Here is a 57,671-nt window from a genome sequence, read left to right as displayed (position 1 = left end):
GTGATAGTCAAATCATATAGACGAGTAGCGCTCGCTTCACGGTCCATCGCTGTACCAGTGTATGATGAGATCTCACGACCTACACTCCAATCTACAGATAGTAGTGTAATCAAATCTTTGTATTGCTCGGCTGTTGCCTCACCCTTAATATCTGCGTATTTAAGATACGTATTAGACTGCATGCTAATCTCCTATAGCATTATTAATTGACATATATCGTAGTAATTTAATTATCTGACGTTTGGTGATAATTAGTGATTAATGTATCAAAAACTTCATTTTAAATACGCCCTGTTATATCTTTAAATAAGATTTAATTTAAGCGTTTTTTATAAAAAATAATAGTTAATATGAACCAACTCCCAATTATTATTGAGAGTGTAAAGGATGTTAAACTATTGAGACATCAAGTCCACTAGTTGTACCTTTAACAATAATTTCATCAAACGTCTTATCATTAAGAATTGCATGCAATATTTCATGAGAAATCTTCGGAAGCAATGTATTTTCTATGGTTGTTTGTACCACACGCGCACCACTCCCAGACTCATTGCTATTGTCTACAATATCATTAATTAGTTCCTCATCAAAAAATAGGTCAGCGTTATAGTGCTTACGAATACGAGTCGTAATTTTATCCAACTTTAATTTTGTTATTTCTATCAATACTTTTCTTGATAGAGGCAAATAAGGTAATACATTCACACGCCCTAAAAATGCTGGTTTAAAGTCAACCAACAAATCATCGCGTAAAGAATCTTTTAGTGCTGACGGCTCAGGAGCTAAATCAGGATCAGAATACAAAGACATCGTCGTTTCGGTCCCTGTGTTCGCGGTCATAATAATAATAGTGTTTTTAAAGTCTATATCTCGACCTTCACCGTCTTTAATTGAGCCTTTATCAAATACCTGATAAAAAATATCTTGAACACCAGGGTGCGCTTTTTCCATTTCATCGAGGAGAATTACACTATAAGGTTTACGTCTAACAGCTTCAGTCAGTACACCTCCTTCTCCATAACCGACATAACCAGGAGGAGAACCTAATAGCAATGAGACTTTATGCTCTTCCTTAAATTCCGACATATTGATAGTCGTGACATTTTCTTCACTACCATACACTTTCTCTGCAATCGCCAAAGCCGATTCGGTTTTACCCACTCCGCTTGGTCCGGTCAGGAGAAATACACCATTTGGTCGTGTCTCATCCGTGAGCTGCGCACTCGCGGTTTTTATCACTTCAGACATGAGCTCTAAAGCGTGATCCTGCCCGACAACTCGCTTACACAAACTTTCTTTCAAACCCAATACTGCTTGGATTTCATCATCCTGAAGTTTACCCAACGGTATACCGGTCCAATCCGAAATAACTTCTGCGATTAGCGCTTCATTTACATGCGAAAAAACTAAGGGCTGTGAGTTAGCGGAGAGGTTATTTTCAAGCTCTTGTAACTTGTCTCTCGCAGTCTCAGAACCCTCCTGGATTATTTGGGTTCTAAGTGACTTAGCTTCACTTACCCATTCTTTTTCTTTTTCCCAAAGTACTTCTAATTCAATAATGTCATTAGATAGCGCATCAATCTCTTTTCGGACACTTTGCAGCTGCACATCAAGAGATGCTCCTAGCCGATTCTCTTGGCTAAGATGCTCATACTCAGCTTGCTTTGCTTTAAGTTTATTTCTTTTCGCATCTAGGCCTCCCGGTGTAGATGACTGACTTAACGCAACTCGAGAGCAGGCCGTATCCAAAACAGAAACCGCTTTATCTGGCAGTTGACGACCATTAATGTATCGAGCTGAGAGTTGGACCGCTGCATTGAGAGCTTGGTTAGTGATATGAACATCGTGGTGTTGTGCCATTACATCAAGTAAGCCTCGTAACATTTCGATCGCGAGTTCAGGGGCAGGCTCATCAACCTTTACGACTTGAAAACGCCTAGTTAAAGCTGCATCTTTTTCAAAATACTTTTTATACTCTGCCCACGTTGTTGCTGCGATCGTTCTGAGTTCACCTCTCGCTAATGCTGGCTTCAGAATATTCGCCGCATCACCTTGGCCCGCTTGCCCACCACCGCCAATTAGGCCATGAGCTTCATCAATAAACAATATAATAGGCTGTGGAGCGTCGTTTACTTCCTTAACAAGGTTATTAAGCCTGTTTTCAAACTCACCTTTCATGCCTGCGCCGGCTTGCAGTAACGCCAAATCCAGAGACTTAATTGCCACATTTTGCAGAGCGGGAGGTACATCGCCATCAATGATCTTTTGCGCCAAACCTTCAACAACGGCTGTTTTTCCAACACCAGCTTCTCCCGTAAGAATCGGGTTGTTTTGTCGGCGTCTTAATAAAATATCGATCATTAGGCGAATTTCATTATCTCTACCAATCACCGGATCTATTTTACCTTCCCTAGCTTGCTCAGTAAGGTCTGTTGTAAATTGATTCAAGGCGGAATTCGCGTTTGACTGCGCTAAGTCATTCGATCTTGATTGAGGCGCATTACTTTCTTTAAAGTTCAATAAGCGAGATGGTTCTATCTTGTTTAGTTCAGGACTAATCGAACCAGCCATGTTGACTAACGTATCATCAGACAAGTAGGCAAATAAAAGATGGATGCCCCCCAACTGTTCTTGATTGAATTCAATGGTTGCAGACAACAAGGCATTTTGCATAACAGTCACCGTATGAGCTGATAGCCCAGGCACCGACTGGCATCCTGTTTTGTATTTTTCTAATGCCTTTTGAATATCGGTTTCAACCTTGATTTTATCGACATCAAATTCGTCAAAAACTTCAGAGTAAATATCGTCAGGATGGCGGATAATCATCATTAACCAGTGAGACATTTCAATACTGTGATGAGTTCGGGAGCTTGCCATAGCAGCTGCCTGTTCAAGCGTTTCCTTAGCCTGAGGAGACAATCTTTCGACCAACGCTGAAAGTGAGAGTGAAGCCATTACATTTCCTTTAAATAGTAATTGTTATAGTTCGATCTTTTGTACGTTCGTGTTTTTTAAGCACAGAACCAATACCTAACTGCCCCTGCTGTTTCGATAAACAAGCTTGTGGTAGCAAACTATGTTTGGTGGTGAGCTGCCACTTCAGTTGTTTATGTTTTCCAATCAACTCATAAGCAGCGTTCTTAATGATTGCTATATTGGGTTGGTTAGGAAGCAATTTACTAACTAGCTGTTTATCTTTTGGCAGAAATTCTATTGTTGTCCCCGCGTTGATGTTCCATGCTTTCGAACCCAAAGACGCTCCTAAACCAAGTTGAGCAAACTGCCCTTCAGGCATAGTTCGGGATGCAAGGCGTGTTTGCTCTTCTTTCGTAAGGTGTAACCATTGTCCTTGAAATTCATGAACTTTTACTTGGCATCCAGATAAACATTCAAGAATACTTTTTAGTCCACCTTTACTTCTCACTGGTGAAGCAAACACACCACCATAGTGCCGGGACAGTGAACTCCCTTTCCCAGTTAATGCCGATTTACAGCTTTCTAACGGAGAACGCGCGCCCTGCGCATGCGCACGAGACTGAACAGTCAGCTGACTCAATTGCCAACATCGATAATAAAGAGATAATAAGCGATGATTGAAAATATCGTAGAAGTCCACCATAGCCGTATCGCCTTCTTTTTGGCGATGTAAAGCTAATTCACTATAGTGCTGGGGAAGCACACCTTGCTCACCCGTTAGGCCAATTAAATTGGTCTCAATCTCTAACTTGCTGTCATCTATATTTTTCAGTTCACAAAGCTGAGCATTTTCAAAACCTAATGATGGATTAACCTTTAAGTTTAGCTTTTCATGCTTCGGTAACGCATCTGTTCCTATTTGCGCCTCTGCTTGCAGGACTTCGTGTTCAATAAGATGAATCGCTTCAAACAATGGATGTTGCTTTAATTCTCGATAAAATTGTTCCGCGCTCATAGCAACACCTTATCGCCAGTTAATGCGGGCCATAGATGGAAAGACTTTCCCGTGGACTTAAGTCTTATTTCTAACTGCGTAAAAATGTTAATTTCAGCATATTGCGAGAAGTAAACAGATAAAACACTACCTAAGAGAAAGATCTGCTCTTTAGGTAAAATTTGATCAGAAACCGTCAAAATAATTTTTATACCGTGCGCAAATCCAGCTTTACCTTTCTGACTAATTCTTCCTGTAGTAGGCTCAAACTCTAACTTAGTTAAAGCATCGATTACCGCTTTCGTTTCTGCTGTCCCAGAAAATGCATAGAGGTTAAGGGTCTGCTTCAAAGTTGCTAAACCATCTTCCTCGGTAAAATGGTTTAAAGTTAAAAGCTTAGTTAACTGCCATCGTGTGCTTTCATCCATTTCTGGCCGAATGGTTTCTGATAAAGAAACTAAACAACGAACAGATTCGAAATTGTCATTTACCTCCGGTAAAGATACTTGCGGCAGCCCACCTCCAAATGGAAGTTTCTGCGCTAAGTTGCGGTTACAGCACTCAGCTTCCACGTACATTAACCAGTTTTCCCGGCTATCCGGGCTGAACAATTGATGTTTTTTATCAACAAAAGAAATGTAAGTTTCTCTACCGGGCTCATCATACCCACCAGCCCAGTTCTTATCCTCACGTCTCATCAACCAATAAATCTCACTAGTGTTCGTATAATGCGTGTGCTCACCAGCGTGATAACATGGCAAATTGTGGTACGTTTTGTTCCAGTTTCTCAACGTTACGTCAGAAATTGAGACAACCTCATTACTTTCAGCTTCTTGGTATTGTGGAGACAAGTGGTAATCGTATTCAGTTGGTAGAATACGCTTAGGCTCCATAATACTTTTAAATAAGTTGATCACAGGCACACAGCCTACCATTAAGCTTTCTTCGTCCACTTGCTTTGGAAGCCAGTCATCGTTGGTATCAAAGTAAAAATACAGTTCGACTTGCTCTCTAAGATCTAGCTCTGATAATCCAAGTTCGATGATATCAAAGAACATAAACTTCTCAGGAAAGTGCAAATACTCAACAAGTAATCTTGCTCCTGAAAAGCTTCTTTTACTGTATGGCACAACTTTCTCATCTTCTGAAAATCCCACTTCAGAAAGATGCCTTTTGGTTAAAGGACGAACTTCTTTGCCATCCACAACAACAGATAAACCAATTAGGTTTTGAAACAGCATTTGGTAGAGCTTAAAAGTCAATTGAGATTGACCGTTTAAATAGAAGCGCAGCCGTTCTGCCCCCATTTCACCAAGAGGAGTCTCTTCATCTTGAGCCGTGAGCTGTACTTTCAAAACTGAATGAGCATTGCTTTCCCATCGTGAGCCAACTGGCTTGAAAGGCGCATTTTTAAAAACGCCAGAGGTCACATCAACAGGATACATTCTGACCGGATAACAAGTTCTAAACTCGCACTCATGATATCCAGGAGCACCGATAACAACTCGCTCGCCTTCTTCTACATCAAAATAAGAGGAAGTGGAGTTAGAACAGCTCATTTTAATGACTGACATTGACGGGATTGGGGCGTGAAAATCAGGATATAACTGTCCCATCAAAGACTCTGTAAATTGAGGGTAACTATTGTCTAAGCTTTGTCTAATCCTTGCTGTTAGAAATGCGCAGCCTTCTAACAATCTTTCTACGTGCGGATCGTCAACCTGTTCCTCACTAATACGAAGTCTCGCAGCAATCTTAGGATACTGCTCCCCAAATTCTTGCCCTTTGTGACGCAAATAAGCTAACTCGCGATTATAGTACTTGAGAAACTCTTCACTCATTTTGCTCTACTCAGTTTCATACCTAAATTTACCGGCTCTACTTCAGAATTGAATCGCACTTCATGAATACTGTTATCAATTAAGCAAGTGGCATTTATCTGTAACCTCAATACCCTATCAATAGCGTTTTTCTCGTCTGAAATCTGGACATGAGGGTTCCTTAACCTCGGCTCAAACTCTTTAATTGCATCATGAACGATGTCGCAAAGCTGATTCTGCCCTTCTTGGCTGCTATAGGGCATTGAGGAAAAATCTGGCAGCCCATAATTCAATATTGAATAACGAACCTCTAAAAGAACATCAGGAATGTTTTTCCATCCAATACGACTATTCAGCATCGACTCTAGATCTCTAAGTAAGCTGCTCAACATCTGTTGCTGGCTTGCAGGGAAGTCTTTCTCATCTCGAGTGAGAGGATCACTATCTATCAATTTGTCGAGCAGAGAAACGGTTAACGACATGATATTTCTACGCTATTTGTTTCTGTTCTAATAATGTAGTCAAATCACAGATTGGAAGCGCCGAATCACCGACTAACCAACATTTTTGACCCAAGCCAACAAAAGATTCTTGCTCACCAATCTGCTTCCAATCCGTTTCTCGACCTAACTTTTGCGCATCGGTCTCTGAGTCAACATATGTCAACGGCATATGGCCTTCGCCTTCACCAAGTCCATCGATATCAAACTCGACAGGTCGCCAAATACTCTCTAACAAAGAAGTAGGTGCTTTAACTTCTAGCGTATGGATGCTCGATATGGGTACAAGAAAATAGTTACCTGCTGTAGAAAACAGTTCAATGTAACCACCTAAACGATCATCAATATCTCTAGCATCTTCGTAGTTTGTGCCGTTTACGTTAAAACCTTTAATAGTACGATGCTCTTCAATGCGATGCGATAGACGTGACGCTTCTTCGTACTCTTGATTTCCGAGAGCAAGATTAAATCGAACAAGCTCTTTAGTTAATTCCTCATCACCTATTACTTTGGCACTAGCCGCACCATTGATAAAATCCTTTCTAGCTTGAGCTGCTTTCACTAAATGTCGTAGCTGACTTGCACCAGGCAGATACTCAGGAAACAATTTAATCGATTGCATGAGCTGAGCGTCCGCACGCTCGAAGTCCCCATCAATGCAAAGAAGCTCAATGAAGGAACTTCTCAAGCTCGCATCTTTAGGTGTTGCTTTAATTTCATCAGTTAATTGCTCTAGAGCGTGTTGCAATAGGCCTTGGGACAAAGCATTTTTCCATTGAGTCATTGTTATTTCCTTACACCATGTGCTCTGGTGATAATTCGGTAATTAATTTAATGCTAGATACCATTTGATCGAGTTGAAAATGCGGTCGCAAATGGATAACTGAGTAATAATGTCCAGGAGTTTCTCTTTTCTCTCGAACTGTAATTTTCGCTTCATTTAGGGGGTATTTAGCTCGAAGCTCATCAGACGCTTCATCTGATGCGGTAGTGTACTGGTGTAACCAGCGTTGAAAGTCACGCTCTAGGCTTTCTGCGTCTTGATACCCACCAATTTTGTCACGCCCCATAACCTTGAGATAATGTGCGACTCGCGATACACACAATGTGTATTGCAACATCGATGTCAGTTTTGCATTCGTTGAAATATGCTTTTCTGCGTATTGTTTGGGCTTGTAGAGAGATACATTCGAGGTCATCCCTACCATATCAGTCTCAGGTATTGGAGAAATAGAAATAAAACCGCACTCAGACAATTCTTGTTCTTTTCTCTCAGTGACTTTCAAGTTTAACGGACATCTTTCACGATCATTCTTGCCATTAACACGCATCGTGCTCCTTGTAGGAGCGACGATAATACCCTGACTGTAATCGCCTTGTTTAATCCCTCGCATATGCGTGAACCAACCATGTTCCTGAAATGCTCTAATTGATACAGCAGCAAAACAGTACGCACTACTCCCCCATAGCAAATCTCGGTTGGAGTCGTAGATGTGTTCTTGAAAATTGAATTTATCATTCCGCGAGCCATCACTTTTGTATGGCTGACGGAACAAGACGTTAGGTGCAGTCAAACCAATAAATTTAGCGTCATCGTTATCTCTCAAACTACGCCACTTTGCATAATCTTCCTGTTCAAATTGGGCTGCTATATCTCTTATCGCAGAGAGTTGAGCGAAACTATCAACACCAAACATCTCTGGCGATGCAGACATGATAAATGGGCTGAATGCTGCAGCTGCAGACTGAGAGATCTTACTCAACACAGACAGATCTCTATCAAAATAATTTTTACTAGGATCACAGCGAAGCTGATAATCTCCAACCACCACACCAAAGGGTTCTCCCCCTGCCATGCCATATTCATTTTGATAGAGCAACTTAAATAGTGCTGATTGGTCAAACTCGATGGCTTTTAAAGCATCTTTACTGATTTCATTCCATGTCGCCGTTAAAACCTTAACTTTTACAGAGTCCGATGAACGAGAATCAACCTGTTCACATAAATACCTAACTCCAACCCACCCCCTTTCGAGCTGTTGAAACTCAGGATGATGTAATATTTCATTTAGTTGAGATTCTAATAGCTCATCAATGCGGTTAATTGTGTTCATCACACTATGACGAAAGCTGTCCAAATCTCTTGAACGTGTACCTTCTAGCCAAATTCGCGCTGACGCTACAAGATCAGAAGATTCATTGAATCGAGTCAACCACGGGCTATCAAGTTCAGCATAGCCTCCGGTACTGAACTCATGTTTTAGCTTGCTAGGGTCGCGAAAGTTAAGTGACACTGCTAATTCCATCTAGAACATAAAGATTGGTCATGGCTGGCCTTTCGACCAGCCAATTCATTTCTTATCCACCTGACTGAGGGATCTTTGCCACAAGTCGCAAAGATGTGGTCAGTTCTTCCATTTGTAACCAAGGCTTCAGCCATGCTACGGCATTGTAAGAACCAGGTGCGCCAGGAATTTCCTTAACCTGAACACGAGCGTCTGCTAGAGGGTATTTCGCTCTGATCTCTTGACCACCGCCTTCAGAAGCATTGACGTAACCTAGGATCCAGCGGTTCAGCCAAGACTCAACGTCTTCTGCTTCCATAAAGCTACCAATTTTATCTCGAGCCATTACTTTCAAATAATGCGCAAAACGAGATGTTGCCATCATATAAGGTAGGCGGGCAGAAATGGCCGCATTGGCCGTTGCTTCAGGGGATTCATGGTTCGCTGGTTTTTGACAGGTTTGCGCACCAAAGAACACTGCATAGTTGGTGTTTTTGTAGTGACAAAGCGGTAAGAAACCAAGCTTACCAAGCTCCGCCTCACGTCTGTCGGTAATACCAATCTCTGTTGGGCACTTCATATCAGGGTCGCCATCATCACTCATGAAGAAATGCGTTGGCAAGTTATCCACTCGACCGCCGCCTTCTGCACCACGGATGGCAGTACAAAATCCATATTTTGAAAATGCGTCGGTTAACTTAACACCAAGAACATACGAAGAGTTCATCCAACAGTAGTCGTTATGTTCAGCGTTAACAGCAATACCTGAAACAGGATCTACTTCGAACTCTTCAAACCCAAACTCTTCGACTGGAGCGGTAGCTTGTCCGTATGGCAAACGAGCAAGGACTTTTGGCATCGTCAGACTAACGAAGCGCGAATCGGCACTCTCGCGGAACGAACGCCATTGGGCGTATTCTAGTGATTCAAATACCTTATCTAGGTCGCGTGGTTTTGACAACTCAGTCCACTCATCAAAGCCGAATAGTGCTGGTGAAGCTGCGGACAAGAATGGAGAGAAGCCAGAAGCCGCTACATTTGACATTAGGCGTAACGACTCAATATCTTCTGGGTGGTTGGTAAACTCATAGTCTCCAATCAATGCACCATACGGTTCACCACCAGCACTACCAAACTCAGACTCGTAAACCTTTTTAAAGATCTGGCTTTGATCAAACTCAACAGCTTTGCTCAAGTCTTTATGTAGCTCTTTCTTGGTCATGCTCATCATGCGAACTTTCAGAGTAGAGCTGGTCTCTGAATTCATCACTAGATAATTTAAGCCGCGCCAAGAACCTTCGAGTTTCTGTAATTCTGGGTGATGCATTACTTCAGACAACTGATCAGAAATCTGCCTATCGAGCAAATTAATCGCTTCACGAAAAGTTACTGTTAGGTTTTTGTTCCAAGTAACTGTCCCTTTCATTGCTTCTTCAGCGAGCGTTTTAATCAGCTCCTCAGCACGAGAAGCTTCGGTCTGCTTAGTCGCACCAATAGCTTGATCTAAGAATGAAGTTGTCTGTTCATTAACAGTTGGATCTAACTGTTTTTCAGCTTCAGTCGTCATTATTCCGCTCCTTCAGTACTGTCTGACTTCGCTTTCTTGCCAAGATCTAACTCGCCTGCAAGTCTTGCCAGATTGTCTGTATTGTTCAAAACATCCTCTAGGATATTTTCAAGCTCTTCTGAGCGGTCAACTTTTGTCATCAAATCACGCAGTTTATTACGCGTTTCCATCAATTGGCGTAGTGGATCAACTTGATTTACGATCGCAGCAGGCTCAAAGTCTTGCATTGATTTAAAGTTTAAATCGACCTCAAACTGTGAATCGTCATTCGCAAGCTTATTCGCAACTTTAAACTTCACCGATGGATTCATTTTTTTGAGTACATCGTCAAAGTTATCTCGATCGATCTGAATAAAACGGCGGTCTTTTAATGGCTTCAACGCTTCTGTGTTTTGACCAGCGAAGTCACCCATTACACCTACAACAAAAGGCAGTTCTTTCTTAAGAGTCGTACCTTCAGTTTCAACATCATAGGTAATGTGGACACGAGGCTTCCGTACTCGTGATAGTTTCGAGTGGATACTCGTCATACCATTCTCCCTTTATTAATTTTCATTTTGTTCTGCTATGCCAACCAAACGGAAGTAGCTTTTCTTTGCATCCCCGTCGGAGATAAGTTCCGCCAGTAACTCCGGCAGAGGCATCCCACACCAACGAATAATCTGTTCGATGGAGTAAGAAACTGGTGAGTGAGGTTCACTCTCTCGGAAGAAATCAGCTACTTGCTGCAATTGTCTAATTGCCTGCTCTCGTGATTTCATGTTTGTCGCTAATAATGCATCACAACTTTGTGAACTTAACGGTTGTTCAGAAGAAGATTCATCAAGATCCTCTAGCTCTTCAAACACGGCTTGTGGTTGATTGAAACGATCTCCTAGAAGGTGCTTTAATGCCGAGTGTATTGATTCAAGTCTTTTTGATATATAAGAGCTAGGAGTCACATCACCGACCACTTCGTCTAATCGCTGACTGAATTCATTAAATGATTCTGTAGCGAACTCCAAATCCGTGATTAATTCTTGATAAAACGTATCAGAAGTCGACTTAACCGTAGTTATAATTTCAGATAACTCAACAGCCCCAAGCTCGACTCGATTTCGGCGCTTATCTTCGTCTAAGCGCTCAAGCTCTATAGCTTGCTGATATTCCCAATAGGCATAAGCTTGCTCCACGCCTAAGTCAGTCAATGGTATACAAGCAATTGGAAAAATAAGTGTTCCTTCACTATCGATACCATTGAGGCCAATAATCGCCGATATTCTTGTCTCAATACCATCTTCATCAGGCATTGGGTACAGATCATCCCAAAAGTTCTCAATTAAACTGGTTGCGAGTTTGTAGCCAACGCCCATACCACGAAAACCATACAATCGAGTTAGGGCTTCTATAAGCCAGGCAACAAATTCCAAATCTTTAGACTGATTCGTGAGTATTTCTGGGACATCTTCAATAAATACTCGCCATAAATTACTGTGGGTATAGATACTTTCTTCTTCTATAAGAGCATTACGTTCAGCGTTGCGGGCGGCCATACGCTGATCTTTCAACCGATAGTAAGCAGACTGTGGTGATACATCCTCTCTAGGATCAATACCTGTAGGATTTTCTTGAGATATAGGAGCCAACGCTTGTTCATACCAATCAAACATTTCATTACTCATAAGCTCTCCCTCTTAGAAAGACAGGTATCGTCGCGTCTTCTCTAGTTACTGTTTCGCACTCCGTTTGCGCTTGGCGAACTTTGATCAAAGCACAAGTTACGTTATCACTTGCGCCCCGAACCAAAGCCGAATGCATGAGCGCTAATCCAGCTTGGTTGACTGAGTCTGCATACAATGTCCGATGAATTTCATCACTCGTAAGTTCCTTAGAGAGTCCATCGCTACAGAGTAGAAACTGATCGCCGTCAGCCAACTGCCCTGAAACTTGATCAATAGTGACACTTTCGTCGACCCCAACAGCTCTGGTAATAACATTTGCAAGAGGGTGCGATTCGGCATCTTCAAATGCCAATAAGCCCTGATCCACTAAGTCCATGACTTGACTATGATCACGTGTTTTTTGGACAAAATTACCACTTCTAAGCTGGTAAATTCGGCTATCACCCACCCAAAGACAGTGGTAATACCCATCCTGAATAAACAACAAAACAAGTGTTGTTCCCATCGTTTTACCGTCTAAGTGATTTTGTGCGTATTGGTAAATTTCTAAGTTCGCTTCTTGAACCACTCTTCGGATATCATCGATATTAGTATTGGAGACATCCTGCATGTGGCGCGCGACTCTATCCACTAGCATCTGGCTTGCTATATCGCCAGCACTGTGTCCACCCATTCCATCGGCAACCACCCAAATATGCTGTTCTGTCATATCCAACAGAGCATCCTCGTTATAAGGGCGTACTTTTCCTGCGTGCGATTTAGCAAAGGTAAAATAGTTCCAATTCATTCTTCTATCCTACCAATTCCACTTTTTCCAGCCGCCATCAAGCATGGCTGAAAACTGACCAATTGAAGGAAATCCACTAGTAATGAACATGCATGGTTCAACCTTCGTTGAACCTTCAGTCCACCAAAAACATGGTTTACTCAATTTTTCTTTAATGAGGTAATTCAAAAGCGTGTTTTGATCAGTATTGCCGTGATCATGAAAAACTGTAGATATTTGGCTTTGATAAAGAAACTCTAGAGGCTTCACTTCACTTGTTACATTCGCAACGAGGTCATTTTTTTCTTGAGTACTCTTATGCCAAACATCAAAGACAAAGTCGTCCTCAAGTACTGAAAGAGCAAGAGCGGCACTGTCCTCGGTCCAAGCTCTGTCACCCCAATATTGCGCAGCTTCACCTTTTACGGCACGAGCTATAGTAAAGAAAAAGTATCTACCGCATGCATCAACACTAGGAATCATGCTACCAATGTAGGTTGAGTCTTCTAAATAGCTAATATCCAAAGCAAAGTGCCACACAGGAGCCGTTAAAAAGTGCTCATTCCAGCTTTCACCCAGTTGTTCCCTGCTGACTGCAATAACCGCCTGTTGCCAATCATGCCAACGCTCCGAGAAATCTTGTGATAAACCATCTTTCACAAAGTCCCCTTTTGCAGGCATTTTACCGATATAGCCCCAGCCTGATGTTATAAGGTTCGTGGACATCTGAACCTCTCCATTTCATTTGACCAAAACGGATTAATGGCACTAGAAGGAATAAGCTCTAGCTGCACCTTATTTCCCTTTAAATCAATCATAACTATATTGTCTTTACGCGATTCTGGCCTTGCTTTAAGTGATTGATCCAAAAGCTTGAATATGCCCCACTCACCTTCATAGGTATGCGCAATTTCGCGTTTAGATTCAGGTGGTGTGAACACAATTCGAGTCTGATCTTGACCGGCAGGCCAACTCAACGATTTAGCTCTTGCTGGTCCATGCTTATAAACCAAATCTTGTCCACCCAACTCTAAGACAAATCGAGTAATGTGCTGGTCTAGATAAACAGGCTTCATCCCAAACTCTACGCGTAATGAATTATCAGATTCAAAGAAAGACTGCCTGATACGTTGCGCTCTTTGAAAGACCATTAGTGTTTCTGGACGAACTCCAATTTCCTTTTCTAATCGCCAACGACTTTTCGAAGTATCCACAAACGGTTCGAGGTATTCTTGGAAGAATGCGTCAAGCGTACCTCCATAACCAAAGAATCGCTTAAAGTCTTTCAATCTAACTTCTCTGCTCGCGTTGGGCTCGAATGGATATCTGCCAGCAATAGTCCGCTGATAAGGGCGGACCACCTGTGTTACCCAAAGTTGATTTAGATGATCCTTCGAACCGCTCTCCGCAAACTTAACCGACTCTTGAGAAAGCTCACCTAGCCATTGATTAAATGGTCTCGGCAAAAGTTCTTTAGCACGAGCGAAGGAAGCTGCGACATCTTGTGTAACGGTTCCATCTAAAATACTTTTGTAGGCAATTTTCTGATTGTTACCAGAGCTTGATAAGTCACTTAAATACGAACGCAAGTTAACCATTGCTTGTTGAATATCATCAAAGTCTTGCTCACCAAGGCGTAAGATCTCTGAAAAATGCGATTCGACTTCTTTACCTGGCAGAGCAACATTGAAGCCGTTTTCTTCAGGTAAATACATGTCTAGTCTATCTGCCGTATTTGAAAACTTAACTTTGGCAACTTTACCAGCAACTTCAGAAGCGGCTTTTTGATTTTCTGACAATGATACTTTTGATAGAGCAACCTCTTTTTGGATTGCTCTCAACAAAGATTCGATTGGTCTTTCAACTCCAGATAAAACCCTCGCTTGCTCTGTCGCAAGTTCTAGGCTCGGAGCCTGCTTCAATTGAATATCTTCGATCAACGTTTTCCATTCATTAACATAATCTTGATAGTATCGAGACTGAACGCCTTGGATGGCACTATCTTGATCAATTTCATGAGCCTTAAGATCGTCACCATAAACCCAGTTCTCTTCCATTAGGCTTTTTACTGTACGGTTGATCTGAATCTGAAAAATGCTATGAAAACCATTGTACGTGTAGAAACCCGAAATGCCTTGTGATAGCGGTTTTCCACTAGCTCGCTCGAACTGCTCAAGCCCTTTAGGTCCCAATACATCAGTCAAGCGAAATGAAGGTACATGACTCTTAGAAAATTGTATTTTCATTCGCTGATAAGCACGTTCAGGTAGAGACATTTGAGTCAACACTTCTCGAGCACTCGTCACGGCAGCAGTGTTGTAGGTAAAGCCTTGTCCATCGTTGCCTAATAAATATTGAGTGTGCTGTAGCAAACGTCTTCTTAAGTCTGCGTTTAGCTCACCCGGATATTGACGTTCGAAATAAAAGTTAAACCAAGCCAACACTTCATCTTGTTGATATTTGTCTGGATTGAATAACATCAAATACGTTTTTAACGTTTCGTACAAATACTCACGATGCTGTTGATTGCTCTCCATTTCTGACACCAAGCTATCAAGAAGCAGAGGGGCGTAATATTGGGTCAAAGCATCAGAATATGCATTGTTTGCCGCCTGAGACACTTTGTCTCCTTGATAGAGACCAAACCTCTTTACAGAGTCGGCATCACCGTAGTCGCTTTGCTTTCCGAGAGGAAGCGTCATCAACCTATCTAATGTTTCTACAGCTGAAACAATATCCGCTTCAAAATCTAAACTTTGAGCGCCAATCATTGCATCAATATGGCTCACTTGTTCATTGGTATCGACAATTAACTGTGAGTTCCACTTATAACTCATAAACCAAAGCGCAGAAGCTCCTAGCAGTAGCGTTGTACATCCAATGTAAACACCTCGACGCATCCAACCTGACTGCTTTTGATAGTGACGATTAACTGTTCCTAACAGTTGCTCTTTGAAAATAACCTTGTCAAAAAGATTCTTTACGAAATAACTATGAGAACCAGTCTGACTCTTTGCTAGAGCTAAACGATTTAACCCAAGTCCATTGGTTGATTCATTCATCAGCTTATCGACTGGTAAGCCTTCTTGAACCGAACTCAACATAAACACACCACGAATCAAGGCAGGCTCTTCAAAACTGTTTTGTGCAAAAATTTCAGCTAAAAACTCGTCAAGATTAGCTTGTAGCACTCTTAATTGCTTTGGAAATTCAAAGATAAGCGCGCGTTTATCTAAATCGTCCTCTGTTTCAAGTATTCTAAGCATACGGGCATCAAGGCGCTCCAACATGCCATGAAATTCTTTGTTGAATAGAGAAATAACGCCTCTTTCATCATCCACTTCACGAGGGAACATGAAACCAAATAATTCCTCTCGCTCTTCCTTACTTAAATCGGCAAAAAACTCATTGAAACCGGCAACTAAATCCATTTTGGTGAGCAATACGTAAATCGGAAACTGCATGCCTAACTGGTTTTTCAGTTCTTGAAGTCTCGACTTAATTGCTCGAGCATGAAGACTTCGCTCGGTTCGAGTCTGAGACATCACGCTGGCTAAACTTATCGTAACAATCGCACCATTAATTGGTCTTTGCGTTCTATACTTTTTCAACAATCCTAAGAAACCATGCCACGCTTTAGAGTCGACCTTTTCTTGACTGTCTTGTGTCGTATACCGGCCAGCCGTATCTATAAGAACTGCTTTATTTGCAAACCACCAATCACAGTGGCGAGTGCCACCTACACCGGCAATAGAGTCAGAGCCAAGGCTGTCTCCTAATGGAAACTCTAACCCCGACTGCTTTAATACGGTTGTTTTCCCCGTTCCAGGAGGGCCAATCAACACATACCACGGTAAGTCATACAAGCTTCTCTTGCCTTTGTGTGTTTTCGTCACTACTTTGACAGCTTGCTCAATACGCTCGCGCATTAAGTCAATTTCACTTGCCGCTTCTTTATCTGATAGGCTATCAACCTCAAGCAACGTTTGAATACTTTCGTCTTCTTTCACCTTTTGCTTATGCTGCTTGGTAACGTTAAATATCGCCCAAAGCAACACCAACACTAGAATAGTGACTAGCCGTTGAAAGTCACTCTTTAGGGGCTCATATCCCGCTATCGCAATAAGTGGACCAACAACCCAAATGAAAATAGAACAAGCAGCGACACCTATAAGACCGAGAAACCATCTTTGAGTAAATATTCTGCCAATTTCTTTAATACGCATCTCTATCTACCTATTATTAATTCGCGACAAGAAGGTCGATTTCAATCCGGCGGTTAATAGCTCGGTTTTCATCACTACTGTTTTCAACTAATGGTCTTGCATCCCCCAATCCCTCGGGTATCACTCGCCCTTCTAATGCACTATTCGAGATCAGTTGTTCAGACATAGCAGTGGCTCGAGCTAATGATAGGTGCCAGTTCGAGGGATATTTACTCGTGAAAATAGGCCTATCGTCGGTGTGACCAGTAACAATGATCTTGCCTTGGGTCGACTCCAATGTTCTCGCAAGCTTAGAAATAACGGGTTGGATGTAAGCGACAACATCAGCACTACCTGATTCAAATAGATCTTGAGACTTTAACGAAATTCTTACCCTGTCTTGCAGCGGCTCAACATTGATTAGCCCCTTACCGATCTCAGTTGCTAGATACATTGAAATCTTTTCTGCAATTGGCGCTGATTTTGATTCTGACGTTGCATCTTGGTTAAGTTGTTGCGGTTGAATCAAATTGACTAATTGAGAAAAGGTGCGATTGGATGCCTTATTTAGCTCATAACTAAAATACATATATATGCAGACCAATAGTGCCGCCGTTACAGAACATACAACCCAAAGAGGAGCTCTATCAGAAGCCTTTGAGCCATTCAAAATGTGTTGGTCGATACTATTGCTTAGTTCCTGAGGGACTCCTCTCCCATAAGTCTTAAGAGTAGCAATAACCTGTCTTCTCAATTTCCGGTGCGATTCCAGTCCATTTTTTTCTAAACGGTATTGACCCAGAAACCCGAGAGATAAGCACACATACATTAGTTCAAGCAAATCTAAGTTCACATCTGGTTTCGCCATGCACTTATCAAGATGCTTAAAGAACGCTTCCCCACCTTGACTGCTAGCATAGAAGGAGCTAAGTAATGAATCGTGACTCCAGAATGAATTCCCACCCCAATTGGTGTTAAGGACAACTTCATCTAGTGAACAGCATAAACAATAACGAGCTGTATCAATGGTATCCAAATCAACGTCATGCTGACGTAATCGGTTCTCATAATCTCTAAGCTTTTGTGCCAATGTCTCTTTTAGAAACAACGGATCGGAATGAGTCGCTGTCGAGCGAATTTGACCGATAATAGATAACAGGCCATTCGCCTCTGCTAGTAGAGAGTTATTCCCATAAGCGACCACTGAATCATTGTTCACCAATTCAGGACTTTTTGAGATAACTACGGTATTATCCACAGACTTTTCTGATTGTGGTTTCGATGCGGGTGCTCTTCCACCCGGTGTTGGTTTTACTATCGTTTGTTCCATACAGAGCGCGCCTATTGATTAATACTCCAAAGCTCAAGTTCAGCATTCGGAAAATGCCCTGATAGGTGAAGCGCAATACCGCCACTATCTTTTAGCCTCATCCAAAATGGCCCTTTCTTGACAACTTCGAAATAAACATAGCCCGTTTGGTAAGGAATCTGTCTCGGGACGACACTCAACGGCACTACGTTTATACCGTTGATCTGATTATTAATTAGATCGCGAATCTGTTCTGCCGGGCCAAACTTGAGTTGCGCTGGGACCAGGCGTCTTATTTCATCTGTTGTGGTGTCTGCTTTAATTGCTAGCACAAATTGGCATGACTCAAGCAAGCGTTTATCTGGAAGCGGCGTCACTTGAATACCGTATTGGCGAGGCTCCAACGGAAGTTTGGTCGCAGTTTGGTCAAGGACAACACTGAGGTACTGACTGAGTATCTGATTCAACTCGCTATAGACACTTGATACATCTAAGTGATCATACGCAAGCAAACTTGGGACTCTTTTAGTTTTATTAGAAAAAGTGGCTAACTCACCAATGTAACCTTTAAGTGTCGTCGCTAATTCCAGTGGATGTAACCTATCTAACTCACTGAAATGCTTTAACTTCGCCTCATATCGGTTCAGCATTTGGAGCATGATGAAATCAACAGCAGATGCCGATGCAGATTTACCCTTAATCAAGCGCTGTGCAATAACGTCAGCACGCATCTTTGTCATCGCGATAACGTTACGTAGATAAGCTGACATAACTTTGTCGCTAAGGAGGTTGATAAGCGGAGGAACGTACTCATCGTCTAGTATAACTTCCCCTTCAGGAGTTACCTCTTTGATCCTTAAGATAGGTAACTCCACATAACCCGCTAATTTGTCATTACTCGCTTTCAACTCTAGGTTAAGGGCTGCAACTTGGATGGTTTCTTCATCTTGTCCTGTAAGGTTATCTATCACGTCGATATCTTGAAGTACATAACGAGAGACGATCGATTCGCTTACATCCGAAACGTTTTTACCTGTAACACTTGAAAGAGGGAGAGTTATTTTTACTAACGTATTTTCAGTGTTTTTATCAATAAGTAGAGGCGAAACTGAATCGTTGGATATTAACGTATTAACCAACGTCATATCTGGCAAAACAGCTTCAAGATGCTCAAGTTCAATAAGACCATCTTTTAGCGCGTGTTTTTTTACTCGACATTTCCAAACTCCCCAATTGTAAGCCCCACCTAACTGATGTAAGCCCTTGAATTCTTGAGAGGTTGCGCGTTCTTGTTGTTGGAAGTGCTGGGGACGTAAAAACATTCCTTCGCACCAAGCCGTCTTGGAGTATTGCGTCATTTATAATTAGCCAACTAAACGTTATTTAACGACCAAAGACAGATCTTCTAACAATACTTGATATGTGTTGTAACCGGTCTTATCCACTTTAATGACTTGTCGCCAATTTGAGTTTTCAATATCTCGAAACGCTACGACAATGCCTAAATATTCTGTCTTTGGAGACATACTTGCTTGATATGTTTCTTTCTGACCTGGAGTTAATGAAACTTCATATTTATTCACTAAATCAGGTCCTAAGACTTTTTCACTTTCTTCATAAATAGAAAAAAAGTCCTGGCTTTCGAAAATGGTATTTGACGTTAATTCAAATACATACACCACTACAGGAGAAGGCCTGCCGTTTGAATCAGGATTAATGTTATGACTTGCTGCTATTTCTAAATCTGAGTATGGATCAACAACTAGGTTCGCTGCTGAGCACCCAAATAAAGCTATTGAAATTAATAACAAAATATATTGGTAAAACTTTTTCATCACCCTAATTCCTAGCCTTTGTTTTTTAATGCTAATTCATAGTGCTTAGCGAAGTCTTCTAAATAGAACGGAGACTCTTTATTGATAATATCATCGGATAGCTTTTCATGAATATCCTCAAACCTCTTCCAACTTTGAGCATATTTCCTAGCTGGAATAACCTTATTAATAACCGTGTCTTTCGCTAAAGCATCTGAGTATATAGAAGTAGGTTCAACAAGTGACATAACACTCGAAACCGTACCTTCAACACCTTTCATTAAGGCTTGCTCATGACTTTCGATGTCATTAAATGCTTCTTTAATGGCTGCATTTGGCTTTAAGAAGCTAGCGGTTTGACGGTTATATAAGTTATGAATCGCATCTTCTAAGTTTGCAGAAAACTTTAAAGGGTTATTTTCTGACTTACGAAATGCGGTATGACTAAGTCGATTTGTTTGTTTAAACACTGCTCTGTTATGCAGTGTTTCCATTAAACCAACTAGCATCAAAGAAAATGACTCCCCCAGTTGTTCGAACCATTCCTCTCGGTTATCGCTGGGAATCATCATTGGATCTATACCCACCCCTCTAACAAAAGCCGCAAGTTCACCCCCATTGGTATCAAAGTTGGGAGTCGATAGGTGTTCTGATTGTCGGTTAACTTTCGGTAAAGTTTCAGATACGGTGCTCTGTTTTTCGGGCTTTGGGATATCAATAAAATCATCGACTAAACCAATATCTAGCTGAAAGTCAGAAGGAACACTTTCGTTTAAGAGTTCACTAGCACTAAGGCCTAGGTCAACAAATTCTGCTTCCGATGGACTTGAGACTACTTCAGGGGGTGCGCTAGAAAGACTTTTACTTGTCTCAAGACTGAATACATCTGTATCTGTTTGAATAGAAACTGAAATTTGATAATCCCCTAAGCTAACCATATCGTCATCGCTTAGTGCTATTTCATTTCCTTGACCCACAGGAGTTACAGCATTATTTACAAAAGTACCATTAGTTGAGAGGTCTTTTATCAAGTATTTGTCACCAAACTTAATCAGTTCTCCGTGGGTTCCGGATACCACTCTTTCAGGATCTGGTAGTGTCCAATCACATTGTTCAGACCTACCAAATGTAACCTTGGCATGTTCATCACTTGATTCAAACACGAACTCACTCTCAATCTCTGGAGTAAATTTGTGAAAACTTGTTATGGTTAAAACCAACTTCATGTAAACCTCGCCAAAGACCTGCTAGATATTATTTTTAATTTTATTATTAACTACTTTCTTATTAACAGTAAGATTAATAAAAATCTTAATACTGCCATTGAAAATCATGCACGGAATAATGAATCATTTTTTTATCAAAGCAATCACGTATTGTTCAACAATTTTAATTATCCAACCAAGTTCAAATTTTTGACACTTAGACTTTCATCAATAAAAAAACGAATGTTAGTTTGGCCGAGAAATTCTAACATAATGACTTTTCATTGAGCAGAAAGGTATATATTCCCCCATCATTTATACGGAGTTCTTGTGATGGAAGACAGTAATAAAAACAATTCTATAAATAACGAAGAAAGCGGAGATAAAACTAAAATTGTAAAGACTCAAAAACGAGACAATGCAGTTAAATCAACCAAACTCACTAATAATGAAACCTCCGTTAAAAATAAAAATGAAACAAATACAAAACTGTCTCAAAAAGAAAACACTCCGTTAGTTAATAAGAAAAAAAACAATAAAGATGACTCATTAAATAATAACAAAGATGTTATTAACGAAAGCTTAATAGGAGCGACCGTTAAAAATCGGTATGAAATTGAGTCGGTTATTGGACATGGTGGGCTTTGCGATGTTTACTTAGCTAAAGATAGGATTCTTGAATCTTCAGGTTCAGAAACACCCTACGTTGCGTTAAAAATATTACAGAAAGAGTTTGCTTCTCAACCAGAGACTGCACGCATGTTAATACGTGAAGCTCAACAAACTCAAAGGTTAAGCCACCCTAATATCATTAGGGTTTTTGATTTTGGTGTTGATGGCGAAATATACTTTTTAGTTATGGAGTATATTAACGGAGAAACATTAGAGAGTTTAATACAGCGTTCTAGGCCCCATGGGCTGAAGTTTAATGCAACTTTATCAATCCTAAATCAGGTACTCGATGCACTCTCATATGCTCACTCTCTTGGTGTAGTGCACGCCGACCTAAAGCCCGCTAATGTGATTTTAACGTCTGAGGGTAACGTTAAGTTGCTTGATTTTGGTGTATCTAAAACTCATCAATTAAAGCAGGATCAATATGCGGCTAAACGTAAATCCGAAAATGTTGAAACGCTTGGTTATACTCCCAACTATGCATCACTCAACCTGTTATCCGGTAAGGAACCGAACTTAAGCGACGATATGTTTGCTCTATTTTGTATTGCTTACGAGCTATTGAGTTGCAAACACCCTTACGCAAGAACTCCAGTTAATGAAGCTCTCAAAAAGAAGATCAAGGTCTCTAAACCAACTAACATGCCTGCATCTAAGTGGCAAATATTTTCAAGCGTATTTTCAACTGGCATCATTCCGAACGAGCTGACCCCTGAGCAGTTGAAACGCAAATTGAATATGCGCTATTGGCCTATCGCTAGCGGCGCGGCAGCGAGTATATTATTAGTTAGCGGCATTGTATTTGGTTATCAGCAGCAACAAGAAACCATCGCCAATTTGGAAACCGTTATTAGCAAGCAAAATGATCAAATTGCCGGACAAGAGTGGCAGCTTGATACGCCAGCAGAAAAAAGTTTGGCACTGATTGATAGTGAAAAAAGCTTACATCCAGTCGTTAAGGCTGGCTTATTACGCTTACACAAGACCTATATTCTCAGCGAGTTTGAATCTGAAATTGATCAGGTTTTGAATTCTGATGCCAACAACTACCCGAATTATGATGAAATTGAGTCCATACTTGATAAAGCAAAAACCTACTACCCTGACTCACATAAAATAGAAGTTCTTGCCTTAGATATTCAGTCAAGCAAGCACTCCACTTTACTTTCGATAGCAAGGCAAATCAACAGTCAACTTGAAAAGTCTCGGTACAGTAAAGAAGACGGCAGTAAATCCATCTATGAGCTCAAGGATGAGTTAAATCAGATTCATCAAGGTTATCCTTTCACGCCAAGTTCGTTATCTAGCGATGTTTTCGGTCAGCACCTCACTGAAGCACTCCAAAAGAAAGACGCAGCTGCACTTGTTGCTCTTATTAAGGTTGGGAACACCTTCTTTTCAAACGTAGAAGAGCATCAAGAGAACTTACAGATAAGTAATGCGATGAAAGATGCAGTGCTGGAAATGAAATTATATGAGACAGCGCTAGATTCCAACAGCCCTCTACCGTTTCCAGAAGATGCCGCTAGAATCCTGTTCCAAAAAGAGTTTGAAAACTTTTATTCTCGCCTAGAAAAGGCAAGGACGACAACTCATCTCGATAACTTGGTGAAGGATGTGGATCTGTTCTCGAAAAACTTTCCTATTGGTTTTCAGGATGTTAACGATTTAAGATTCAAAACTGCTGATAAATACTTACGCTTCTCCGATATATTACTTAATAAGCGAAGGACTTCAAGCGCAAGACGCGCTATGAAGAAAGCCAACGAGCTTATGAAGCAAATAGAACAGGACTCTAAGCAAAGCTAGTAATACAAAAGGGACGCGAGTCCCTTTTTTGCCGCAGATCACTTGCCAATATGCAACTAGATTGCTAATTTATACTTGTACTTAATGAGGAGAGTTAGCCTTGACTGAAGGAATAGTCAAAGTTGGCGAACGTCGGGCGTCCGTATGTAACGATAGCCTTAAACTAGGACTGCAAGACACTTACCGACTCGGCGTTTTACTTGGAAACGTCCCCTTTGCTACTTGTGTTAAAAACACGCGAGTTGAAGTTTTTTCATCCCTACATTTCGACCATTGCCGTTTGGATATAAGTCAAAATATCTTTAACAATGACTTTCTTTTTGTAAGTTTATCTCAAGCGACAAGCAAACTATTTCTGCTCAAATACTGGTTATGCCATTCATACCTTCGGCTAAGCCTTCATTATCCGAAACATTCCTCTACCGCAACGTTTAATAGGGGTATACATGATTAATTTTGATGTTCTCAATACATACATGGATAACGACGTAGATCTGATCGTCACTGTTTTTTCTACATACCTTGAAGATCACACGAATGATATAGAGCGTATAGATGAGCTATATACAAGCAGATGTTGGTCAGAACTCTATCTATTAGCGCATAGTTTAAAGGGCATTCTAGAGAGTTTCGGAGAAGACACCGCGGTCATTGCGTTTCAAAGAATAGAAGAAAAAACCAGAAACGATACAGCGCCAGATAGCTCAGATATAGCTATAGTTACTGAAGAGCTAGCTGCAATTAATCAACAAATCTTCGCTTACTTGAAGAATATGCAATAAAGAAATTCAAGGCTTAACTGGGGGAAATATGGCAATGAATAATAGCAATTTCAGGGAGTTGATTGAGTCTCTCAAAGACCTAACACCAACTCAAAAAAGGTACTTACTTAGCCGTACAAAGATGGCGCTAGATGATGAAAATAATATGTTAAACATCAGTGATATTCTAACACCAGAAGAGTTGGAGGCGTTACTATCACCAGCACCAACAACGAATACAAAATAACAATGATATACAACGCAACCGTCAGATTAACGCTAGGGACCAAGTGAAGCAAATCGACTTTGCTTGGTTGTTAGTTTCTCTCCCAATTCCTTTTCACTACAACAAACGTATTGTTTTCGAAACCTTTTTCCAATTTAAACAGGTCAGATAATTGAGCGACTAACATCAGTCCGCGACCAGAGGAGGACCAACTATCGTCATCCATTAAGTTAGGTGCCTCAATCTGTTTATTTTTATGTTGGATGAACGTCTTCTCATTGATCGGCGCTCCGCAATCAGAGACTCTCAGTTCCACGAAACCGGATACTTGGTCATCCCCAACCCTACACTCCACTTCAATTGGCAGGCCTTCTATTTCACTGTAAGAATGAATATAAGCGTTATTCATGAGCTCAACGACACAAAGCTCCAATGATTGAATTGCATTTAAGGGGATTTGATGACCCATCAAAAACCGAACAACGTCTTTGCTCGCACTTCGTGAGTGAGTAAGGGAGCTCCCGTAAGTTCGTTTAAATTCGCTCTTTGACATTCTTTTCCTTAAAATCGAGCCTCTCACCATGCCATTTTACCTGTAAAAGGCTGGCATCATCATCAAACTCATCTTCGTTGTGCCAAGATTGTACTTTTTTAAAGACGTCTCCCACTTGATCTTCAACTGGCAGCGTGCAAACAGCTTTTATACTCGATGCCAATCGTTGTAGTGAAAACATCTCCTCACCCTGCCTCGCTTCAATCAAACCATCCGAATAAAGCCACAATGCATCGCCCTCATCTAGACTAATTTGGTTACCGCTATATTCTATCGGCTGCATTGCACCAACGATAAAGTTATCGTCACCTATCTGTTCCATCGTGTTCGTACTCGCTCGCCAAACTAAGATCCTGGGGTGGCCAGCCGTGCAATAGCTAAGTCGCCCTGATTTTGTGTTAAGAATGGCGTAAGCCATAGTAAAGTAAAGTTGACTGTTTCTAGTTTGCTGATAACGCCGATTTAGCCGTTCAATCACAGATGCAGGCTCACTTACGCAATAGCCGTCATCTCTCAACTCCATCGTGATCGAATCAGGCCCCTGACTTTGAGATAGCGTCTGTTGAATAGAAAAAGCCATCAAAGCTGAAGAAATACCATGACCAGAAACATCAAATACATAAAACGCAACATGTCGTTCATCGAGCTCCAAATACCCCAACATATCACCACCAATCTGGGAGCATGGTTTGTAGACATAGCTAAAATTTACATTCTGAATAGTTGATTCAGCAGGGAGTAGTTGCTCCATCAGATGACTAGCAGACTGTAGGTCTTGGTGAATTGTTTGATAGGCCGCATCTAGCTCTTTATTTCTCTCAACGAGTTTGTTGTGCAGTTCTAAAGTACGAAACCCCGCACGGATTCTGGCCTGAAGTTCCTCTACAGACGTCTTCTTATCTACGAAATCATCTGCGCCAGCATCAATGCCTTTCACGATCGAACTTTGGTCATTTCTAGAAGACAGTAGAACAAAGAAAATGTAACGTTCGCTAACTTTAGATTTTAATTGGCGACACAATTCAATACCATTAATTCCAGGCATCATTAAATCACTCAGCACAAACTGAATATCAGGGCGGAGGGTTAGCACCTCAAGCGCCGCTCTTCCGTCTTCAACTGCAACCACTTCATAGCCCTGCTTTTCCAATGCACTGCTGATGTAAAGCAGTACTGTTTTACTATCATCGACCAAAAGAATGGGTTTCATCTTCCTCCTTAATACGGTTGCTTTACTGGCTAACGCAAAACACTAGTCACTGACTGCTCATTTCTAAAACGGCTGTAGTCTTCGGCTAATAATTGGTGTTGATATCGAGTGTAAGACAACGCTTCATTAGAAATTAGTATCTGATGCTCTTTTTCGATTAACTGACTTTGCAGCCTTTCAATCTGTTCATTCTGCTGTGTGTAATTGAGGTACAGTGCGAATAGACCAAAAACCGAAACCATTAACAGGGCGATTAGAATATTATTGATAGTTTTCACTTGAATACTCATGACCTCTCCTTGTCTATTATTAGACTTTCCATGATGAAAGAGAGCGTCTACGGACCAAGAGCCCAAGGCTCTAAAACGCAACGAAGCAAATTGAGGTTGTTTTTCCAATTATAGGCGATAGGAGAAAAAATAAGAAAAATCTGAAAAAATTTGAATATCCTGCTGAGTTAAGAATCGGTAAGGTGGTAGCAGCGAGCTATCATCCACTCGCTGCAATACATTAACTCTGAAATGCAGGTCTAGCTAAAATTTGGTTATACCATCGAGCAATGTTTGGCGACGTCGATAGCACATCAATTTCTAGGCCTTTAATTGCGAAACTGATCAAAATAAAGCCTGTTATATCGACGATAGTAAAATGGTCTACGGCGATAAAATCATTATGTTCAAGGCGCTTGTCTAAGACAGGCAGAAATTCGTAGACGCGTTGTTTTGATTCTTCGCCCCATGCTTCAACGCAACGTTCTCTGTCTCCATAAACTCCGGTCATGTTTCGAAACGCCTGAAATGCCGCATTTAGTCCTTGGAACTCCACCACACGATGCCACATTTCCACCTGAGCACGTTCGAGCTGGTTAGCACCAAACAGCGCCAGATCATTTTCAAACGCTTCATCTAGGTAGCGACAAATCGCCACGCTTTCACAGATCGTCGTACCATCATCCAGTTCCAGCAGAGGCACTTTGCCATTCACGCTTTTCGATTTAAACGGTTCAGATAGGTTATCGCCCTCACGAACGTTCAGCGCAATTCGCTCAACCTCGCCACCGATTTCCTTCAGAAAAATGCTAACTCGCTTACAACTTGGAGTCATTGCGGTTTCATAGAGCTTCATTTCACATCCTTTTATCTTTTTCTAACCGATTGGTTAGGATATACTGTAGTCAGTTTATAAACGATCAGTCAAGAACTTCACTATCAAAAATTTTCAAACAGTTGTGGGTCTGTTTGCTGAGCGAGATTTTTGATGCCGTTTGTGAGTTCACATGAATTTGGAGGCTGATACCCAAGCATAGATGGGTATTCATCATATTGGTTCAGTTCGAACGCTAGAGGTTCTCTGTACCATCCCTCCAAAGCAATTTAATTACCCGATAAGCAGACCCAGGCAGGTAATTTATGGCAAGAAAAGCCAACTTCGACCGAGATGAAAAGCTTCTCGTGGCTATGGATGTGTTTTGGCGCAAGGGCTTTGCGAACACGTCTATCTCGGATCTCACCGACGAGTTGAACATCAACCGCTTCAGTCTTTACAACACCTATGGTGACAAGCAACAGCTCTACTACGAAGCGCTCGATACTTACTTAAAAAAGGTCTCGCTACCGTCACTCAATGATTTGGAAAAAGACGATGCGTCTTTACCTGAGTTAGAATCGTTCCTTAAATCTTTTGCTGAGCTGCAGCGCAAACGGAACTGTGGGTGCTTTATTCAAAATGCGTTGATTGAGCACGCTGGCGAAGACGATGATGTACTGCGTAAAGGGCATTTTTTGTTTGACCATCTTATCGACATCATTGCGGATGCGCTGACCAATGCGCAAAAAGAAACCTTAGTGCCGAAAACGCTGAAACCAGAAGAGCTCGCTCGTTTTGTTCTCAACAACATGCAAGGCATGCGCGTACTTGGCAAAGCCAAACGTTATGCCGATTTGGATACGGCGCTTTCCTGCTTGCTGGTTTTGATTAGGAAGTGACATGTCGATTGAAGTGATAGCAGTACGTCTTACCAAAGGCATGGACTTAAAGCTGAGCCTAGCGAAATTGGTCGAGCAGCATGGTATCAAAGCAGGCTCGATTGCCTCATGCGTTGGCTGTACCTCTTACCTCAACCTTCGTTTGGCAGGTGCAGAGAGTACGTTAACCAAACAAGAGCCATTTGAAATTGTCTCTGTGATGGGAACCCTAACGGCTGAACATCAACACGTTCATATCTCGGTGTCTGATCGTGAAGGACGAGTTTGGGGTGGGCATTTGTTGGAAGGCACAGTGATTGATACTACCGCAGAATTGATCATCCATTCTTACTCAGAACTTGAGTTCACTAGAGCGATGGACGACTCGACTGGCTATACCGAACTACAAGTGAATCCTTGCGAATAATTAAAAGCTCCAGAGCCTTACCGTGTGGTCTCTGGAGCTTTATCCGCTTATCTCTTACGCTAAGAATTTACTCATATCGAGCAGGCAAATTTCTAGGATCATTCTTCGACTAAATAACAAACCTGATTATCGTCGACCGTTACTTGCCAAGTTTTTAGACAGTACGCTTCATCTTCCAAACACTGCCCACTCTTTAAACTGAAATGCTGTTTGTACAGTGGTGATGCAACACACATCTCACCATCGATATCACCGACAATCCCTCGACTCATCACATAAGCCTTACCAATTGGGTCCCAATCTTGAACGGCATAAACACCACTATCAGGAATGTAGAATAACGCGACATGCTCACCTTCAATCAATACAGTGGCACCGATAAACGGCATTAAGTCATCAAGCTGACACAATTTCACTTTGGTTAAAGCTGCCATTTACACCTCCTGTTTCACCGGAATACGCTGACCGCGCACACGTTGGTACGGCAAGACTTTGCTGCCCGACGTGCTGTTCAAGAAAGGACGGAAGCGTTGCAATTTCTGAGGATTATCCAGCGTACTCTTCCACTCACATTGATAGGTATCTATGACTCGCGCCATTTGCTCATCCAATGAATCACATAGGTTGAGAGAGTCATCCAAAATCACTTGTTTAAGGTAATCTAGGCCCCCTTCCATGTTCTCCATCCACACCGACGTACGCTGCAAGCGATCAGCGGTGCTGACGTAGAACATCAATACTCGGTCAATCATGGTGATCAACTCTGATTTGGATAAGTCAGATGCAAACAAATCAGCGTGTCTTGGTCTCATGCCGCCATTCCCGCAAACGTATAGATTCCAGCCGTTTTCGGTGGCGATCACCCCAATGTCTTTACTTTGCGCTTCTGCACACTCTCGAGTACAGCCCGATACGGCAAACTTAAGCTTATGGGGCGCTCGCAATCCTTTGTATCGGTTCTCTAACTCAATGGCTAATCCGACCGAGTCATCAACACCATAGCGACACCAGGTAGAACCGACACACGATTTCACGGTGCGCACCGATTTTCCGTAGGCGTGCCCTGTTTCAAAACCAGCATCGATTAAGGTTTGCCAGATTTCTGGGAGTTGTTCTAACTTCGCGCCAAATAAATCCACGCGCTGACCGCCAGTGATCTTGGTGTATAGATCGTATTGCTGAGCAACTTCGCCTAGCACGATAAGTTTGTCTGGTGTGATTTCGCCGCCCGGAACACGAGGTACAATCGAGTAAGAGCCGTCTTTTTGCAGGTTTGCCATAAAGGCATCATTAGAATCTTGCAGAGATTGATGTTGAGGCTCCATGATGTGTTCATTCCACAAAGAAGCGAACACAGATGCCGCTGTCGGCTTACAAATATCACACCCATGCCCTTTGCCATGCAGTGCAATTAAGGTGTCGAAGTCTTTGATTTGTTCCACTTTGCAAATATGGAACATCTCTTGGCGACTGAGCTCAAAGTGCTCACAAAGGTGGTTGTTAACCTCTACCCCCATGGCTGCCAGTTGAGTATCCAATACCGACTTCACCATATTGCTACACCCACCACAGCCAGTACCGGCTTTGGTGTTTGCTTTAAGGTCCGTCAGGTTGGTGGTGCCAGCTTGTATCTCGGCAACTAAGTCACCTTTTGTGACGTTGTGACAAGAACAGATAATGGCGCTGTCTGGCATCTCTCCATCAAGCATTCCGGTATCAAACAGCAGGTTCGCCGCGTGGTCTGGCAGGACCGTTTTGTTCAAATAACACTGCAAAAGCGCATCGTAGTCACTGTTGTCACCAACAAGAATTGCACCAAGCAATTGGGTACCACTCGCATCAACCACCAGCTTTTTGTAGATGCCTGCGACCGCATCTTGCAAGACCATTTCTTGAGCGCCTTCGGTTTGCATTTGTGCATCGCCGATAGACGCCACATCCACCCCAAGTAGCTTGAGCTTGGTGCTCATGTCTGCGCCTTTAAAACCTTCGCTTGGCATACCAGTCAAGACATCGGCAGTGGTTCTCGCCATGGTGTAACCGGGTGCGACTAAACCAAAGATCTTCTGCTCCCAAAGAGCACATTCGCCAATCGCATAAATATTCTCATCGCTGGTTTGGCATTGGTTGTTAATCACAATACCGCCTCGCTCGCCTACTTCTAGCTCAGCCATTTTTGCCAGCTCATCTTGAGGGCGAATCCCTGCGGAAAAGACAATCACATCCACTTCGAGAGGATCTTTGTCTTTAAACACCATGCGATGCTTAGCCGTTTCACCATCGCAGATTCGTTCCGTACCCGTTGAGGTGTGAACGGTTAGCCCTAGCGCCTCAATCTTCTCTTTTAGCACTAAGCCAGCACCATCATCTAACTGTACGGGCATCAGGCGAGGTGCAAACTCAATGACGTGAGTTTCTAGCCCCAACAGTTTGAGTGCGTTTGCCGCTTCTAAGCCCAACAAGCCGCCGCCAATCACTGCGCCTGTTCTTGCACCTTCACATGCCTTTTTGATTTGTGAAAGGTCATCAAGCGTGCGGTAGACAAACACGTTATCGCGGTCTTTACCTTCAATTGGCGGCACAAATGGGTACGAACCAGTAGCGAGCACAAGTTGGTCGTAACCCAGCACATCTTCACCATCAAGCAGAATGCGCTTTTGCTCTCTGTCGATGCCTGTTACTTGGCTGCCAAGTACGAGTTGGATGCCATGCATGTCGTACCATTCTTGGTTACTCAGCATCAAATCATCATGAGACTTACCCGCAAATAAAGAAGAAAGTTGTACACGGTCATACGCGATAAAGCGCTCTGCACCAATCACGGTAATTAGGTGCTCCAAATGCGCGTTTTTCTGCACTAATTGCTCGACGAGGTGTTGCCCGACCATACCGTTGCCTACCACAACGATGTGGCTCAATGCGTTCTTTACTGGAATCGTTAAAGGACTGTTCATCGCTGCCTCCTTATGCCGTTTGCGCTGCGGTTTTGGGTTTGTCTTCTTTCGAAGCAGGAATCTCGACTTTGGATTGCTTCTCGTAAAGGAACTTCAACACCGCTTGTCGACACTTCTGATACTGCGCATCATCCGCCAGTGCTACACGCTCACGAGGGCGAGGTAGATTTACTTCTAACACCTCTCCAATGGTTGCTGCCGGTCCGTTAGTCATCATCACGATTTTGTCGGATAGCAGCACCGCTTCATCCACGTCGTGGGTAATCATGATGACGGTGTTGTTTAGCTCGGCTTGAATCTTCATCAGTGCATCCTGCAAATGCGCACGAGTTAACGCATCCAACGCGCCAAATGGCTCATCCATCAGTAGAACCTTTGGTTGAAGTGCCAGTGCTCTCGCGATGCCGACTCGCTGCTTCATACCACCCGAGATTTCATCGGGCTTTTTGTGCGCGGCATGCTGCATTTGAATCAACTCCAAATAGTGGTTCACTTGTTCCTGAATCCACGCTTTGCCCTTTTTGCCGGCAATTTGTTTTACTGCAAGCTCAACGTTTTGATACACGGTTAACCAAGGCAGTAATGAATGGTTTTGGAACACCACTGCGCGGTCAGGTCCTGGTCCAGCTACTTCTCGTCCATCGACGATCACGCCGCCATCTGTTGGCATGTGTAGCCCTGCAACTAAGTTCAATACCGTTGATTTACCACAGCCAGAGTGACCAATTAGGGATACAAACTCGCCTTTATTTATTTGTAAATCGACGTTCTTAAGCGCGATGAACTCGCCATCTGGCGTTGGGAATCGCATCCCTAAACGCGTTAGATCTAATAATGCTTTTTCCATGATCTTTTCCCTTATCTCAACGCTTGTTGTTTATTCCAAGACAACCACTTTTGAAGTTGCAGCATGCCTCTATCGAGCATCAAACCGATAAAGCCGATGGTGATGACAGCCACCATAATACGACCCAATGATGCCGAGCTGCCGTTTTGGAATTCATCCCAAACGAACTTGCCTAACCCAGGGTTTTGCGCGAGCATTTCTGCCGCAATCAACACCATCCAAGCGATACCTAAAGAGAGACGTAAACCTGTGAAGATCATTGGAATGGCAGAAGGTAAAACGATAGTGCGAATGTGCTGCCACCACGAAAGTTGAAGCACTTTGCTTACGTTGATTAAGTCTTTATCAACGCTTGTTACACCCACAGCGGTGTTAATCAGCGTCGGCCATAAGCTACACAGCGCCACAGTGATCAGGGAGTTAATGAACGACTTAGCAAACATCGGGTCATCACTCACGTAAGTGGCACTCACCACCATGGTAACGATAGGCAGCCAAGCTAAAGGTGATACGGGCTTGAGCAGTTGAATGATTGGGTTGAACGCTTGATACAGCCCTTGATTAAGACCAAGCACGATGCCAAGCGGAATCGCGATAACCGTCGCCAGCAAAAAGCCCGCAGTTACGGTCACTAAGCTTGTTATGATTTGGTCGAAGAACGTCGGTTTACCTGTGTAGGGACGAATCTTCACTTCCGCGTCCGGATTCTTGGCTAACTTCGCAGCATTACGTTTTTCCTGACGTTCGATAAACGCTCGTTCCTTTTCTCGCTCTTGCCAATGGTCATCGACAAGGTTGCTGAACTGCTGAAAAGTTTGCACAGGTCCCGGTAGCGTACCTAATGAAGTTTGCACTTCTCTCGCTGCTAAGTGCCACATTGCCAAAAAGATCAGCAAGCCAATGACGGGCAAAAGCACCAGCCGACTTCGGTTCACTACCTGCTTAGCAGGAAACAGGGAAATGACATTACTAGACATACTCACTCCTAAGAAATTTACATCCTTGTTGCCACAAGCGAATTCCCTCGCCTGTGGCGTTTATCGTTATGGTTAAACCTTGTCTTTTCCTTTAAGCCCGATAGAGAACTTCTCTAGATATTTATTTGGCTCGCGACCGTCATAAACGATGTTGTCGATAAAGTGTGTTTGTGGCGCACGGAAACCATCTTCAGCACTAAAATCTGGGAAGTCTTTTTTGCTCAACACACCATCTTCAATTAGCGCTTGAGCTGCTTGTTTGTAGATATCTGGACGGTAAACCTCTTTCGCCACATCCATGTACCAATCATCGGATTTCTCGCTTGAGATTTGTCCCCAACGGCGCATTTGAGTCAGATACCAAATCGCATCGCTGTAATACGGATACGTGGCGTTATGACGGAAGAACACGTTGAAGTCTGGCACGTCTCGTTTGTCGCCTTTCTCATATTCAAATGTGCCCGTCATTGAGTTGGCGATAACTTCGGCATCGGCTCCGACGTATTCGCTTTTTGATAGCATCTTCACTGCCTCTTGGCGGTTGGCATTGTCGTTTTCATCTAACCAATGTGCCGCTCGAATCAAGGCTTTCACTACGCGAATGTGCGTGTTTGGATACTTCTCAGCCCAAGCTTTAGAAACACCAAATACTTTCTCTGGGTTGTTCTTCCAGATCTCGTAATCGGTCACGACTGGTGTACCAATGCCCTTGAACACAGCTTGTTGGTTCCATGGTTCGCCAACGCAGTAGCCTTTGATTGTGCCCGCTTCCATTGTGGCTGGCATTTGTGGTGGCGGTGTAACACTCAAAAGAACGTCAGCATCCAACTGGCCACTGTTATCGCCTGATTCTGGTGCGTAAAAGCCTGGATGAATCCCGCCTGCCGCTAACCAATATCGCAACTCATAGTTGTGCGTCGATACCGGGAACACCATGCCCATGTTGAACGGTTTGCCTTTATCCAGATAGCTGTCGACCACAGGCTTCAGTGCATCCGCTTTGATTGGGTGAACAGGTTTGCCATCTGGTTGTTTTGGAATGTATTGCTTCATCTGCTCCCAAGTATCATTGGAAACCGTGATTGCGTTGCCGTTCAAATCCATACTGAACGCGGTAATCACTTCTGCTTTTGTGCCGACACCAATCGTTGCGCCCAATGGCTGACCAGCAAGCATGTGCGCACCAGCAAGCTCACCATCGATGACTCGGTCTAAAAGCACCTTCCAGTTTGCTTGCGCTTCTAAAGTGACGTACAAGCCTTCGTCTTCAAAAAAACCTTTCTCATAAGCAACCGCCAGCGGTGCCATATCGGTTAACTTAATAAAACCAAACTTCAGGTCTTCAATTTCTGGCTCACCCAACTCTGCCTTTACGCTGACCGTGGTGAATACCGATAACGAAATTGCTGACACTTTCAGCATCGAACTCCATTTCATTGGTTTGCTCCCATAAAAAAAGCGCCACTACTCCGAAGAGCAGTAGCGCCGTTGCTAAGTCTACAATTACCGCCGTTGATAATTGAGATAAGCGATTCAACAATAAACCCAATTCTACTAATCCAATTACTGTGCCAACTTATTTTTCACAGTAAATACAATGAATTAGTTTATTCTACCGTTTCTAATTCCCTGTTATTGCTTGCTGATAGTGCAACACGCACCACGTTAGAAAACGCACCCTAACCCCAAAGAGGTAGAGCGACTAATCCAACACTTCCAAAGTAGTTATCAAATTCTTGGCAACTTGTGCGAGCGTTTGGCTCGATTGCATGGCTGAATTTCGTAGCGCTTTATAAGCCTGTTCTTCATCAACGCTGTGCATCTTCATCAGCAGCCCCTTGGCTTTTTCCACCAGCTTGCGCTCTTCGATCTTAAAGGTCAGCGATTCAATTTTCGATTGCATACTTTCGAATTTCGCTCTCACTAGTGTCGCATGTTCAATCCAAGGCTGAAGCGCAAACTCACTATCGTGCGGCATGAGCACATAGTCCATTTTTTCTGATAACCGATTGATATCATTAGATGATAACTGCTTTAAGACGATAAGAAGTGGTGCCGATTTTCTGCGGCAGAAATCGACGATCAAACGCAGTTCCGCGGTTGGTTGCTGCCATCCAACCACAACGCTTGCCGACGGTTCTCGTTGCATTAACGTTTCTAGTTGTGCCAATTGGCAACCGATGATGTTGTCGTAATCTTTGCTCAATAAGCCGGACAATCGAGCCTGCTCTTGTAGGCTATCACAGCACACTATGATGGGTGTTTTTGACGTTGATTGAGTCATGCACATTCCTTGTTTATATCTCACTCACTAAGAGAGACATAACAAGGAATGTGCCAACTAAAGCTGAAGCGTTTTAACTAGAGGCAAGATGTTCTTTGAAGAAGCCGAGTGTGCGCTCCCAAGCGAGTGCTGCTTCTTCCGGTGCGTAGCGTGCTGTTGAGTCGTTATGGAAGCCGTGGTTGACGTTCTCATACATTAACGCTTGATACTGTGCGTCGGTTGCGATCAATTGCTGCTCATAAGCAGGCCATGTGTCGTTAACACGCTTATCGAGCCCTGCAAAGTGAATCATCAACGGCCCTTTGACTTGCTTTTGGATCTCTTGCGCCGCTGGCGTTCCATAGAAAGGCACACCTGCATCGAGCTCTTCTGGCATTACCGCTGCAAGCATGTTGACAATGTATCCACCGAAGCAGAATCCAACCGCGCCCAATTTACCGTTGCCACCCTCGTATTGTTTGAGGAAGTTAGCGGCTGCAATAAAGTCTTGTTCGATCTTGGCTCTGTCCATCTCTTTCTGCATGGCGCGACCTTCATCGTCGTTCCCCGGATAGCCGCCGAGTGGATAAAGTGCGTCTGGAGCGAAAGCAATAAAGCCATCTTTTGCAAGTCGTCTTGCGACATCTTTGATATAAGGGTTCAGACCTCGATTTTCATGAATCACCAACACGGTCGGCGATTTTAAGGTCTTCTTCTGTGGCATCACCAAATAACCACGCCCTTCTCCATGCCCATTTGGAGATGGAAAGGTTTCGTAAGTTGCTTTGATGTCAGGATCGTTAAATGAAACTTGTTCTGCCAGTGCGTAATTCGGGGTTAGCGCGTCGACCAGTGCTGTCATGCTAAAGCCAAGCACAGCAAGGCCACCCAGCCTATTTAGAAACTCACGGCGCGAGATTTTTCCGTGGGCGTATTCGTCGTACCAATCGAAGGCTTCTTGCGGGATCGGATGAGAAGCCTTTTCACTAGGAGTGGTATGCTTTAGAACCATTATCCATGTCCTCTGTGTCTTACCATATGGGATTTTCTCATTCTCAAACGCGAAGCGAGAAACGAACGCGATTGAGGCTAAAACTGCGGTTTCACCACTCTGATACGGAGCAACGTGGTGAAACACATCATTGGCGAGCTAGGATCTTTTACCTTCTTCAAACAATAGATAATGGATTCAGATTCAACAACTTTGCGTCGTTGGTTTTACATTAATTGACAATAGTATCTTATTGCTGGCCGCAATAGGCTTGCCAGTAAGAGAAAGCTCGTTCGAATGCTTTTTCCCTGTCATGCATTTGTGCAAATAGCACCACTGTCATGGTGGCAAGAACCGTATTTGCCATTTGGTTCATGTCGTCTTCTGACGTTCCAAACGGGCAGTTTGCAGGCATTGGCACCTCAGACAGCATTTGTTCCGTCCAGTAATGCGATGTCACGCCGCTTGTTTGGCTTAACCATACTGTTTGGCTTACTTTCGGGTTGTATTCTGACTCACCCGATTGTCCTTTGAATGACACAACAGCGTGAGCGGTTTGACCGATCTCGTATTCGACTTCAGCATGAAGTTGTTGGAAACCAGGATGGAAGCTACCACGAATACCAACCGTTGCTTGCCCCGGATTCAATGCTCGAACCACGGTATTAATCGGCGTTCTAAGCCCATAACGATTCTTCCAACCGATCATGGTTTCTGCTTGTGGAGCAAATGCGCTGAGCGGTAGATACACGATGTTTTGTGTTTCTAAGACACGCTTTGCTTCTTCTGCTGATTCCGCTTTCTCGATAGCAAACTTGTCGAGGTAATCTTCTGCGTGTAAACGTCCAGATTGACGGTCGTGATAGCCATGCATCAGCACTTTATGACCATTATCGGCAAGGATCTTCGCTGCTAACAGGTGCCAAGGCTGACCCGCCGCTTCACGTTTGCCTGCGTAACATGGCCAGTCGATGTCTGCACCAATAGCAGGCATGCGGGATTGGAATGCTTTCACAAAGCCAGCGATTTCTTGTTGAGTCTCGTTTTGTACGCGGATCAGCATCAGCAGCATTGCCATTTGATCATCATCGCACTCTCCGTTTAGGTATTCATCCATAACTCGAAACGCTTGGTCAAAGTTCAGTGGTTTTCTACCACGTTCGCCACGACCGACTGTTCTAATACATTCCAAAATGCTGCTCATATTCCCTCGTATTCCGTCACTGACTGTACGGTTTCTATTAGTTGTTCGCGCAGTTTGACAACTTCTCCCATCACAATCAATGCTGGGCTCACGCCTTTAAGTGTAATCGATAAATCATTGAGCTGATTGAGTTGTGTAACATGCACTTGTTGTTGAGGGCTGCAACCATGAGTGATGATCGCGACTGGAAAATCTTCTCTCAAACCAGAGCCTATTAAACCCGTTTGTATTTGCGATGACTTTTCTAACCCCATATAGAAGACTAACGTTTGTCCGCTTTGCATCAGTTGGCTCCACGCTTCAAATGCGCCTGTTACCACTTGCCCCGTCACAAAGGTAACGCTACGAGCAACGCCACGATGAGTCAGCGGAATCAAGCTGTTTGCTGAACATCCAATCGCAGCGGTAATGCCGGGAATGACTTCGTACGCGATTGAGTGTTTGACGAGTGCTAACGCCTCTTCGCCTCCACGGCCAAATACGAATGGATCTCCCCCTTTTAAGCGCACAACTCGCTTTCCTTGTTGAGCGAGCGATACCATCAAATCACAAATTTCTTCCTGACCAATGCTAGGTTGTCCGCATCGTTTGCCCACGTAAATCCAATCGGCTTGTGGCGAAGCCAACTCCAAAATATCTTTGTTCACCAAACGGTCGTACAGCAGAACCTCTGCCGACATAATCGCTTTCACAGCCTTTACCGTTAACAATTCAGGATCGTGCGGTCCTGCTCCGACGATCGAGACAAAACCTTTGTGGTTCGCGTCGAGGTCTACTGAATGGTCTTCTAAAAGTTGGTTCAGTTTGCTTGCTTGGTCATGCTTAGAAAAGCGAGACGAGCGTTCTTGTTTCTGACTCGCTTGTCCTTTCTTAAACCAAGACTTTTGATAAGGCGCTTCCATGTGCTTATCCTCTTTATGACTTACATTATTTGAATAGCCAAACTTTGCTGGTTCGCTTGCTGTTTGCCCTTTTGATGCTGATGGCTGTCGACCATTTGTTTGATTTGAGAGACGCACGAGCCACAGTTAGTACCGCATTTGAGTTTGTTTTGAAGTTGGGTCACTGACGTGCAGTCTTGTTTCTCCATCGCGTCATGTATTTGTTTATCGGTAACGCGGAAACAGCTACAAACCAGTTTGGCACTGCTTTGCGATTGAGTGATGGTAAGCAGTTGCGATAGCTCCATCGGCTTGCCAATCAAGCCGGTAAAGTTGGTGTAGTCGGTTTGAATCGGTTCACTAGACACCACCAAAACAGAGCGAATGATACGCACGTCTCCAACAAGGTCATAGTCCACCGCTAGCCAACCTTGGGCAATATCTATCGTAATTCTGCGGCTCTTTTCCGTTCGACAAAAACTCTGCTTCTTTGGTCGCTTATCATGTGCAAAGCGCCAAATGCCCAAATTGCTTTCTGCTTGAAATGCGCTGTAGAGAAATTTAACGGAATCAAACTGTGTACCGATGAACATACCGTAGGTTTTGACCGCGGCGTCTTGCACTTCAACATAAGACGACTTAAATGCAGGCTGCCCTGAAATAGGGTCTTTTGCGCTGTTTACTATCGCATTAACACTGCTTTCACCGCCATATCGACCCGCCCAGTGCATTGACATAAACAGCTCCTGAAAACCCAAACCTTCATCAATGGCAACTTTGGCATAAATACCGGTGTTTGAAGCAGGCTGAAACAGCTTGGTGAGCTGTCCTGCTTTTAAGCGATTTTGAGTGGCAGAGAGCGTGTTCATGTACACGGTTGGTTCTAACTCTGAGGCGGCAAGGTGGGCGATATGCCCTGTGCGCGTCATGGTATGCCATTGGTCACGTTGCCTGCCCGTATTGAGCCACCAGCCTTTTGTTCTTTCTAAGCGCGTTGGAGATTCACTGGTCACGACAAAACGCGCTTTTCCATCTGGGTGTGAATAGACGCCATCAGCAAAAGGGCGCTCTCCTCCCCATTGTGTCGGCACCCACTCTTCGTATTCTTGCTCGGTTAAGTTGGCGTATTGAGAAAGATCTAGCTTCAATGGCGAATCTGCATTCATGCCTGTCATCGTGGCATATTCCCTGAATACCGCCCGCTCAGAAGTAAACGCAAAGCCATTTTGTGTCTTTTCCAATGCACACAGAGCTTGCCCGACTTGGCTTATCGTCCACCAATCTGATTTTGCTTCACCCGGAGGCGTTTGAAACTGGCGCTGCCTTGAAAGTCGACGCTCAGAATTGGTCACCATGCCTTGCTTCTCCCCCCAGCCAGCGGCGGGTAGCAATAGGTCCGCGTAATGCGCTACATCCGAATCCGCTGTGATATCGGAAACAATCACAAACGGACAAATCTCTAGTGCACGTTTTACCAATTGGTTATCTGGCAAAGAGACAACAGGATTGGTAGCCATAATCCACAGAACTTTAATCTCACCACGTTCTACCGCCTCAAACAGTTCAACGGCTTTTAAACCGGGCTGAGTGGCAATTTCTGGTGAATCCCAGAACGCCTGCACTTGTTTGATAGACTCTGCGTCAAAAGCACGATGAACCGCTAACTGGTTTGCCAATCCACCGACTTCTCGCCCACCCATCGCATTGGGCTGACCTGTAATAGAAAACGGCCCACAACCTGACTTGGCAATTTTACCTGTCGCCAAGTGTGCATTAATAATGGCATTGCCTTTATCGACACCATTTTCGGCTTGGTTAACCCCTTGGCAAAACAGCGTGATTGCGGTTGGGCTTTGCGCAAACCATTGGAAGAATGTCGTGAGTTTTTCCTCTGAAATGCCAATGGAAGACGTTAGATTAGCGACACTGTAACGTAAATCAGAAGCTTCTTCTGCAAGCGCATCAAACCCGTCGGTATAAGAATTTATGTATTCAGAATCAATGCATTGCTGTTCAATAAGAAACTTGAGCAGCCCATTGAAGAGTGACACATCACCATCATTTTTAATCGGTAGATGCAAATCAGCTTGCTGCGCGGTGACCGTTTCACGCGGGTCAATGACCACCAGCTTGAGGTTAGGATTGCTTTCTCTCGCTTGTTGAATACGTCGGAATAAAACAGGATGCGTCCAAGCGGTATTAGCACCGCAAATTATCAATAGCTCAGTCTTATCAATATCGTCGTAATTGACGGGAACGACATCTTCACCAAATGCTCGTACATGAGCCGCAACCGCCGAAGACATACACAAACGGGAGTTCGTATCGATGTTTGCGCTGCCAACATAGCCTTTCATGAGTTTGTTGGCGACATAGTAGTCTTCCGTCAACAACTGGCCTGACACGTACATCGCGACGGATTCCGGTCCAAACTCTGCTTTCGCTTGATGAATCTTTTCTGCAATCAGATCCGTGGCTTGTTGCCATTGCACTTCTTGCCCTTGAGGTCGCTGCTTGGTGACAAGCTTTGGATACAGCAAGCGCGAAGGCATATTCAAGCTCTCTGCCAACGCGACACCCTTTACGCACAGTGAGCCCGCATTTGCAGGATGACACGCATCCCCAACGATTCCTTTCGCATTGACCTCGACACCACATCCAACACCACAATAGGGACAAGTGGTTTTTTTGCATCCTTGCGACATAACACCTCCAGTGCGATTCAGCCCAACTTACTAGCAAAAAAAAGCCTCTCCCGAATCGAGAGAGGCAGCAATGCCTTTAACGCTGTTAGTACATTTTCAAAAAGTAATACCCTATACCGCTCTCGCCTGCTATTAAGAGCGGCGCATCGAGTTATCGATGAACGTTTATGTAAAGCAAGTGAGGTGCCAATATTAAAAACCTTTACTATACAACGGGTTACATTAAAACCAATTATAGCAACATAATGCTACGCACTGATTGTGTGCAAATTTCGATCATTATCGTGCAGTATTACTTTACTAATTCCATGACTAACCTGGATTCTTCGTCACCAAAATAATGCGCTTCTTCTTCTAACGTTTTAAAGCCAAGGGAGAGGTATAAAGACAATGCAGGTTGGTTCTTAGGATCGACAGTCAATTTCACGCTTGAGCCTAACGTCAACGGCGCAATAACGTTTTCAAGGAGGGAACGCGCAATACCTTTACCTCTATGTTGAATATCGACGGCCAATGACATGATCCAATATTGATGTGCATTTGTGCTAGTCGTTAGCAATATATACCCTGCGACCTGCTCTCCCTCTTTTGCTACCAGTAAGCTCTCTCCCCAACAATCAAAAGCTTGCCGAAAGAAAAATTGAGGATAGGCGTGTTCTCCAAATAAAGTATTTTCGAGCTTATATATGGCAAATAAGTCCTCTTTTTGCGCAGACAAGATGTCCATTCAATGACTCCTTCTTTAACATGAATGGCAGCAGTATACCTAAATCTCATCTAAATGACGGGACACAAACATCTCAATTAAGTGCTTAAGAAATGTAATATTCTTCCTGAAAATTAGGCCTAACTCACTTAGAACATACATCCGTGATTAAGTTTTAACCACAAAATCAAAAACCACACAAGATGAAAATTTCAACACATACAACCATTAAACAAATTAAATTTAAGAACTTTATTCTGGTTTATTGAAAAATTCATAGTTGGATAATTTACAACCACCCCAAATTCACAGCATTATTCACCAAGCTTAGCGTGTGATAATAAACACTAAAACCTTTACCATTTTCAGCATTATTATTTTTATAAAAGCGAGTTTTAAAGTGAAAGAATCTCGAAATGCCTTAAATCCTAGTGAAATAAACACAACCACAGCTTGGTCAAAACATGATACACATTGGGTTCTTAGCCTATTTGGAACAGCCGTTGGCGCAGGCATCCTGTTTCTGCCAATTAACCTTGGGATTGGTGGTTTTTGGCCTTTAGTCGCGATGGCAGTACTTGCTTTTCCAATGACCTATCTTGCGCACCGTGGCTTAGCTCGTTTTGTACTATCTTCTAAGATCAAAAACGCAGACTTCACTGATGTAGTGGAAGAGCACTTCGGCGCAAAAGCAGGCCGTTCTATTTCACTACTGTATTTTCTTTCGATCTTCCCGATCCTGTTGATATATGGTGTTGGAATAACAAACACAGTAGATAGCTTCATGGTAAATCAGGCTGATATGGCTTCTTTACCTAGACCTTTGCTTTCTGGCGTACTAGTGTTTGCACTAATTGCTATTATGATGGCGGGTGAAAAAGTAATGCTACGGGCCTTTGCCATCATGGTGTTCCCACTTGTTGCCATTCTTGCCTTTCTATCATTTTACTTAATACCGAACTGGACCATGCCTGTCATGGATGTGCCAGAAGCGTCAGCTTTTGCTAGCACTATGTGGTTAGCAGTTCCTGTAGTGATTTTCTCGTTTAGTCACGCAGCTGCAATTTCAAGCTTTGCAAATGTACAACGTCGCCATTACGGTAAGCAGGCAGATGCCAAATCCGAAGTTATTCTTCGTCGCACTAGCATCATGCTGATTGCCTTTGTTCTTATTTTTGTATTTTCCTGTGTACTAACACTGTCACCTGAACAATTGGCTCAAGCAAAAGAACAAAACGTATCCGTATTGTCTTACTTAGCGAACGCAACCGATAATCCATTTATTGCAACACTTGGTCCTTTAGTAGCGTTTGTTGCTATCACTTCATCTTTCCTTGGGCATTTTTTAGGTGCGCGTGAAAGCTTAAATGGTTTAATTAACAAGCATTTTAACCTATCTGAGAAGCGTGTTGATCGTATCAGCGTGGCAGCACTGTTCTTCTCAATCTGGGCGGCCGCGATCATGAACCCAAGTATTCTTGGTATGATGGAAGCATTGTCAGGGCCTGTTATTGCAATGATCTTATTTATTATGCCAATGTTAGCGGTGTATAAAATCGAGGCGATGAAACAATATCGAGGAAATGTCTCTACTTACTTTGTTCTAGCAGCAGGCATTGTGGCGGTAAGTGCATTGATTTTTAGCTTCTTCAGCTAATAACTAAAGACTAGCTTGGATTTTCAGGGGAATACCTTACACAAGGTTAAGGTGATTCCCTGAATTTTCTTACTCTTTAAAAGGTAATCATCGTTACCCTTGACTCTTAAATAAGAGCGAAAACACCCGCAATCATAAGTACTGAAGCGATGCAGGTACGGCCGATAATGCCGAAGTGCGAAGGTTGAATCATTTCATTATGCATAGTTAATCTCCTATTTATTATAAAAGCCATTTTTTATTGGCTTAATAACACTATGTCTAATATCCAGTTTTTTAACAACCCATACAAACATTAAATATTTATGACAGAAACGTAATTTTTTACACTTCGCCCTGATTTTGAGCGATGAATCCGCGGCTTAAATCATTAGATTGAGTCCACCGAATATGCTCGCCTACCTGTCATCGTTACCTTATCTATACCATCGCCTAATCATTGCATAAGTTTTCAATAGATTTTGTTTTATAAATCATAATATTATAGAGATCCTTCTCGTATCTCACTCCCAAAACACTTTGCCACTGGGAATCCATCCGCACTTAACCAACAAGAAATGGTAGACTTAACTGGTATTCGGTTAAGAGATCACATTTTATTAATACGCTCATGCACTTCTCAATTAAAAAACTGGCTTGCGCACTTTGTACTGCACTTGGACTTTTCTTGCATCCCACCAACGTACTGGCGAGTACCGAAAAGCAAGCTTATCTGGAAGAACACATTTCAGCAGAAAGCAAGCCCATGTTAAAACTCTACTTTCGCTCGATGGGTAAGCCGCGATCAATTCAAAAAGATGAGTTAAATGCGCCACAGAATGCATCAGCGGAGTCTCTTGCTCTGTATTACTTTGCACGAAAGTACCTTAAGCGTTACGAAGGCGTTCCATTACCGAAAGATATGCCCGATTTAATCGAATTCGGTAAAAAGCACCATTTGGAATGGGTCGTCGCTGAAGCACAGCTCAATAAGGCTGTAACAATGATTGAGCAAGACGATAACTGGAACGCAGAATTGTTACTCCATGACGTTGTTTCTACAGCCCGTGATCTTGGTTATCTAGCATTAGAAGGCCGTGCTTACCGCTGGTTAGGCAATCTAGAAGTATCTCGAAATCAACTACGCAGTGGCCTAAAATATTATCGCAATGCCTATGAGTTATTAGAAAAAACAGTATTTGAAATACAAGTCGCGATGACACTGAACAACATTGGGACGGTCTACATCGACGCATCAGATTGGGCTCGGGCCAACAGTTACCTAACGCAAGCTCTCGACACTTACCTAGAGAGCGAATATCAATACGATAATAGCTTTTTTATGGGGGTTATCTACGCAAACCTTAGCATCGTTCACTCGAGCCTCGGAGATAACAAAAAAGCGGAATATTATTTCAATGAAGCCATTCGACTTTCAATGCAAACAGGGTCGGACACAGTCAAGCACCACTCTTTATCCAGCTTTTCACAAATGTTGAGCTCGGTAGGAAAAATTGATGATGCATTAATGGTCGCACAGCGTTGCGTAGACCTGCCCATTCCAAAAAATCTAGAAATGCTAAAAACGTCTTGTTACGAGGCATTTGCAGAGGCTTACCTCGCAAACAAACAATACGATAAAGCTATTACAACAGCGCTTAACGTTCTAGAACAAACCAAGTCAACCAGTGAATTAGAGCTGCGGCAGCGTATTGATATGCTTTCGGTACTGGTAAACGCTCATCAAATTCTTAATGACTATGAAGCCGCTTTTCATTATTTAACCCAATTAAGAGAGCTGGAGGCTGAGTTTTCTCATCATATTCACGGTGAAGAGATGATTAACATTAAGTTTGATCTCGAAGCTAAGTTAGCCCAGAAAGAACTCAAATTGCTAGAAACAAAAAATGCGCTACAAGCGTCTGAACTGCGTTCGCAGCGCTATCGAGAAATGTTCTACTTTATCGCTATTACGGCAATTGGTGTCGTTGGTTTTCGTTACGTACTGCGCGTTAGACGTCTTAATAAAGCACTCACTCAAGAAAATACTACCGATCCGTTAACTCAACTGCATAACCGTCGCTATCTTCACATTTGGCTGGACAAAATGGCTCGTAGAAGCCCAGATAGAACATTTGCCTTAGCAGTTTTAGATGTTGATCATTTTAAAACCTTTAATGATCAATATGGACACGATATTGGCGATAAAATGCTGACTCATATTGCCACGCTATTTAATGAATCCACTCGCTCTGGTGACCTACTCATTCGTTGGGGTGGAGAAGAGTTTGTCCTATTATTCGAAGTACAGCGAGCTGAAGATTGCGCTAAGTTTTTGGAGCGATTGAGATATACTGTTGAAAACACGCCATTGGTGGTTGACTCTAAACCATTAAACGCGACAATTTCCCTTGGAGCAGTGGACAAACTGTCGGCACAAATAATTAAACAAGAATGGGATCAATGGTTTTTCTTGGCAGACCAAGCTTTGTATGATGCGAAGCAAGCTGGTAGAAACCAGTTCGTCATTCATCCTACATCATAAAAAAGCACACATGAAAAAAAATCTAATCATTATTACTTTTGCGCCTCTATTTCTTATGGCGTGTAGTAATCAGCAAGCATCTCAACTGGGAATGCGCAGCAGCAGTGTCAACGTATATGCCCAGCAAATGAGTAACACTCAACTATGTGAAACTCTCTACTACAACCGTGCAACTAACCAAACCAAAGTGGCGATTGGTGCTGAGTTCAATCGACGTGGATTAAACAAAAAGTGGTGTGATAAAGAATTCGATAAGTTGTACATTAAAAAGTGGATTGATAACGTGCTGCCTAAGGAAAAAGCCGAACCTAAGAAACCAATGGCAACTATTCAACCCGCTCCAACTAAATAACCCCCCCTCTTGAAGCAGACGGTACACTCGTATTTTCTGCTTTTCACTTTTCATGCATGTTCGATGCGACATATAAAAACCTCATAGTTTCAGTAAATTAACAAAGACTTATGTTGTCCATCGAACTTTTAATGTAAACAAGTTGTAAATGGTTTTCGTCCTTATTCTTTGTCGTTAGCTTTGTTTGTTCCTGTTAGCGGAATATGAAACAGGAACTAAAAAATTCCAAACAAAGACATGAGGTCAAAAATGGAAATACGCATTAATCGCCTATTTGCTGCTATGTTGGCAGTAGGCATTGCACCTGCCGTCTCGGCGTTTGATCCACTCTATTCTGAACAATGGCACTTAGACAACACGGGGCAAACTGCGTTTGCGGCTAATCCTGCTGTTGCTGGGAACGACTTAAACACTAAGCTCACTCAGGCAATGGGGATTGCAGGTGTTGGTGTGAAAGTTGCCGTTATTGATTCTGGAGTGCAGATCGATCACCCCGACCTTGCAGGTAATATAGTTACAGGTAGCAGAAACTTCGTCGAAGACTCTTCATTCCCACCAAGTTATCCGGTTGATACTAATGGTCATGGCACTGCTGTAGCCGGTTTGATTAGCGCCGTCGGCAACAACGGTGAAGGCGGACGCGGTGTCGCTTCTCTCTCTTCCCTCATCGGTTTTAACTGGTTAGCCAACCAGACATTAGAAGGCTGGTTAATCTCCCATGGCATGGACCCAGCAACACGTGATGTTCGCGTATTTAACCAAAGTTACGGTTTCAGCCCTATAAACCCGATTACTTTTGATGAAAGCGACCCTCAACTAAAACTTGAAATGGACGTGATGAAAAACGTCAGCGAGAGTAACGCCTGGGGTCGAGGTGCTGTATTTGTAAAGTCAGCAGGTAATGGTTACCGTTATTTCAATGCAGGGCGATTCTTCGTATTGCCAAGTAACTTCTTTGCTGGTGGAGACAATCAAGGCTTACCGATGCACAACTCTGCTCAGTCTTATGATAACGCCAATTACTTCAATTTAGTCACTAGTGCACTACGAGCGGATGGTACGCGAGCGAGTTACTCATCGGTGGGTTCGAACGTGTGGGTTGCAGCACCAGCAGGTGAATATGGGCAAGATTTCCCTGCTATGGTCACCACTGATTTAATGGGTTGTGAAGAAGGGCAAAATACCAGTGATGGCCTTGGCATTAATGGGTTACACGGCGGAACGGAGCTCGATCCGAACTGTAACTATACCAGTACGATGAACGGAACCTCATCGGCTGCGCCGAACACATCGGGTGCCATCGCGGCAATCATGTCAACCAACCACGCACTTTCTGCTCGTGATGTACGTGCTTTACTAGCGGAGACAGCAAAAGTAACGGATAAAGCGCATCCAGGCGTACAGCTTGAATTTACTAACCATAAAGGTGAACAGGTTAGCTACGAGGCAATTGCCCCTTGGCAAAAAAACGCAGCAGGCGTAGATTTCCATACTTTTTATGGCTTCGGCGCTGTAGATTTAGATGAAGCGATGCAACGTGCTCGCATGACGAATCGTGTTTTGCCAACTCAAGTCATTACGCCATGGGTTAATAACGCTACAGAAGTAAGTGTACCCGATGCAAGTCTAGTTGGTGGTTCTTCAAGTATCGCCATTGCCGATGAGCTGACAGTAGAATCCGTTCAAGTGACATTGACACTGGACCACGCTCGTCTGCCCGACTTAGCTATCGAGCTCATTTCGCCATCAGGGACTCGTTCCGTTTTGCAAACACCGCGCAATGGTCTTGTTGGTCAATCTCTTGATTCATCGATTACTGGCTACAAAGATCAATTAATGTTGTCTAACCAATTTTATGGCGAAGATGCAAAAGGCGAATGGACGTTGCGAGCAATAGATACGAACGGCGATGAAGTCTATTCTTACATTGCATATTTCAACTCTTCCACCATCTATGACGTTCCGATGGCAAACAACGCTCAGCCCGGTGTTATTAAGAACTGGTCGATGCGCATATTTGGACACTAAGGAGTCAATAACATGAAATACAAATCATTTTCTATGCTGGCTCTCGTTATCATGACGTCGAGTGTATACGCTGAGCAACAGCTCTCTCAACAGCCTGCACCAGAACTGTTTGTGCCATCAGAAGCGGTTGAGATTAATGGCCAAGATTATCGAAAAGTGCAAACTGGCACTATTAGAACCCTATCTGAAGACGTAAAACTTCAAGCGGGTGATGAGGTGTTTAAGAATGCGTTTAGTAACGTATCCAAAGCCACTGGACTGGTTTATATCACCGTAAACAATCCTAACGAAGCGAAAGCAGTCGCCAAAGAGTTAAAATTAGAAGTTATCTTCGCAGAGGGGGAATCAGCGGTGTTAAAAGCATCTCAAGATCAAGATCTGCTAAGTATTAGCGACTACCTAAACGCAGACAGCCGGGTAAAAGCGTCTAAAATTGAACTAAACAGCGGTAAATACCGTGCACAATAATTCTCTAACAAGAGAAGTTGGCCTGTAAAACCATGCCTCAGCGATTGCTGAGGCATTTTTATGGGTAGGAACAGATAGGCTATTATTCTTTAATAACATTTCGCATAACCAGTATGATACCTAAACACCCTACTCGCCTGCGCCTGTCATTTCTTAAACAAAATAATTTCCGTTCTTAGCTCTTCTTCCGTGGTTTCCTTCGGGCTATTCAGATAGCGTTCGATTCCTAAAGGACTGGTTTTGACTTTCATACCACTCTGACGAACCAAGTTCATCGCTAAAGCCCATGCATTTCCCAAAAACTGATATTCACCTCGGTGTTCAACGACAAATGTTTCACTCTCAGGAATGGTACCGGTAACCGCCCCTTGAGGCGCTGGTACTGAGTTATGAAGAGGAAAGCAAGTGATAAACTCGAATGTACCTTTCTGCATATCCATCGACTGGTAATAACAAAACAATTGACCATTCACGGATAGGGTTTCGTCACTAATTAACTGTTCTAGTTGCTGAACATGCTTCTCAATTACCGAACCTAATTCCTGCAAGCTAGCCACACCCTTGATCCCAATGTAATGAATTTGAGGCAACGTTCGGTTACCTATTTCGACTAAGTCTGAATGCACTCTTCCGGTTTCAAGCTTACTTTTGAGCATGCGTAACCCACGTTGATAATCCATCTCTATCATCGACTTAAACATACTTTTCAGAAAGAACAGATACCAAGGGACGCGAGATTGCATTTGCCATTCGACTAAACAGCCATTTTGTGACGGCGTCACGATTAGAGTCACCTTTCCATGGCTCTTGATTGGGCGAAAGAAATGTAGCTCCATATCTAATCGATGCTCTTGAGTACTTTCCAGTACAATCGCGCCAGTCCCAATACGCTGACCATTCCATTGATAACCAGCTCCAACGTGGCCCTGATTATCACTGAATGTCAGCTCGCAGCTTGGTTCAAGAATGATCCATGGTGACCAGCTGGGCCAGTGTTTGAAGTTCTTGAGATAGCCAATAATTTCACTTTGATTCTTATTAATTTCAATACTTCGGCTGACCTGATAAGAGAGCATAACGGTTCCTCGAGTTTCCGCTTCACTAACTTCAGTCTAATTCAAATTCCAGTTTTTTCTTGTTTGACTGCGGGTTAGATGCGTACGACAAGAAAAAGCCAGAGCGTTAAGTCTCACTTGAATCAATACGCACAAAGCTAAGAGCAGAACTCCACTTTTGCACTAAATCGAACACCATCATCGTCCAGTACTAACGCCCACCCCATCCGTTCACATATTCGTTGTACGATAACAAGCCCACAACCATAACCAGCGTTGTACGTCTCGTTGCCATCGTGACGGTTTAGGATCTTAAGCGCATGACCTTTCAACTCAATTTCAATATCTCCCACACTATAGCTAAAGGCGTTTTTAATCAGATTGTTGATTACAATGGTCACAAAACTCTCCGGTGCATTCACGACACCACTATGTTGTTCGTGCAAAGCGTAGTTCGAATCTTGCTTGGCAAATAAAGGAGCCAGCTCTTCCATTTGTTTTTGTAAACAAGTAAGAAGCTGATGCTCTCCGTAATGTTGAGGCTCTATTTTCTCTTTACCAAGTAAGAGAAACGCTTCTGTCAGTACACGCATCTCGTCACAAGCTGACTGCATCCTCGTGATGGCTTTTTGCGCAACTCGAGGTTGATCAGGAAGACGCGTCAGAATGTCTGTTGAGCCTTTAATCACCATGATTGGCGTTCTCAACTCATGCGATGCAAAACGGCTAAATTCTTGTTCTCGTTTGAAGTAGCCCGCGATATCGTTCTTATTATCCAGCAAAGTCTGCTCTATCTGGCGTGTTTCGCTGAACTTAGTTTCAACTTGGAAAGCGGGTTGATCCGGTGACATTTGGCTAATTTTGTCTTCAATTTGCGCTAATGGCCGAGACAATATTCGCACCATGTAAATGCCATACCCAACCATGATAAATGAAAACAAACCACCGAGCAGCAGCGTAAACTGATGCAGCGAGCTTTCGTATTCGTCCAAGTAATCATCTGAGTCATCTTGAAATACAATGTACATAAGCCCCTTCCCTGAGGGATGGTTCAATACAACAAAGTGTTTATCTTCTTCACCAAGCAGGTATTCGTAAAAACCAGGTGAAGTAAAAGAGAGCAACCAATCCGGTGTCGGAGCTTCACTCCAATATGAGTTGAACTCCAATACGTTTGGCAATGGCGCATCCCAGCCCTGTTTCTCGAAATTCTCACTATAAAGCGCAGCTTCAGTATCGAGCCAGTGATGTAAACTCAGCACTTCCAGTTTGTTTTCTGCCACATAAATCAGCGACCAAAAAAGAGTAAACATCACAAACGTCATGACCCCAAAACCCCAACGGATCTTGCGATAAATGCTTGGATATTCGTTATGCTTTAAGTCGGTAACCTTGTCCATGAATAGTCTCTAATCGTGATTCTTCAAAACCTTTGTCTAGTGCGGTTCTTAAACCATAAATATGGCTACGAAGTGCATCACTTCCCGGTGGTTCGTCTCCCCACACACTATCGATCACTTCTGTGCGCGAGACCGCTGCTGGAGCACGTTGGAGGAGCAATTTTAAAATTTTAGTTTGAATTCGACTCAGCTTAATTTCTTTGTCTTTTCTCGTTACTTTTCCTGTACGCGCATCTAAACAAATATCTGCAAATTTGAGCGTTCCGATATCTTGTCTTGGACCACGATTAGCCAAAGCATGAACACGCAAACTGAGCTCTTCCATCGCAAATGGCTTCATTAAATAGTCATCTCCCCCCGCTTTAAAAGCCGCGATTTTGTCATCTAGCGTATCTTTTGCCGTTAGGAAGAGAATTGGCGTTCCACATAACTTATCTTGTCGAAGCTTCTGTACCGTACTGATGCCATCGAGCTTCGGCATCATGATATCCATGATAATTACATCGTAATGATTTTCCTCGATTAACTTAATCGCAGCCTCTCCATGAAACGCACAATCGATAATCATGCCTTCGAGCTCAAGATAGTCTGCAATCGTCTCCGAGACGTTATGGTTGTCATCTACAATTAAAATTTTCATAAAATCACATTTCTTCACGATCTCTTCACGATATGCCCAATAAGATACAGGCAATTTCCTAAACTCGCTCGTAAATTGAGGTTAATACAATGAAAAAACTCGCTCTTATTTCTGTAGTAGGTTTGGCATTGTCTGGTTGTGGTGGTTCAGGTGGTGGCAGCAATAGCGATAGCACACCAACTCAACCAACAGTGAAACCAAGTGTAGCGATGGGCTCTGTTGAAGCGGTCAACGCTGAAGAAAGCACGTTAACCGTCAATGGACATACGTATCGTGTGTCTGAGGTGGTTTATGACGACACACAAGTGCAATTGGCCGATGTAAAACCCAAAATGGTGGTTCGCGTGGGGTCAGATATTCGGCAAGCTTCGGACAATGGCGTCCGAGTCACACTTGAACCAACCATTACAGGACGTGTCACAGCGATTGATCATGTGAAGAAAGCATTCACGGTAAACGGCATAGAGCTGCAGTTTGACGATTTAAGTGATGATATAGAAGTCAACGACTGGGTGATGGTGTCATCATTGCCAACTGCTGATGCGGGTTATCGAGTGTTGTCTGTGGTCGAACTCGACGTAGATAACGATTACCCAGTACTTGATAACGACTACGAACTGGAAGGCCGTATTACCAGTATCGATGAAAATGCTGGAACATTTAAGTTACGTGGAAAAGTAACGGTGGCATATAACAACGTTAACCAGCTTAGCATTGGTCAATGGATTGAAGCCGAAGGTGAAATGCAAAACGGTATCTTCATGGCACATGAGGTAGAAGTTGAAGACTACGACGATCTAAAAAATGACAGCGATGTGGAAGGTATCGTGACTTGGGTTGCCAAGGATTATAGTGAGTTCTATCTAAACTACCGAGGAGCCTTCTTCATTGATAAGGCAACACGCTTTGAGGATGGTAGCAAAGCTAATCTAGAACAAGGTCAAGAAGTAGAAGTGACCTCTGTGATGAAAAATGGCAAACGCACCGCTACCGTCATCGAATTTGAGCGGTCGGAGTTTGACAATGACAACCAATGGCGAGGTAAAGAGTTTGAATGTGAAGGCTATGTATCAAACTACGATGCTGATTCAAGAGCATTTAAAATCGAGCATTGTGAGAATGATGCTGATCAAGTACTAAGTAATACCACCGTTGTGATTGATGCGCAAACACGCTTCCAAGGCATTGAAGAACTTAACCTAAATGGTGCTCGTGTCGAAGTCGAAGGTGTGATCATTAACGACCAAAATATTGCCCGTGAAGTGGAGTTAGACGTTTACGACAACTAATCCCTTCTACGCTTAAGAAAAAGTGTCACTTCGGTGGCACTTTTTCTTTTCACCTTACTTTGCTTCCCAAGCTCAAACCAACAAATTCTCAGTCAAAGCCTTTTCTCTCCGTTACACTTTACCTATGTTTCACAACATTGGTGACGAATATGAAAAAACGCAACCTCATTTTGTTAATCTTGTTTTTTGGTTCAGCCACGAGCTTAGCTAGCGTTATGGATCCTGACTGCGATGCAGAAAAGGCAGCTAAAGCCGCTGCGACAAAAGCCGTGGTTGGTGTTGGGGGTCGCTGTACGCCTAAAGAGGCACTGAAAGATACCGCAGTTGATGCAGGAAAAGACAAATTGCCAGATGAAGGGATGGCGGGTAAAGCTGTTGATGCAATGACACCGGAAAAAGAGAAGAAAACGGTGAAAGACGTAACCAAAAAGCTCAATAAAGATTGATACGCTTTCTTGTAGTTAACTTTAATAGCGAAACTCCCCCCTCCCAAAAAAAAAGAGCGCCGATTGACGCTCTTTCCGAACTCTAATAGATAACCAATTATGCGGTTTCTGCTTCACCTATCCAATGATAATGGTGGTTGGCTTTTTTCCCCACTAAACCGAGCTCTGCCAATTCTTCAAATACCTTGTCTACCTCTTCCGCAGACAGCCTAAACTGTTTAGCAACGGCTTTTTTGGTGCACGTAATTTGATGCGTTTTAAGTGCATCGCTAACTTGCTCTAACAAGGTTTTCGGTTCCTTTGGTTCTTCTGGCTCCGGCGCAGCTGGTATTTCTTGCTCTTCTTCCTCTTTTATATGAGGAAGATAACCCGCAGGCGCTGGGTCTATATCGCGAACTGTTTTCAATATCATGCCCTCATTTCTGCGATAGAAATATCGGAACCGTTGCTCTTCACCAATCAAGCCAACAAAAAATGCAGCAAAGAAGTCCAAAAGAATCGAAAGAAATACAACCAAGCCAAGCTGAGCTTGCTGAGAGGTGGTACCAAATGCGTTGGCTAGGCTATCAATCAAACCAATCACTGAGCCTTGCGTAACCGGCGGTAAACTATCACGCTCCATAGCCAAGCGTTGCTGCTCTTCACGTAAGGTTTTGTTTTGATCCTGAATGCGAGTTACACCAGTCGCGATACGCTCCATCTCGATGTATTTCTGCGCTGCCATATTGTTGAGCTCAATCTGCTTATCGATTGCCGCAATCTGACGATTAAACGCTTCCACTTTCGCCTGCTCTACCGAAATATGACTTTGTGCACTATTGGTTGCACTATTAATCCCACCAATACTACCGCCAATGGAAATCGCAGCTAAAACTAAATAAAACACGAGAGCGGTTGCTGCTCCTGTGTAGTTGCGATGGGCTCGGCGCTCACCGTATTCATACCAAGCGTAAAATTTACCCGCTTCAAAAATGATCGCTAAACCACCAAATAAGGTTTGCATCATCGGGTTTTCGTCGATAGACAAAAATAGCAATAGAGAAAAAATAGTCGATGCTAAAATCGCAGCACCGGTGAATGCATATACACTCACCATGGCAAATCGACCTTTAGGGTATCGATATCCAATCTGTTGTTCGTATTTCATTTGAGAAATTTCTTAAGATTAATCGCCCCTCCGACTAAGTAGGACGGACGTTTCTGGCATGTACAAAGGAGCGCAGAATACCGTATCCTTTATTAAATTACTGTCATAATTCCGTTAATGGAAAACAAGTGAAGATTCGGTGTGCATTTTGAATCGATATCAGCCAAATCTAGCACGTAAAAACACCACCACGACACCCACTAACCGAAGCTTCAGTGACATATAAGAGAGATTAATTCGGTATCTTCAGAAGCGACTAAGCAAGACTGACAAGTTGAATTGGAGGTTGTGAATGTCAGCCGAATCAAGACATTAAAGCGTTAAAAATAGGCAACAAAACAAATAATGCACACTTGCATCACCTTTTAGTAAACTGATAATTACATTGTTTGGTTAATTTGTTAGTATCCCGCGCCGAAGAAGATAAGCACTCAATTGTATGGAAAACACTCTAATACAGCACAAACACCATCGCTTGCACGCTATTGCGGTTATTATCGCGGTGTTGTTTCAGTTGTATTTAGCGTCCACAGCCGCTCTTAATCCTACACAAGTTCACAGCACAACTTGGCTCAACAAAGTCCAAAGTGAAAAGGTTTTACTGTGTACCGCAGATGGTTTCAAATGGGTGGATATCAATACGTTGATTGAGGCTAACGCTCAATCTTCTTCTAAGCTCATCCAAGATCTTAACTTACACGACGGCTTTCAGTTTGAATGTCCGCTTCTTCAAGCTGTTCAATTCTTTCTTCTGGTTGCGATTGGGCTTTACCTGACAACCATCCATTGGCTGCGCCGAGTAAAGTATGCACTGACGACTTATCATTTTTCAAAATGCGATAAGTTCGTTTACAAACACATCGCGCCTAAGCACTCTCCGCCGAGTGTTTTTCCTGCCTAACAGGCATCTAATCATTGACAACTTTATTCAAAAATAACGATGACTCTGTTTGTTGTCCATTCAGAGAAGCTATTCATTCAAAAGGAAAAACACATGCTTAAATCATTTAAAACCGCCGCTATCGCGCTTATTGCTGTCATCGCTAGCCCACTGAGTTTAGCGCACGATTATGAAGCAGGAAAAATTCATATCGACCATCCATGGAGCCGCGAAGCGCCACCAAACGCACCTGTTATCGGTGGTTTTTTTCAATTAACCAACCACGGTGACAGTGAAGATGCATTGATCGCAGCAGAAAGCCCAATCGCAGGGCATGTCGAAATTCACACGCATAAGAAAGAAGATGGTGTGATGAAAATGATTAAGATTGACGAAGTGCGCGTTCCAGCCAATGACTCAGTGTTGTTTAAGCCAGGCAGCTTCCATTTAATGATTTTCAATCCAACACAAACTCTTAAAGAGGGTGACCGCTTCCCTATGACTTTAACCTTTAAAAACGCAGGTAAGGTTGAAGTGGAAATGGCGGTTGAGAAACAAGGCCACATGGAAAAACACATGCATCATTAATGACGCAAACAAAAGTGCCCGCTGATTTAGCGGGCATTTTTATCTCAGCTTAGTCAAAATCATTATCCAACAGGTCCTAACTCGACTCTTCAGAACAATGGTGATAAATAACGCTTGGCGAAACGGCGTCATATATCATAACAGCGTGCTCGGGCAAGAGATTCTAAATCACGCTCGTTCCTCGCTATTCAGAATGACCTTGAAAGACTTAAGATCCTAAAAAGGTTCCCTACCCGCTTAAAACTCAACCTCTCGACAAAGTTATCCAACCATCACTTGGCAAGCCTAAATGAAATCATAAGTTTGGCAACAAAGACCCACGGTTAATCGGCTTTCTTTCTACTTGAAACAAACCTCAGCCCAACGAGCTAAGCCGGCAGTTACTGAGCCAAAATAGTTTCCACTGACAACCGGAATACTTGGCAGTACGGTTTGCACCGCATCGCGCAAGATTGGCGAGCGTGCCGAACCTCCAGTCATAAAGATAGCATCGGGTTTAACTCCAGCTTGCTCTACCGCTTCTGTCACCAACGCCGTCATTTTATTCTTTGGCGACTGGATCGCTTCGATCATTTCGTCACGTTGTACATCAACTTCAATCGTTTCTGATAGTAAGTTGATGCCAGTTCGGTAAGAAGCTTGTTCTGAAAGTGCCACTTTTGCCTCTTCGGCACGGCGAACAATGTTGTAGCCTAAAGACTCATGATACACCTCTAGCAAACGAGCAAGTTTTTCTGGCTCTTGAGCCTGCTTTTGAAGCAACTTTAACGCTGATAGGTTCTCTCGCGAATAGAAGTCACTCTGCGCTTCTACATTATTGATTGCTATCGGGTTCCAGAATTGGGTAGTCGGCATCACAATGCCTGACTCCATTTTACTTCCCATGCCAAAAGGGAACATGAGCTGCTTAAATGCTAGCGCGATATCAAGATCATTCCCGCCGACACGCTGGCCACTGTGAGCTAACAAGCTTGCGGTCCTATCTGCTTTGCCGCGCCA

General features: G+C 43.1%; 51 protein-coding genes (2 of these 51 running past the window's edge). 14 read left to right on the top strand and 37 right to left on the bottom strand.

Annotation, left to right across the window (positions count from 1 at the left end):
• From R7P72_RS15525 to tagH, 17 genes are all read right to left on the bottom strand, one after another.
• A protein-coding gene (locus R7P72_RS15525) for an Hcp family type VI secretion system effector (protein WP_005375967.1) crosses the window boundary here: on the bottom strand, positions 1-182 show its start. It extends 298 nt beyond the left edge of the window; the window shows 182 of its 480 coding nt (coding positions 1-182); the start codon lies at positions 180-182; the stop codon falls past the left edge of the window.
• Positions 183-390: 208 nt separating this feature from the next.
• A complete protein-coding gene (gene tssH, locus R7P72_RS15520) occupies positions 391-2,958 on the bottom strand; it encodes a type VI secretion system ATPase TssH (RefSeq protein WP_238972427.1) in 2,568 nt (855 codons plus the stop codon).
• Between the two features lie 10 nt (positions 2,959-2,968).
• On the bottom strand, positions 2,969-3,934 hold the full coding sequence (gene tssG, locus R7P72_RS15515) for a type VI secretion system baseplate subunit TssG (RefSeq protein WP_005375963.1): 966 nt from the start codon (positions 3,932-3,934) through the stop codon (positions 2,969-2,971).
• Entirely contained in the window at positions 3,931-5,754 is a 1,824-nt protein-coding gene (gene tssF / locus R7P72_RS15510; RefSeq protein WP_005375954.1) for a type VI secretion system baseplate subunit TssF, read from the bottom strand. The genes tssG and tssF overlap by 4 nt, the downstream gene beginning before the upstream one ends.
• Complete coding sequence (gene tssE, locus R7P72_RS15505; protein ID WP_005375953.1) at positions 5,751-6,215, bottom strand: type VI secretion system baseplate subunit TssE; 465 nt, start codon at positions 6,213-6,215, stop codon at positions 5,751-5,753. Before tssE ends, tssF begins: the two co-directional genes overlap by 4 nt.
• Positions 6,216-6,222: 7 nt before the next feature.
• Positions 6,223-7,017, bottom strand: coding sequence for a type VI secretion system accessory protein TagJ (locus R7P72_RS15500; protein ID WP_005375952.1), 795 nt, complete (start codon positions 7,015-7,017; stop codon positions 6,223-6,225).
• Between the two features lie 10 nt (positions 7,018-7,027).
• Positions 7,028-8,539, bottom strand: a complete 1,512-nt coding sequence (gene tssC / locus R7P72_RS15495; protein WP_005375951.1) for a type VI secretion system contractile sheath large subunit — start codon at positions 8,537-8,539, stop codon at positions 7,028-7,030.
• A gap of 52 nt (positions 8,540-8,591) precedes the next feature.
• Entirely contained in the window at positions 8,592-10,085 is a 1,494-nt protein-coding gene (gene tssC / locus R7P72_RS15490) for a type VI secretion system contractile sheath large subunit (RefSeq protein WP_005375950.1), read from the bottom strand.
• Complete coding sequence (tssB, locus tag R7P72_RS15485; protein ID WP_005375949.1) at positions 10,085-10,615, bottom strand: type VI secretion system contractile sheath small subunit; 531 nt, start codon at positions 10,613-10,615, stop codon at positions 10,085-10,087. The genes tssC (R7P72_RS15490) and tssB overlap by 1 nt, the downstream gene beginning before the upstream one ends.
• 15 nt (positions 10,616-10,630) lie before the next feature.
• Complete coding sequence (gene tssA, locus R7P72_RS15480; protein ID WP_005375948.1) at positions 10,631-11,746, bottom strand: type VI secretion system protein TssA; 1,116 nt, start codon at positions 11,744-11,746, stop codon at positions 10,631-10,633.
• On the bottom strand, positions 11,739-12,533 hold the full coding sequence (locus R7P72_RS15475) for a PP2C family protein-serine/threonine phosphatase (RefSeq protein WP_005375947.1): 795 nt from the start codon (positions 12,531-12,533) through the stop codon (positions 11,739-11,741). Before R7P72_RS15475 ends, tssA begins: the two co-directional genes overlap by 8 nt.
• A gap of 9 nt (positions 12,534-12,542) precedes the next feature.
• Positions 12,543-13,238 (bottom strand): type VI secretion system-associated protein TagF, encoded by a 696-nt coding sequence (gene tagF, locus R7P72_RS15470; RefSeq protein WP_005375944.1) that lies wholly within the window; start codon positions 13,236-13,238, stop codon positions 12,543-12,545.
• Positions 13,220-16,738, bottom strand: coding sequence for a type VI secretion system membrane subunit TssM (gene tssM / locus R7P72_RS15465; RefSeq protein WP_005375942.1), 3,519 nt, complete (start codon positions 16,736-16,738; stop codon positions 13,220-13,222). Before tssM ends, tagF begins: the two co-directional genes overlap by 19 nt.
• Positions 16,739-16,754: 16 nt before the next feature.
• The gene (gene tssL, locus R7P72_RS15460) at positions 16,755-18,047 is read right to left on the bottom strand and encodes a type VI secretion system protein TssL, long form (RefSeq protein ID WP_005375939.1); all 1,293 of its coding nucleotides are present in this window, start codon (positions 18,045-18,047) and stop codon (positions 16,755-16,757) included.
• 11 nt (positions 18,048-18,058) lie between these two features.
• Positions 18,059-19,384 (bottom strand): type VI secretion system baseplate subunit TssK, encoded by a 1,326-nt coding sequence (gene tssK, locus R7P72_RS15455; protein ID WP_080276943.1) that lies wholly within the window; start codon positions 19,382-19,384, stop codon positions 18,059-18,061.
• Between the two features lie 21 nt (positions 19,385-19,405).
• Positions 19,406-19,861 (bottom strand): type VI secretion system lipoprotein TssJ, encoded by a 456-nt coding sequence (gene tssJ / locus R7P72_RS15450; protein ID WP_005375933.1) that lies wholly within the window; start codon positions 19,859-19,861, stop codon positions 19,406-19,408.
• An 11-nt stretch (positions 19,862-19,872) separates the two neighbouring features.
• Positions 19,873-21,066, bottom strand: coding sequence for a type VI secretion system-associated FHA domain protein TagH (gene tagH / locus R7P72_RS15445; RefSeq protein WP_005375931.1), 1,194 nt, complete (start codon positions 21,064-21,066; stop codon positions 19,873-19,875).
• A gap of 312 nt (positions 21,067-21,378) precedes the next feature.
• Here tagH and R7P72_RS15440 point away from each other — a divergent pair, with 312 nt between their 5' ends.
• The 3 genes from R7P72_RS15440 to R7P72_RS15430 all read left to right on the top strand — a co-directional run bounded on the left by R7P72_RS15440 (position 21,379) and on the right by R7P72_RS15430 (position 24,537).
• On the top strand, positions 21,379-23,529 hold the full coding sequence (locus tag R7P72_RS15440) for a serine/threonine-protein kinase (RefSeq protein ID WP_005375928.1): 2,151 nt from the start codon (positions 21,379-21,381) through the stop codon (positions 23,527-23,529).
• A 446-nt stretch (positions 23,530-23,975) separates the two neighbouring features.
• On the top strand, positions 23,976-24,311 hold the full coding sequence (locus R7P72_RS15435; RefSeq protein ID WP_005375918.1) for an Hpt domain-containing protein: 336 nt from the start codon (positions 23,976-23,978) through the stop codon (positions 24,309-24,311).
• A 34-nt stretch (positions 24,312-24,345) separates the two neighbouring features.
• The gene (locus R7P72_RS15430) at positions 24,346-24,537 is read left to right on the top strand and encodes a hypothetical protein (RefSeq protein ID WP_005375916.1); all 192 of its coding nucleotides are present in this window, start codon (positions 24,346-24,348) and stop codon (positions 24,535-24,537) included.
• Between the two features lie 70 nt (positions 24,538-24,607).
• On the opposite strand, the gene R7P72_RS15425 is transcribed toward R7P72_RS15430, so the two are convergent.
• From R7P72_RS15425 to R7P72_RS15410, 4 genes are all read right to left on the bottom strand, one after another.
• Entirely contained in the window at positions 24,608-25,069 is a 462-nt protein-coding gene (locus tag R7P72_RS15425) for an ATP-binding protein (RefSeq protein WP_005375914.1), read from the bottom strand.
• Positions 25,050-26,279 carry a PP2C family protein-serine/threonine phosphatase gene (locus R7P72_RS15420; protein WP_213906878.1) on the bottom strand — a complete coding sequence of 410 codons (1,230 nt, stop codon included), beginning with the start codon at positions 26,277-26,279 and terminating at the stop codon, positions 25,050-25,052. Before R7P72_RS15420 ends, R7P72_RS15425 begins: the two co-directional genes overlap by 20 nt.
• Before the next feature lie 29 nt (positions 26,280-26,308).
• Positions 26,309-26,569 carry a hypothetical protein gene (locus tag R7P72_RS15415; RefSeq protein ID WP_017820228.1) on the bottom strand — a complete coding sequence of 87 codons (261 nt, stop codon included), beginning with the start codon at positions 26,567-26,569 and terminating at the stop codon, positions 26,309-26,311.
• Positions 26,570-26,789: 220 nt separating this feature from the next.
• On the bottom strand, positions 26,790-27,404 hold the full coding sequence (locus R7P72_RS15410; RefSeq protein WP_005375905.1) for a glutathione S-transferase family protein: 615 nt from the start codon (positions 27,402-27,404) through the stop codon (positions 26,790-26,792).
• 284 nt (positions 27,405-27,688) lie between these two features.
• On the opposite strand from R7P72_RS15410, the gene R7P72_RS15405 reads away from it, so the two are divergent.
• Entirely contained in the window at positions 27,689-28,264 is a 576-nt protein-coding gene (locus tag R7P72_RS15405) for a TetR/AcrR family transcriptional regulator (protein ID WP_005375904.1), read from the top strand.
• 1 nt (position 28,265) lies between these two features.
• Complete coding sequence (locus tag R7P72_RS15400; RefSeq protein WP_005375901.1) at positions 28,266-28,670, top strand: PPC domain-containing DNA-binding protein; 405 nt, start codon at positions 28,266-28,268, stop codon at positions 28,668-28,670.
• A gap of 98 nt (positions 28,671-28,768) precedes the next feature.
• Here R7P72_RS15400 and nirD read toward each other — a convergent pair whose 3' ends face one another.
• The 11 genes from nirD to R7P72_RS15345 all read right to left on the bottom strand — a co-directional run bounded on the left by nirD (position 28,769) and on the right by R7P72_RS15345 (position 42,219).
• On the bottom strand, positions 28,769-29,104 hold the full coding sequence (gene nirD, locus R7P72_RS15395; RefSeq protein ID WP_005375895.1) for a nitrite reductase small subunit NirD: 336 nt from the start codon (positions 29,102-29,104) through the stop codon (positions 28,769-28,771).
• Complete coding sequence (gene nirB, locus R7P72_RS15390) at positions 29,105-31,624, bottom strand: nitrite reductase large subunit NirB (protein WP_213906879.1); 2,520 nt, start codon at positions 31,622-31,624, stop codon at positions 29,105-29,107.
• Between the two features lie 10 nt (positions 31,625-31,634).
• Entirely contained in the window at positions 31,635-32,471 is an 837-nt protein-coding gene (locus R7P72_RS15385; protein WP_005450080.1) for an ABC transporter ATP-binding protein, read from the bottom strand.
• A gap of 11 nt (positions 32,472-32,482) precedes the next feature.
• Entirely contained in the window at positions 32,483-33,448 is a 966-nt protein-coding gene (locus R7P72_RS15380) for an ABC transporter permease (protein ID WP_213906880.1), read from the bottom strand.
• Positions 33,449-33,520: 72 nt separating this feature from the next.
• On the bottom strand, positions 33,521-34,885 hold the full coding sequence (locus tag R7P72_RS15375; RefSeq protein ID WP_130545592.1) for a CmpA/NrtA family ABC transporter substrate-binding protein: 1,365 nt from the start codon (positions 34,883-34,885) through the stop codon (positions 33,521-33,523).
• A 265-nt stretch (positions 34,886-35,150) separates the two neighbouring features.
• The gene (locus tag R7P72_RS15370; RefSeq protein WP_065275353.1) at positions 35,151-35,732 is read right to left on the bottom strand and encodes an ANTAR domain-containing response regulator; all 582 of its coding nucleotides are present in this window, start codon (positions 35,730-35,732) and stop codon (positions 35,151-35,153) included.
• A 73-nt stretch (positions 35,733-35,805) separates the two neighbouring features.
• Positions 35,806-36,723, bottom strand: coding sequence for a dienelactone hydrolase family protein (locus R7P72_RS15365; protein ID WP_009704599.1), 918 nt, complete (start codon positions 36,721-36,723; stop codon positions 35,806-35,808).
• Between the two features lie 229 nt (positions 36,724-36,952).
• Positions 36,953-37,906 carry a glycosyl transferase family protein gene (locus tag R7P72_RS15360; protein ID WP_065275354.1) on the bottom strand — a complete coding sequence of 318 codons (954 nt, stop codon included), beginning with the start codon at positions 37,904-37,906 and terminating at the stop codon, positions 36,953-36,955.
• On the bottom strand, positions 37,903-38,808 hold the full coding sequence (cobA, locus tag R7P72_RS15355) for a uroporphyrinogen-III C-methyltransferase (protein WP_065275355.1): 906 nt from the start codon (positions 38,806-38,808) through the stop codon (positions 37,903-37,905). The genes R7P72_RS15360 and cobA overlap by 4 nt, the downstream gene beginning before the upstream one ends.
• Before the next feature lie 20 nt (positions 38,809-38,828).
• Entirely contained in the window at positions 38,829-41,492 is a 2,664-nt protein-coding gene (locus R7P72_RS15350; protein WP_213904515.1) for a nitrate reductase, read from the bottom strand.
• Between the two features lie 292 nt (positions 41,493-41,784).
• The gene (locus R7P72_RS15345) at positions 41,785-42,219 is read right to left on the bottom strand and encodes a GNAT family N-acetyltransferase (protein WP_005375870.1); all 435 of its coding nucleotides are present in this window, start codon (positions 42,217-42,219) and stop codon (positions 41,785-41,787) included.
• 379 nt (positions 42,220-42,598) lie between these two features.
• On the opposite strand from R7P72_RS15345, the gene R7P72_RS15340 reads away from it, so the two are divergent.
• From R7P72_RS15340 to R7P72_RS15320, 5 genes are all read left to right on the top strand, one after another.
• Positions 42,599-43,855: an aromatic amino acid transport family protein gene (locus R7P72_RS15340; protein ID WP_017820237.1), complete on the top strand. Its 1,257-nt coding sequence runs from the start codon at positions 42,599-42,601 to the stop codon at positions 43,853-43,855.
• Positions 43,856-44,465: 610 nt separating this feature from the next.
• A complete protein-coding gene (locus R7P72_RS15335; RefSeq protein WP_213906881.1) occupies positions 44,466-46,379 on the top strand; it encodes a tetratricopeptide repeat-containing diguanylate cyclase in 1,914 nt (637 codons plus the stop codon).
• A 10-nt stretch (positions 46,380-46,389) separates the two neighbouring features.
• Positions 46,390-46,731 (top strand): hypothetical protein, encoded by a 342-nt coding sequence (locus R7P72_RS15330; protein ID WP_017820239.1) that lies wholly within the window; start codon positions 46,390-46,392, stop codon positions 46,729-46,731.
• Positions 46,732-46,980: 249 nt separating this feature from the next.
• Positions 46,981-48,759 (top strand): S8 family peptidase, encoded by a 1,779-nt coding sequence (locus R7P72_RS15325; RefSeq protein ID WP_017820240.1) that lies wholly within the window; start codon positions 46,981-46,983, stop codon positions 48,757-48,759.
• Positions 48,760-48,771: 12 nt separating this feature from the next.
• The gene (locus R7P72_RS15320) at positions 48,772-49,227 is read left to right on the top strand and encodes a hypothetical protein (protein ID WP_005375850.1); all 456 of its coding nucleotides are present in this window, start codon (positions 48,772-48,774) and stop codon (positions 49,225-49,227) included.
• A gap of 146 nt (positions 49,228-49,373) precedes the next feature.
• Here the strand turns inward: R7P72_RS15320 and R7P72_RS15315 are convergent, their stop codons facing one another.
• The 3 genes from R7P72_RS15315 to R7P72_RS15305 all read right to left on the bottom strand — a co-directional run bounded on the left by R7P72_RS15315 (position 49,374) and on the right by R7P72_RS15305 (position 52,322).
• Positions 49,374-50,303 (bottom strand): SRPBCC family protein, encoded by a 930-nt coding sequence (locus tag R7P72_RS15315; protein ID WP_213906882.1) that lies wholly within the window; start codon positions 50,301-50,303, stop codon positions 49,374-49,376.
• A gap of 137 nt (positions 50,304-50,440) precedes the next feature.
• Entirely contained in the window at positions 50,441-51,682 is a 1,242-nt protein-coding gene (locus R7P72_RS15310) for a sensor histidine kinase (protein WP_213906883.1), read from the bottom strand.
• Positions 51,654-52,322, bottom strand: a complete 669-nt coding sequence (locus R7P72_RS15305) for a response regulator transcription factor (protein ID WP_025767686.1) — start codon at positions 52,320-52,322, stop codon at positions 51,654-51,656. Before R7P72_RS15305 ends, R7P72_RS15310 begins: the two co-directional genes overlap by 29 nt.
• An 89-nt stretch (positions 52,323-52,411) precedes the next feature.
• Here R7P72_RS15305 and R7P72_RS15300 point away from each other — a divergent pair, with 89 nt between their 5' ends.
• Together R7P72_RS15300 and R7P72_RS15295 are read left to right on the top strand one after the other, a co-directional pair.
• The gene (locus R7P72_RS15300; RefSeq protein ID WP_318110721.1) at positions 52,412-53,611 is read left to right on the top strand and encodes a DUF5666 domain-containing protein; all 1,200 of its coding nucleotides are present in this window, start codon (positions 52,412-52,414) and stop codon (positions 53,609-53,611) included.
• Positions 53,612-53,760: 149 nt separating this feature from the next.
• Positions 53,761-54,057 carry a hypothetical protein gene (locus tag R7P72_RS15295; RefSeq protein ID WP_017634219.1) on the top strand — a complete coding sequence of 99 codons (297 nt, stop codon included), beginning with the start codon at positions 53,761-53,763 and terminating at the stop codon, positions 54,055-54,057.
• Positions 54,058-54,154: 97 nt separating this feature from the next.
• Here the strand turns inward: R7P72_RS15295 and R7P72_RS15290 are convergent, their stop codons facing one another.
• Positions 54,155-55,204, bottom strand: a complete 1,050-nt coding sequence (locus R7P72_RS15290) for a hypothetical protein (protein WP_017634220.1) — start codon at positions 55,202-55,204, stop codon at positions 54,155-54,157.
• Positions 55,205-55,643: 439 nt separating this feature from the next.
• Between R7P72_RS15290 and R7P72_RS15285 the strand changes: the two genes are divergently transcribed.
• Both R7P72_RS15285 and R7P72_RS15280 read left to right on the top strand, forming a co-directional pair.
• Entirely contained in the window at positions 55,644-56,105 is a 462-nt protein-coding gene (locus R7P72_RS15285; protein ID WP_005375842.1) for a hypothetical protein, read from the top strand.
• A 93-nt stretch (positions 56,106-56,198) separates the two neighbouring features.
• Complete coding sequence (locus R7P72_RS15280) at positions 56,199-56,672, top strand: copper chaperone PCu(A)C (RefSeq protein ID WP_042521048.1); 474 nt, start codon at positions 56,199-56,201, stop codon at positions 56,670-56,672.
• 339 nt (positions 56,673-57,011) lie between these two features.
• Here R7P72_RS15280 and yegD read toward each other — a convergent pair whose 3' ends face one another.
• Positions 57,012-57,671 carry the final stretch of a molecular chaperone gene (yegD, locus tag R7P72_RS15275; RefSeq protein ID WP_005375838.1) on the bottom strand. It continues 693 nt past the right edge of the window, so the window shows 660 of its 1,353 coding nt (coding positions 694-1,353); the start codon falls outside the window, past its right edge; it ends in the stop codon at positions 57,012-57,014.

Origin of the sequence: Vibrio sp. Vb0888, assembly GCF_033338835.1 — a bacterium.
Classification (GTDB): Bacteria; Pseudomonadota; Gammaproteobacteria; order Enterobacterales; family Vibrionaceae; genus Vibrio; species Vibrio alginolyticus.
The sequence above is the reverse complement of the archived record's forward strand: the minus strand, read 5'-3'. Positions and strand labels throughout refer to the sequence as shown.

Coding starts and splice junctions, on each gene's coding strand:
- tssH (WP_238972427.1), bottom strand. CDS start 2,958: ATGGCTTCACTCTCACTTTCAGCGTTGGTCGAAAGATTGTCTCCTCAG.
- tssG (WP_005375963.1), bottom strand. CDS start 3,934: ATGAGCGCGGAACAATTTTATCGAGAATTAAAGCAACATCCATTGTTT.
- tssF (WP_005375954.1), bottom strand. CDS start 5,754: ATGAGTGAAGAGTTTCTCAAGTACTATAATCGCGAGTTAGCTTATTTG.
- tssE (WP_005375953.1), bottom strand. CDS start 6,215: ATGTCGTTAACCGTTTCTCTGCTCGACAAATTGATAGATAGTGATCCT.
- R7P72_RS15500 (WP_005375952.1), bottom strand. CDS start 7,017: ATGACTCAATGGAAAAATGCTTTGTCCCAAGGCCTATTGCAACACGCT.
- tssC (WP_005375951.1), bottom strand. CDS start 8,539: ATGGAATTAGCAGTGTCACTTAACTTTCGCGACCCTAGCAAGCTAAAA.
- tssC (WP_005375950.1), bottom strand. CDS start 10,085: ATGACGACTGAAGCTGAAAAACAGTTAGATCCAACTGTTAATGAACAG.
- tssB (WP_005375949.1), bottom strand. CDS start 10,615: ATGACGAGTATCCACTCGAAACTATCACGAGTACGGAAGCCTCGTGTC.
- tssA (WP_005375948.1), bottom strand. CDS start 11,746: ATGAGTAATGAAATGTTTGATTGGTATGAACAAGCGTTGGCTCCTATA.
- R7P72_RS15475 (WP_005375947.1), bottom strand. CDS start 12,533: ATGAATTGGAACTATTTTACCTTTGCTAAATCGCACGCAGGAAAAGTA.
- tagF (WP_005375944.1), bottom strand. CDS start 13,238: ATGTCCACGAACCTTATAACATCAGGCTGGGGCTATATCGGTAAAATG.
- tssM (WP_005375942.1), bottom strand. CDS start 16,738: ATGCGTATTAAAGAAATTGGCAGAATATTTACTCAAAGATGGTTTCTC.
- tssL (WP_005375939.1), bottom strand. CDS start 18,047: ATGGAACAAACGATAGTAAAACCAACACCGGGTGGAAGAGCACCCGCA.
- tssK (WP_080276943.1), bottom strand. CDS start 19,384: ATGACGCAATACTCCAAGACGGCTTGGTGCGAAGGAATGTTTTTACGT.
- tssJ (WP_005375933.1), bottom strand. CDS start 19,861: ATGAAAAAGTTTTACCAATATATTTTGTTATTAATTTCAATAGCTTTA.
- tagH (WP_005375931.1), bottom strand. CDS start 21,066: ATGAAGTTGGTTTTAACCATAACAAGTTTTCACAAATTTACTCCAGAG.
- R7P72_RS15440 (WP_005375928.1), top strand. CDS start 21,379: ATGGAAGACAGTAATAAAAACAATTCTATAAATAACGAAGAAAGCGGA.
- R7P72_RS15435 (WP_005375918.1), top strand. CDS start 23,976: ATGATTAATTTTGATGTTCTCAATACATACATGGATAACGACGTAGAT.
- R7P72_RS15430 (WP_005375916.1), top strand. CDS start 24,346: ATGAATAATAGCAATTTCAGGGAGTTGATTGAGTCTCTCAAAGACCTA.
- R7P72_RS15425 (WP_005375914.1), bottom strand. CDS start 25,069: ATGTCAAAGAGCGAATTTAAACGAACTTACGGGAGCTCCCTTACTCAC.
- R7P72_RS15420 (WP_213906878.1), bottom strand. CDS start 26,279: ATGAAACCCATTCTTTTGGTCGATGATAGTAAAACAGTACTGCTTTAC.
- R7P72_RS15415 (WP_017820228.1), bottom strand. CDS start 26,569: ATGAGTATTCAAGTGAAAACTATCAATAATATTCTAATCGCCCTGTTA.
- R7P72_RS15410 (WP_005375905.1), bottom strand. CDS start 27,404: ATGAAGCTCTATGAAACCGCAATGACTCCAAGTTGTAAGCGAGTTAGC.
- R7P72_RS15405 (WP_005375904.1), top strand. CDS start 27,689: ATGGCAAGAAAAGCCAACTTCGACCGAGATGAAAAGCTTCTCGTGGCT.
- R7P72_RS15400 (WP_005375901.1), top strand. CDS start 28,266: ATGTCGATTGAAGTGATAGCAGTACGTCTTACCAAAGGCATGGACTTA.
- nirD (WP_005375895.1), bottom strand. CDS start 29,104: ATGGCAGCTTTAACCAAAGTGAAATTGTGTCAGCTTGATGACTTAATG.
- nirB (WP_213906879.1), bottom strand. CDS start 31,624: ATGAACAGTCCTTTAACGATTCCAGTAAAGAACGCATTGAGCCACATC.
- R7P72_RS15385 (WP_005450080.1), bottom strand. CDS start 32,471: ATGGAAAAAGCATTATTAGATCTAACGCGTTTAGGGATGCGATTCCCA.
- R7P72_RS15380 (WP_213906880.1), bottom strand. CDS start 33,448: ATGTCTAGTAATGTCATTTCCCTGTTTCCTGCTAAGCAGGTAGTGAAC.
- R7P72_RS15375 (WP_130545592.1), bottom strand. CDS start 34,885: ATGAAATGGAGTTCGATGCTGAAAGTGTCAGCAATTTCGTTATCGGTA.
- R7P72_RS15370 (WP_065275353.1), bottom strand. CDS start 35,732: ATGACTCAATCAACGTCAAAAACACCCATCATAGTGTGCTGTGATAGC.
- R7P72_RS15365 (WP_009704599.1), bottom strand. CDS start 36,723: ATGGTTCTAAAGCATACCACTCCTAGTGAAAAGGCTTCTCATCCGATC.
- R7P72_RS15360 (WP_065275354.1), bottom strand. CDS start 37,906: ATGAGCAGCATTTTGGAATGTATTAGAACAGTCGGTCGTGGCGAACGT.
- cobA (WP_065275355.1), bottom strand. CDS start 38,808: ATGGAAGCGCCTTATCAAAAGTCTTGGTTTAAGAAAGGACAAGCGAGT.
- R7P72_RS15350 (WP_213904515.1), bottom strand. CDS start 41,492: ATGTCGCAAGGATGCAAAAAAACCACTTGTCCCTATTGTGGTGTTGGA.
- R7P72_RS15345 (WP_005375870.1), bottom strand. CDS start 42,219: ATGGACATCTTGTCTGCGCAAAAAGAGGACTTATTTGCCATATATAAG.
- R7P72_RS15335 (WP_213906881.1), top strand. CDS start 44,466: ATGCACTTCTCAATTAAAAAACTGGCTTGCGCACTTTGTACTGCACTT.
- R7P72_RS15330 (WP_017820239.1), top strand. CDS start 46,390: ATGAAAAAAAATCTAATCATTATTACTTTTGCGCCTCTATTTCTTATG.
- R7P72_RS15325 (WP_017820240.1), top strand. CDS start 46,981: ATGGAAATACGCATTAATCGCCTATTTGCTGCTATGTTGGCAGTAGGC.
- R7P72_RS15320 (WP_005375850.1), top strand. CDS start 48,772: ATGAAATACAAATCATTTTCTATGCTGGCTCTCGTTATCATGACGTCG.
- R7P72_RS15315 (WP_213906882.1), bottom strand. CDS start 50,303: ATGCTCTCTTATCAGGTCAGCCGAAGTATTGAAATTAATAAGAATCAA.
- R7P72_RS15310 (WP_213906883.1), bottom strand. CDS start 51,682: ATGGACAAGGTTACCGACTTAAAGCATAACGAATATCCAAGCATTTAT.
- R7P72_RS15305 (WP_025767686.1), bottom strand. CDS start 52,322: ATGAAAATTTTAATTGTAGATGACAACCATAACGTCTCGGAGACGATT.
- R7P72_RS15300 (WP_318110721.1), top strand. CDS start 52,412: ATGAAAAAACTCGCTCTTATTTCTGTAGTAGGTTTGGCATTGTCTGGT.
- R7P72_RS15295 (WP_017634219.1), top strand. CDS start 53,761: ATGAAAAAACGCAACCTCATTTTGTTAATCTTGTTTTTTGGTTCAGCC.
- R7P72_RS15290 (WP_017634220.1), bottom strand. CDS start 55,204: ATGAAATACGAACAACAGATTGGATATCGATACCCTAAAGGTCGATTT.
- R7P72_RS15285 (WP_005375842.1), top strand. CDS start 55,644: ATGGAAAACACTCTAATACAGCACAAACACCATCGCTTGCACGCTATT.
- R7P72_RS15280 (WP_042521048.1), top strand. CDS start 56,199: ATGCTTAAATCATTTAAAACCGCCGCTATCGCGCTTATTGCTGTCATC.